This window comes from Pseudomonas sp. St29, assembly GCF_001547915.1.
In the GTDB taxonomy this organism is placed as follows: Bacteria; Pseudomonadota; Gammaproteobacteria; order Pseudomonadales; family Pseudomonadaceae; genus Aquipseudomonas.
Genome location: NZ_AP014628.1, coordinates 643101 through 700771, shown reverse-complemented (window position 1 = coordinate 700771; position 57671 = coordinate 643101). Strand labels below are relative to the sequence as shown.

Genomic DNA, 57671 nt, shown 5'->3' with positions numbered 1-57671 from the left:
CCTGACGCCAAACGGATTAGCCCCCAGGAGATCGACATGAGCGACAAGCATTTATCTGATGTGCAAAGCCTGCGGCAGCGGGCCCGTCAACACGTGGAAAACGGCGCCGTGACCGAAGGCTACAGCGCCGACCGCGAGGAGGTGCTGCGCCTGCTCAACGAGTCGCTGGCCACCGAGCTGGTGTGCGTCCTGCGCTACAAGCGCCACTACTTCATGGCCACCGGCCTCAAGGCCAGCGTGGCGGCCGACGAGTTTCTCGAGCATGCGACCCAGGAAGCCGAACACGCCGACAAGCTGGCCGAGCGCATCGTCCAGCTCGGTGGCGAACCGGAATTCAATCCGGACCTGCTGTCCAAGCACTCCCACGCCCAGTACGTGGCCGGCAACAACCTGAAGGAAATGGTCTACGAGGACCTGGTGGCCGAGCGGATCGCCATCGACAGCTACCGCGAGATCATCCAGTACATCGGCGACAAGGATCCCACCACCCGCCGCCTGTTCGAAGAGATCCTGGCCCAGGAAGAAGAACACGCCGACGACATGGCCGACATCCTCAAGGATCTGTAACCCCCTCCCCAGGCCCGCCCCTGCCTTGCGCAGGAGCGGGCTTGCGCGCCAGGCGCCCCTTTTCCTACTTGCTCGGTTTCACCGTCACCGGTGCCTTGCCCGAGCGCATCTGCTGCAGCAACGGCGCGCACTGATTGGGCTCGTCACCGCTGGGCGCCACCAGCGCCAGCAGCCCCGCCGCCGGCCCGGCGATCACCCCCAGCGCCACCATCCCGGCCCCGCGCAGCACCAGCGGCACCGCCTTGACGCCAGCGCTGGGCTTGATGAACTTGCCCTGCACATACAACGGTGAACGCAGGGAGAACAGCCGCAGCCCCTTGGATTCCGGGGTGATGGTCAGATCCAGTTGCTCGGTGGCCATGTTGGCGGTGCCGTCGATGTAGATGATGGCGTTCTCGGTGTCGAAGACGAACAGCCGGGAACTGGCCAGCCCGCTCTTGATGCCGAAGTCGGCGGCGGCGCAGTTGATCTTCACTTCCTTGTCGCCAAACATCTTGCCGACCACATAGTTGCCGACGTTGAGTCCGGCGATTTCCATCAGGCTGCGGCTGATGGCGCCGTCGTTGATCAGCATCTTCAGGTCACCGTTGGCGCTGCCCAGCAAGGCCGCCACCGAGTTGCCGCGGCCGGCGATGTCGGCATCGCCATTGAGCTCGCCGAAACTGGTCTTCATCGGTTCGAACCCTGGGAACAGCTGCTTGAGCTTGAAGTTGCGCGCGGTCAGCCTGGCCCGGCCTTCCAGCGGCGTGGCCTGCCCATTGAGGCGCACCTGAGCATCCAGCCTGCCGCCGGCCACGCCAAAGCGCAGCGGCTCCAGGCTCAGCTGGCCGTCATTGAGCACCAGGTGGGTGTAGAGATCGGTGAACGGCAGATCGGCGCTGTGGACGATGCGCTTGCCGGTGAACTCCACATCGGCGTCCATGTCGCGCCAGCGCTCGGTGCGAAACTCCTCCACCGGCAGCACCTTGTCCGCCGGCTGCTTGCTCTCGCCGCCCCGAGCTTTCTGCGCGGAGTTGGAGTCGGCACCGATCAGCGGCGCCAGGTCGCTCATCAGCAACTGGTTGGAAACCAGCGCACCGCTGAGCTTGGGCCGCGGCTGACTGGCCACGTAGGTCAGGTTGCCGTGGATATCGCTGTCGCCGATCTTGCCGTTGAAATCCTGGTAACTGAAGGTCGCGCCCGCCGGGTCGCGCAGCTTGGCAGTCAGGCGGCCATCGGTGGCATAGGGCGGCGAATCCGGCAGGGTTACGCCAGTCAGCGGATAGAGGTTGCCCAGGCTGGTGCCCGCCAGTTTCAGGCGCAGGTCCAGGGCGCCCAGATTCAGCGGGTCGGTGAGGCTGCCCCGCAGCTCCACCTGGGTGGCGCCGATCTGCGCCTGGGCCTGCAGTGGAAACGGCTTGCGCCCGTCCTGCAGGGCCAGCAGCCCGCCGATCTTGCCGGTGCCGGCAAGCTTCTGCCCGTGGTACTGGCCCTTGACCTTGAGGGCGAACGCATAGGCCTGCGGCTCGGCGCCTTTTGCCGTGACCTTCTGCGCCTCGCTTTCACCGACGATGTCGCTGAACGGAATGGGCTTGCCGAGCAACTCCACTTGCAGGTCGAGCTGGGTGTTCAGGGTCTGGTCATCCAGGGTCACGTGGCCCTTGTCGAAACCGATGGCGCCGATATCCAGCGTCCAGCTCGAAGGCTCGGCCTCAGGGTCTTTCGGGTCGAACTTGAAGGTCCAATTGGCGCGACCGTCGGCCAGCCGCTGCAGCGCGGCGTCGGGCTCGGTGAGGTCGATTCGCGGGATGCTGACCCGCCGCACCAGCAGGGCCAGGGGCGAGATCCGCAGCTCGACCCGTTTGAGGCCGACCATCTGCGGCGCCTTGGACCAGTCCGGATTGCCCAGGGTCAGGTCCTGGGCCACCACGTGGGGCCAGGGCACCCAGGCGCGCCAGCCGCCCTCTTCAGGCTCGCGGTGCCAGGCCACCGACAAGTCGCCATTGATCGCAAACGGCCGGTGCAACTCCTCGGACACCTTGGCGTTGAGGGTCGGCTTGATCCGGTTCCAATCGAAGAAGGCAATCACCAGCACCAGCACGGCCAGTAGCAGGATCAGACCACAAACGGTCCAGGCGAGAATTTTACGAGTGCGCGTCATTGCACGAGGCTCCTGAAGACAACTGAGCGCCAAATCACGACGCATCGGTGAAATGCCGGTGGAGAATCCCCGGCCATGAAAACTACGACTGATAAAGCCCACACAGGTTTAATCCGGGCGCCGGCCCAGGCGAAAAAAAACCGATTTCCTGATCGATCGGACAGCCGGGTGTTACCTCGCCCTGCCCTGTTGCGAAGCCTGAGTGAGTCGAAAATACCCACTGCGGTGCAAACGCCGTCGGCGCAAAGCCCCGGGCTAGAGCCTTGCGGGCAAACAATCAATTTCGTTGATTATTACCATTGTGGTTATGAACTTTTATATCGAATTTGCGGCGGTAACATTAGCTCCGTACCCAATTTATCGCCCTACCAAGGAGCAACCCATCATGAAACGCCACATCTTACTGAGCCTGACCCTGTCCATCCTGGCCGCCAACGCCTTCGCCCTGCCGGCCGCCGAACAAGCCACTCCGCAGGTCAAGGCCAGCCACAGCGTGTTCAGCCAAACCCTGGCTGAAGGCGGTTCGGATCGCCTGATCGAACGCAACAAAGTCGCTGCCGACGGTTATGACCGCACGCCACAAGGCCAGAGCGTTGCCGAAGACGGCTATGATCGCACCCCTCAGGGCCAGAACGTTGCCGAAGATGGTTACGACCGTACTCCACAAGGTCAGAACGTCGCTGAAGATGGCTACGATCGCACCCCACAAGGTCAAACCGTAGCCGAAGGCGGCCGTGATCGCCTGGAAGAGAAAGGCCTGGTGGAAGATGGCTTCAGCCGCACCCCTCAAGGCCAGACTGTTGCCGAAGGCGGTGCCGATCGCCTGGCCGAACGTCATCAAGCAGCGAGCTGAGGCCATGCTGGCCCTTAAAAAAAGCCCGATCCCTGGATCGGGCTTTGGCTTTCATGGAGCCCCGTTGTCGCCCCACGCCTTCCCTGCCCTCGCCTGACGCAGGTTCGACTCCGGCAAAGTTGATTTGCTAGAGTGCGCCGCTCCTCTTGAGCAAAGAAATAACCCGCCGATGCTGCCCCGCGCCGAACAGAAGCAACAGACCCGTAATGCCTTGATGGATGCCGCCCGGCATCTGATGGAGTGTGGTCGTGGTTTCGGCAGCCTGAGCCTGCGGGAAGTGGCGAAAGCCGCTGGCATCGTGCCCACCGGTTTCTACCGGCACTTCAGCGACATGGACCAACTGGGCCTGGAACTGGTCAGCGAGGTCGGCCAGACCTTTCGCGAAACCATCCGCCTGGTGCGCCACAACGAATTCGTCATGGGCGGCATCATCGACGCCTCGGTGCGCATCTTCCTCGACGTGGTGGAAGCCAAGCGCGCGCAGTTCCTGTTTCTCGCCCGCGAGCAATACGGCGGCTCGCTGCCGGTACGCCAGGCCATCGCCAGCCTGCGGGAGAACATCAGTTCCGACCTGGCGGCCGACCTGACCCTGATGCCCAAGCTGCAGCACCTCAATGCCGCCGATCTCGGGGTGATGGCCGACCTGATCGTCAAGAGCGTGTTCGCCACCCTGCCGGACATCATCGATCCGCCAGCTCAGGCCCTGCCCGAGCACCTCACGCCCCAGGCCAAGATCACCCAGCAACTGCGCTTCATCTTCATCGGCCTGAAACACTGGCAAGGCCTGGGCAGCACCGAGTAACCCGCCGCTCCCCCCTTCAATTCATCTGCGCGCCCCGCTCAAGGGCGCGGGTTCGCGCCTGGGCGCCGGACCGGCACCGGATTGCGGCAAAAATATTTCCCGCGCACCAACTCGGTGCTATAAATCAGCGCAGCGCGCCATTTTGTAACAAGATAAAACAAGGTTTTGCCCCTTTTTCAGGCGCAGTTCCGGTGTCGACAAAGGGGTTTCCCTCTCCTCCGAGCGATTGGCAAGCCCCTTGCTCTGGCTTGTGCATCGCTCATAGCTGGAAGCTCCCCGATGCTGGTGATCCACCGCAGAACCGCCCCCCAAACCGCCTGGTCCGCCGAGCTGCACCTGACTTACGAGGCCCGCAGCAAAAGCCGCCTGCGCTGTTTCAGTGCCGAGGGTGAAGACGTCGGCCTGTTTCTCGAGCGTGGCCAGCCGCCGCTGCACGACGGCGAGTTCCTTGAAGCCGAGGACGGCCGCATCGTCAAGGTCTGCGCCCGCCCGGAAACCCTGCTGCACGTCACCTGCCGCAATGCCTTCGAACTGACCCGCGCCGCCTATCACCTGGGCAACCGCCACGTGGCCCTGCAAGTGGGCGACGGCTGGCTGCGCCTGCTCGATGACTACGTGCTCAAGGCCATGCTCGAACAACTGGGGGCCAGCACCGACACCATCGAGGCGCCCTTCCAGCCCGAGCACGGCGCCTATGGCGGCGGCCACCATCATTCGCGTCACGGCGATGAAGACTTCAACTATCCACCGCGCCTGCATCAGTTCGGCGTCCGTCCATGAACCCGGCCTGGGCCCTGTTGCGCCTGGCCAGTCCGCAGTTGCCGATTGGCGGCTACAGCTATTCCCAGGGCCTGGAGATGGCCGTGGAACAGCAGCGCGTGCATGACCCGGACAGCGCCCGCCGCTGGATCGGCGACCAACTGCTGCTGAACCTGGCTCGCTTCGAAGCACCGCTGTTGCTGGCCCACTGCCAAGCCGCCGCCGATCAGGACTGGGTCCGCCTGCAGCAGCTGTGCGAAGCCCACCGGGCCAGCCGCGAAACCCGCGAGCTGTACCAGGAAAGCCGGCAGATGGGCTACTCCCTCAAGCAACTGCTGGAAGGCCTGCCGGAACTCGACGCTGGTGCCCGGGACCTGCTGGCGCACCAGGACGAACCGCACCTGGCCCTGGGCTGGGCCCTGGCCGCCCGCGCCTGGCACATCAGCCCCGCCGATGCCCTGGCCGCCTGGCTCTGGAGCTGGCTGGAAAACCAGCTGGCGGTGCTGATGAAGACCCTGCCCCTGGGCCAGCAGGCCGCCCAGCGCCTGACCAGCGAGCTGCTGCCTTTGTTGCAGCAGGCCCAGCACCACGCCACGAACCTTGATCCCAACCATCATGGCAGCGCCGCTTTCGGCCTGTCCCTGGCGAGCATGGCCCACGAGCGCCAATACAGCCGCCTGTTCCGTTCCTAGGAGAAACTCATGAACGCACAACCTCTGCGCGTCGGCATCGGCGGCCCAGTGGGCTCCGGCAAAACCGCCCTGACCCTGGCCCTGTGCCTGGCCCTGCGCGAACGCTACAACCTGGCGGTGGTGACCAACGATATCTACACCCGCGAGGATGCCGACTTCCTGGTACGCAACCAGGCCCTGGCCCCGGAGCGGATCATCGGCGTGGAAACCGGCGGCTGCCCGCACACCGCCATTCGCGAAGACGCCTCGATCAACCTGGAGGCGGTGGACCAGCTGAACCGGCGCTTCCCCGGGCTCGACCTGATCCTGGTGGAATCCGGCGGCGACAACCTCTCGGCCACCTTCAGCCCGGAACTGTCGGACCTGACCATCTACGTGATCGACGTTTCCGCCGGCGACAAGCTGCCGCGCAAGGGCGGCCCGGGAATCTGCAAGTCCGACCTGCTGGTGATCAACAAGATCGACCTGGCGCCGCTGGTGGGCGCCTCACTGGAAATGATGAACAGCGACACCCAGCGCATGCGCGGCGGCAAGCCGTTTGTCTTCAGCAATCAGAAAACCGGCCAGGGACTGCAAGAGATCATCGCCTTCATCGAACGCCAAGGGCTGCTGACCGCGGCCTGAAACCGAACCTGAAAAAGCTCAACAAGGAAGCCACTCATGACCCTGAAATCACTCTTCGGCGCCCTGGCGCTGCTGCTGACCCCGGCCCTGGCCTTCGCTCACCCGGGCCACGGCGACAACGGCCTGATGGCCGGCATCAGCCACCCCATCGGCGGCCTCGACCACCTGCTGGCCATGCTTGCGGTCGGCCTGTGGGCGGCCCAGCAGCAAGGCGCGGCGCGCTGGGCGCTGCCCTGCACCTTCGTCGGCACCATGCTCATCGGCGGCCTGCTGGGCTTCGAAGGGCTGAACCTGCCGGCCCTGGAAAGCGGGATTGCCGCGTCGGTACTGGCCCTGGGCCTGGCCGTGGCCCTGGCCGTGCGTCCGCCGCTGAGCCTGGCGCTCGCCGCCACTGCGCTGTTTGCCCTGTTCCACGGCGTGGCTCACGGCCTGGAACTGCCGGACATGTCCAGCCCCTGGACCTACGCCGCCGGTTTTGTCGCAGCCACCGCGACCCTGCATGCCGCCGGCTATGCCGTGGTGCGGGTACTGCCTCAGGTGGCGGCGCCGCTGGTGCGCGTGGCAGGTGCCGCCTCGGCCGCAACGGGCGTGTGGTTGCTGGCAGGCTGATCCCTGCCCTCTTCTGTAGGAGCCGGCTGGCCGGCGAAGGCGGTCTTGCGGGCCTCGTTCGCGGGCAAGCCAGCTCCTGCAAGGCTGAGGTGATCTTTCGGCCGCCTTCGCTGGCAAGCCGGCTCCTACCCGTATGGCGTGCTTGGCGGGCAAGCCGCCTGGCGGGGCTTCTCTGGTAACATGTCGCGCACTCAAACCTGCCGTGACGACGCCAGCCAATGCCCGATGTATCCCGCTCCGCCACCTCGCCTGAATCGAGCGCTCTGTTCAACGCCATGCAGCAGCATTTCCACAAGGTGATCGTGCCGCTGTGGCAAGGCCCGGGCTGGAATCCGCAGTTGGCACTGCCCTATGAGGCGCTGGACGCTGAACAGCGGCCATTGCCGCCGCAGCGCTATCGAGCCATGGCCTGTGCCCGGCAGCTGTACCTGTTCTCCCAATTGATCGGTGATGCCGCCGCCCCCTTTGCCCAAGAGCGGGCCGCCGCGCTGTTCCGCTCGCTGCAGCGGCACTTCCACGATGCCGAGCACGGTGGCTGGTTCTACAGCATCGATGCCGACGGCGCACCGCTGGATCGGCGCAAGGACCTCTACACCCACGCCTTTATCCTCTTCGCCTGCGCTCATTACTGGGCCAAGGTCCGCGAGCCGCTGGTGGAGTCGGTGCTCAATGCCGCCCTGGAAGTGGTAGCCCTGCGCTTTGCCCGGGGCGATGGACTCTACGAAGCCAGCCTCGCCGAGGACTGGTCCGTACTGGGTTCCGGGCCCCTGCAGAATCCGCTGATGCACCTGGCCGAAGCCTTTCTCGCAATCCTGGCAGTACGCGAAGACGCCGCGGTACAAACCGCACTGCTGGAGCTGTGCCAGGCCATGCAGCAGCAGTTCATCGACCCGCAGCACGGAGTGATGCTGGAGAAGCCACTGGGGGCTGTGGATAACTGGTTCGAGCCAGGGCATCAGTTCGAGTGGTTCTTCCTCCTCGACTCTTCGCCCTTGCTGCGCAGCAACCCGCTGCACGCCTCATTGAGTCGTGCCTTCGCGTTTGCCGAGCAGCTTGGTGTCGACCCGAAGAGCGGCGCGGTGTGCGCCATGCTCGACCTGCAACCGGGTGCCCCCATCAAGGACGCCACCCAGCGCATCTGGGCCCAGGCCGAGTACGTGCGTGCCCTGACCTTGCGTGCGGACAGCCAGGCGCCCCTGCTGCGTCAGCTCAAGGCGCTGCACGCGCATTTCCTGCATGCAGGGGGCTGGAATGAATGCCTGGATGCCAGTGGCGCGGTCAGCCGGCGGGATATGCCATCGACCACGCCTTATCACCTGGCGACCTGTTATCGCGGGCTGGCGGAATATTTTGCCTGAAGCCTCTGCCGGCCAGCCGGCTCCTGCAAGCCCCCTGTAGGAGACGGCTGGTCGGCGAAAAGCGCACCGCCGATCAAACGATCCACTTGCGATCCCCGGTAAAGCTGATGGTCAGCCAACGCGCGGCGTCGGCCTCTCCCAACTCACTGGAAATCTCCTCGCGCAAGCGGTCCAGAGTCGCCACATCCTGCAGCGGATAGTCCGCCGGCAGCACGATATGGATCTCGATGAAACGCGCCCGGCCGTGCTTCTGCACGTAGGAAATGTATTCCTGGAAGCCATAGGCAACCATGGCCTCTTCCATCACGCTGCGCACCTTCTCATCCAGCTGGTCCGGAGCGATGCCCAGCACATCACGCAACGCCGGCCGCAGGATCTTCAAGGCCGGCGGCAGCATGCTGATGGCCAGCAGGATCAGGATCGCCGGGTCGACATACACCGCCCAGCGGTCATGCCCGTACTGCTTGAGCAGCAGCGCCGTGACGAAGCTCACCAGCAGCCCCACCGAGAGCATCGCGTCCACCAGCCAGCTGATGTTGTCGAACTGGATCAGCGACGATTTGAGCTTGCGGTTACGCCGGCGCACATAGAAGAAGTAGGCGAACTCCGCCACGGCGAAGAAGGCGGCATAAAAGATCACCAGCCCCAACTCGACCTCTCGGCCACCGTTGATGATGCCGAACACACCGTTGAGGAAGGCATAGATGGCAATCAGCAGCAGGAAGCTGCCCTCGATCAGCAGCACCATGGGCTCCAGATGCCAGAAGCCGAACTGGAAACGGTGGTTGCTTTCCTTGGCGATCAACCGGGCGGTGATCAGCATCAGGACCTTGATGAAGGTCGCGATCAGGGAAAAAAATCCATCGAACAAAATGGATTGGGCGCCAGAAACAAAACCCGTGACGATACCGGCGATCGCCACGATGAACATCAATACAGTCGATTGTTTGAGCAGAGACTGCTCACCTCGGTTACTCACGATTCCTCCTATCGAACTTCGAAAACACCGCCTCGTGTGAGACGGCCGCGAAATTTCGGGTCGGAATTCTACCTTGCCAGGGCCGGCTTCAAGCTGAAACGAATCAGCTTATGTGTTTCCGAGTACAACTGTAGTCGCTGCCGAGCCATGGCGAGGCTGCGAGCGCCGAGGTCTTGCGAACGCAGGAGGGCCTGGCGGCCCTGTCGCAGCCTGCGGCAGCGGCTACACCTTGCGCTCGATGGCGAAGCCGGCCCAGGTCTGGCTCACCGGCATCAGCTCCAGACTGTTGATGTTGACGTGGGCAGGCGTGTTGAGCACCCAGAAGATGGTGTCGGCGATGTCCTCGGGCTGGATCGGTTCGGCGCCGGCATAAGTGGCGTCATAGCGCGCCTGGTCACCGGCGAAACGCACCAGGGAGAACTCGCTTTCGCACAGGCCCGGCTCGATGTTGGTCACTCGTACCCCGGTGCCCTGCAGGTCGCAGCGCAGGTTCAGGGAGAACTGTTTGACGAAGGCCTTGCTCGCGCCATAGACGTGGCTGCCCGGGTACGGGTAGTTGCCGGCGATGGAGCCCAGGTTGACGATCCCGGCGCCCCGGCCATGGGCGATCAGCCGTGGCAGCAGCAGGCGGGTGCTGTACATCAGGCCCTTGATGTTGGTGTCGACCATGGTGTCCCAGTCATCCAGGTCGCATTTGGGCGCCGGGTCGACGCCCAGGGCCAGGCCGGCATTGTTGATCAGGCCGCGCAGCTTGCCGAAGGACGCCGGCAGATTGGCGATGGCGGTTTCCATGGCCTTGCGGTCGCGCACGTCGAGCACCAGGCCGTGCACTTCGGTCTGCTTGGAAAGCTCTGCGCACAGCGCGTTGAGACGCTCTTCGCGCCGGCCGGTGAGCACCAGCGACCAACCGGCCGCGGCAAAACGCCGGGCGCAGGCTTCGCCAAAACCGGACGTTGCGCCCGTAATGAACAGTGTGGAAGTCATGGTGTTCTCCTTGCTGGGTGGCGAGCCGCCGTTTCATGAAAAAAGCGTTTCGCAGCATGCCCGGCCCGGCTCTGGGCGGCAACAGAAGCCCCGGACACCCCGGGCAGCTGTACAAAAAACGCTCACTGGCCCGGAAGGCACGGCAGCCGTGGCCTGCAGCCAGCTGCGCGCACCTTATCCACAGGCCGGTCCACAGTCTTTGGGGGCAAGTGCAGATCCCGCAAAGCCACTGTGCACAAGGCTTGCAGCCGATCACGAGAAGTTTTTTGCTTGACCCGCAGCCGCTGTCCATGCACCCGCGACCGGCAAAGATGACCGCGCGGTCAAAGTGCATAAGGCCAGAGGCCAGCAACCACGCTGCTCAGCGCAGTCTTTCCAGAGTTTAGTCACAGACTTATCCACAGGCTTATCCCCGCCTTTGGCAAGCTCCGGCTGCGACAATAAAAAGGTTGACAATTGCCTCCACGAGCCCCTGCAAAAGCCCTGATCAAAAAACACACAATCGCCTGCAGGCCACGTAAATAAAGGCCTTCAGCCAGCTACTCCCACGTTACCCACAGCCCGCTCCACAGCAAACGGGGACAAGTCAAAACGATGGAAAAACAACTGTTTGCAGCGTCTTTATGCCGCGCTTTAGCAGCTTGCGAATAATGTTGTCCACAATTGTCCGACGTGAGCGGCCCTGCTGCGAAGGCTCCCTTGTCCATACACGCGCCAGACACCCAGGAGCCGGCTGGCCAGCGCGGCTGTAACCCACGAGCCCATCTCAACGAGCGGCCATCGGGGAGAGTGGTTTCGCCGGCAGGCCAGCACCGACACGGCGGGCAGGCTGCTGTGGATAAAAAATGCCCCGGCGGCGGGAACCGACGGGGCATTTTTATCCACAGAGCGGGCGGTCAGTGACCGCCCAGGTAAGCGTTGCGCACCTCCTCGTTGACCAGCAGCTCCTTGCCGGTGCCACTGAGGCGGATCTCGCCGTTGACCATCACGTAGGCGCGGTCCGACAGCTTCAGGGCGTGGTTGGCGTTCTGCTCCACGAGGAAGATGGTCATGCCGGTGGCCGCCAGCTCCCGCAGGGTGGCGAAGATCTGTTTCACCACGATCGGCGCCAGTCCCAGGCTCGGCTCGTCCAGCAGCAGCAACTTGGGCCGGCTCATCAGCGCCCGGGCAATGGCCAGCATCTGCTGCTCGCCGCCGGACATGGTCATGGCCCGCTGGGTACGCCGTTCCTTGAGCCGTGGAAACAGCTCGAACATGCGTTGCATGTCCTCATTGGCGTACTTGTCGCCAATCGGGATGGTGCCCATCAGCAGGTTCTCCTCCACGGTCATGTCGGGAAACACCCGGCGCCCTTCCGGGGACTGGGCGATGCCGTTGGAGGCGATGTAGTGGGACGACTTGTGGGTGATGTCCACGCCGCGATAGAGGATCTGCCCGGACTCCGCCCGGGGCTGGCCGAAGATCGACATCAGCAGCGTCGATTTGCCGGCGCCGTTGGAGCCGATCAGGCTCACGGTTTCCCCTTCGTTGATGTGCAGCGAGACTTTCTTCAGGGCCTGGATCGGGCCGTAGTACACGTCCAGGTCCTTGAGTTCGAGGATAGGTTGACTCATACCAGCTCCTCTTCGTCGGCACCCAGGTAGGCGGCGATCACCTTCGGATCGTTGCGGATCGCCTCCGGTCCGCCTTCGGCGATCACGTTGCCGTGGTCCAGCACCACGATGTGGTCGGAAATACTCATCACCATGCCCATGTCGTGTTCGATCAGCACCACGGTCAGATCGTGCTCGTCGCGCAGCAGCCGGATCATCGCGCTCAGCGCTTCGGTTTCCTGAGGGTTGAGGCCGGCGGCCGGTTCGTCGAGGCAGATGATCTGCGGTCGGGTGCACATGGCCCGGGCGATCTCCAGGCGCCGTTGCTGGCCGTAGGACAGCTCGCCGGCCAGGCGGTTGGCGCAGTCCACCAGGTCCACCACTTCCAGCCAGTAGAAGGCGTGATCCAGGGCGGCGCTTTCCGCCTTGCGGTAGCCCTTGGTGTTGAGGATGCCGGACAGCAGGTTGCGATTGACCCACATGTGCTGGGCCACCAGCAGGTTCTCCACCACGGACATTTCCTTGAACAGGCGAATGTTCTGGAAGGTCCGCGCCAGGCCGGCCCGGTTCACCAGGTGGGTGCCGCCGAACATCTTGTAGTACAGGCGGCTGGCGAAGCTTTTTGGCGACACGAAGTCGGTGGCGCGAAACGGCTCGCCCAAGAGCTTGATGACGTTGGTCTGCTGGCCCCGGGTATTGAGCTCGATGCGCCCACCGGAGGCCTTGTAGAAGCCGGTCAGGCAGTTGAACACCGTGGTCTTGCCGGCGCCATTGGGGCCGATCAGGGCGAAGATCGAGTTGCGCTTGACCTTGAGGCTGACGTCGCTGAGGGCCTTGATGCCGCCGAAGTGCATCATCAGGTTCTCGACCGAAAGAATGTATTCGCTCATGGCGCGTTCCCCTCAGTCAGAGCACCTTTGCGTGGAGTGACCCCGGTACGGCTGATGCGGATCAGCCCTCGCGGTCGCCAGATCATCATCAACACCATGAGAATGCCGAACAGCAGCACCCGGTATTCGGAGAAGCTGCGCAGCAGCTCCGGGGCCACGGTCAGGACGAAGGCCGCGATCACCACGCCCACCGTGGAGCCCATGCCCCCCAGCACCACGATGGCGAGGATCAGCGCCGACTCGAAGAAGGTGAACGAGGACGGGTTGACGAAGCCCTGGTAGCTGGCGAAGAACACCCCGGCAAGGCCGGCGGTGGAAGCGCCGATGGTGAAGGCCGAGAGTTTCACCAGCACATGGTTCAGGCCCATGGCGCGGCAGGCGATCTCGTCCTCACGCAAGGCTTCCCAGGCGCGGCCCACCGGCATGCGGGTCAGCCGGTGCTTGATGTAGAGCACCAGCAGCACCACGATGAACAGCACGATGTAGATGAACAGGAACTTCAGGTTGGGGTTGTATTCCAGACCGAAGAACTCGTGGAACGGCACCCCGCCGTCCTTGGCCTTGCGCCCGAACTCCAGGCCGAAGATGGTCGGCGAGGGCACCGGCATGCCGTTGGGACCGCCGGTGAAGGACAGCCAGTTGTTGAGTACCAGGCGGATGATCTCGCCAAAACCCAGGGTCACGATGGCCAGGTAGTCACCGTGCATCCGGAGCACCGGGAAGCCCAATATGCACCCTGCCAGCGCCGCGGCAATCGCCGCCAGGGGCAGCACGGTCCAGAAGCCCAGGCCCAGGTACTGGTAGCCCAGGGCCAGGCCGTAGGCACCGATGGCGTAGAACGCCACGTAACCCAGGTCCAGCAGCCCCGCCAGGCCCACCACGATGTTCAGCCCCAGGCCCAGCAGCACGTAGATCAGCCCGAGGATGACCACGGTCAGCAGGTACTTGTTGGCGAAGAACGGGAACACGATGGCGATCACGATCAGCGCCGGGATGATCCAGCGCAGCCGCGACTTGTAGTCCGGCGCCAGTACATGCACCCCGGAGCCGGTGGTCTCGAAGCCCTGGAGAATCCTCAGGCCCTTGGGGGTTTGCAGGAACAGGCTCAGGGCCAGGCGGCCGGCCATGACGATCGCCACCAGCCAGGCCACGCGGGTTGGCTGCAGGTTGAAGCTGTAGCCGTCGAGCACCACGCCCACGATGGGACCGAACACGATCAGCGAGATCAGCCCGGCCAGTACGGCGTCGATGACGCTCTTTTTGATATCAATCGGTTTATTGGCAGCAGACATACTTATACCTTCGCCACGAGTGGGCGACCCAGCAGGCCTTGGGGACGGAAGATCAGGATCAGCACCAGCAGCGAGAAACTGAACACGTCTTTGTAGTCGGAGTTGATCAAGCCGGAGAACAGCGACTCGGAGATCCCGAGGATGATCCCGCCAAGCATCGCTCCGGGCAGCGAACCGATGCCGCCGAGCACCGCCGCGGTGAACGCCTTGATGCCGATCACGAAGCCGGCATAGAAGTCGAAGGTGCCGTAGTTCATGGTGATCAGCACCCCGGCCAGGGCCGCCATGGCCGCGCCGATGACGAACACATAGGAGATCACCCGGTCGGTGTTGATGCCGAGGATCGAGGCCATCTTGCGGTCTTGCTGGGTGGCCCGGCACATGCGCCCCAGCTTGGTGTACTTGATGATGTAGGTCAGCAGCGCCATACCGGCGAACGCCGCCACCAGGATGAAGATCTTGGTGTAGGTGAGTTGCACGAAGCCGGTGCCGATGTCGACTTTCCAGGCCCCGGCCAGCAGGGTCGGAACCCCTTGCTGCTTGGCGCCCTGACTGATCTGCGCGTAGTTCTGCAGGATCAGCGAGATGCCGATGGCGCTGATCAGCGGTGCCAGGCGGGTGGAGTTGCGCAGGGGTTTGTAGGCCACACGCTCGATGACCCAGCCGTAGATCCCTGTCACCACCACGGTGAAGATCAGGGTGCCGAGAATGAGTAGCGGGAAGGATTCGATGCCGAAGTAGGCCAGCAGAGCCAGACTGATTGCCGCGAGGTAAGCGGAAATCATGTAAACCTCGCCGTGGGCGAAGTTGATCATGCCGATGATGCCATAGACCATTGTGTAGCCGATGGCGATCAGACCATAGACAGACCCGAGGGTCAGTCCATTGATCAGTTGCTGCAGGAAAATACCATCCATAACGCAATCTCACGGACTTGAGAGACGGCACAGGGCGTCAGCGACGGGCAGGGATCACCGGCCCGCGCAACACGTCCGTTGTGCAGCTCTACGAGAAAAGGCAAGTACTGCACGAACACGAACCGGCACCAGGGGGTAGTACCGGTTCGCTCGGACTCAGGTCACTTCTGTTTTTCCAGCTGGTGGTACTTGCCGTCCTTGTCCCACTGATAGACCACGTAGTCGGAGATTTTCAGGTCGCCCTTGGCGTCCCAGGACTTCTCGCCCATCACGGTTTTCACCGGATTGGCCTTGAGCCATTTGGCGGCGTCTTCGCCCTTGTTGGATTTGGCGCCGTTGAAGCCGGCGGCCAGTGCCTGGACCGAGGCATAGGCGTACAGGGTGTAGCCTTCAGGCTCGGTGCCGGCCTTGCGGAAAGCATCCACCACCGCCTTGCTGTCGGGCAGCAGGCGTGGGTCGGCGCCGAAGGTCATGTACACGCCGTCAACGTATTGCGGGCCACCGGCGGTGGTCACCAGCTCGTCGGTCACGATGCCGTCGTCGGACATGAACTTGACGTCCTTCAGGCCCTGCTCGCGCAGCTGGCGGACCAGCGGACCGGCTTCCGGGTGCAGGCCGCCGAAGTACACCACGTCGGCGCCAGCAGCGCGGATCTTGGTCACCACGGCGCTGAAGTCCTTCTCGCCACGGGTCAGGCCCTCGTACAGCACCGGGGTCACGCCGCGCTTGGTCAGCTGCGCCTTGGTGGCATCCGCCAGGCCCTGGCCGTAGGTGTCCTTGTCGTGCAGCACCACGACTTTCTTGCCCTTGAGCACGTCGACGATGTAATCGCCGGCGACGATGCCCTGCTGGTCGTCACGCCCGCACATGCGGAACATCGCGGACAGGCCGCGCTCGGTGACCTGCGGGTTGGTGGAGCCCGGGGTGATGGCAATCACGCCCGCGTCGCTGTACACCTCGGAAGCCGGAATGGTCGACGAAGAGCAGAAGTGCCCGACCACGCCGGCCACCTTGTCCTGGTCCACCAGACGGTTGGCCACCGCCACGGCCTGCTTCGGTTCGCAGGCATCGTCGCCCTTGACCAGGACGATCTTCTCGCCGTTGACCCCGCCCTTGGCGTTGATCTCGTCAGCCGCTGCCTGTGCACCCTTCATGTACTGCTCGCCAAATGCCGCATTGGCGCCTGTCATGGGACCCGCTACGCCGATCTTCAGGTCGGCTTGAGCAAACGCAGAAACACCCAGCGCAGTTGCCACTGCGAGGGCCAGAAAGCCTTTCTTGTAAAACGTCTGGGACATGAGGTGGTGCTCCAAGGTTTTTTTAGTTGGCACTGCGACTTCACTAGGATTGCTCAGAGCAAGCGCCGTGCCAGTGGTTTTTTATTCTGAAAAAAGTCGCTGTCTTATTGTTATTTCGACTGTTTCGAGCCCTTTTTTATTGGGCGTGCAACCGTCTAAACCGCGGAAGGTGAAACCCTGCTTTTTAATGGGCGCAACCCATGCGTGCCATCATTGCAACCGCGACACAATTCAACGTGCAACCTTGCTGTAACAGCCCGCGTCACCGAACTGCACACTGCTGGTGCGGGACTGCTACGAGCCGCACCATTACAGGCTAGTCGTTGCATCGAAAAGCGTCGTCTCCGGCCGTTTAATTCCTTGTTCAGATCACGATCCGCAGGCACTGGCCCGCGTGATAGAGAGAAAATCCCGCCTCGTACAGGCAACTGCGCAACCCCACGCCGGCCAAGGGCTGCATGGGCGCGAAGGGAATCGGCAATGCCTGGGGATCGCCGTGACACAGGTAGTCGGCGAAGGCCTTGCCGACCACGGTTCCGGTGGTCACCCCACGGCCGTTGTAACCGGTGACGGCCACCAGGCCGGGGGCCGGTTCGAACAGGCGCATCAGGTGGTCGGGGGTGAAGGCGATGCAGCCGGTCCAGGTGCATTCCCACTGCACCGGTTTGAGGTAGGGGAAGTAGTGCTGCTGCACCCGATCGGCCCAGGCCTTGAGGAACCACAGCGGTTTCTGGTTGCCGTTGCCCAGACTGCCGAGCAACAGGCGCCCGTCGGCATCGCGCCGGATACTGCTCAGCACCTGCCGAGTATCCCAGGAACCCTGGCCCCCGGGCAGGATCTGCCGCGCCGCCTCTTCGGTAAGCGGCGCGGAAGCCACCTGGTAGTAGTAGCCGGGGAAGAAGTTGCGCCGCAGCTCGGTCCAGTCGCCTTCGGTGTAGGCGTTAGAGGCAATCACCACCTGTTCGGCCAGCACCGAACCCTGCGCGGTCTGCACCGACCAGCGCTGGCCCTGGCGTTCCAGGCGGGTGACCGGGGAATGGTCGAACAGCTGGCCGCCGAGCTTGATCGCGGCCTTGGCCAGCCCGGTGGTGTAGGCCATCGGGTTGAGGGTGCCGGCACGCCGGTCGAGCAGCGCGGCAGCGATCTTGCGGGTGCCGGTGGCCTGTTCGCAGGCGGCGCCGGTCAACAGTTCCACCGGTGCACCACGGCGCTTCCATTGCTCCTCGCGACTGCGCAGGTCAGCCTCGCCCCGAGCGTTGTGGGCCATGTGCAAGGTGCCTTCGCGACGCAGCTGGCAATCGATCTGGTACTTGTCGACCAGACTGAACACCAGGGACGGCGCGGCGCCGAGCATGCGGTTGAGCTGGCTGCCCACCTGCTCGCCGAAACCGGCCTCGATCTCGTCCGGGGGAATCCACAGGCCGGCGTTGACCAGCCCGACGTTGCGCCCCGAACCGCCCTGCCCCGCGCGATGGGCCTCGACCACACAGACCCGCTTGCCCTGTTCCAGCAGATGCACCGCCGCCGACAGGCCGGTGAAACCGGCGCCGATGACGCACACATCCGCCGTCAGCTCGCCCTTGAGCGGGGCGTTGTCAGGCCGCTGCGGGGTCAGTTTTTCCCATAGACATTGTTCTTGTAGCGCCATTGCCAGACTCCGAAATCAACGAACCACAGACGCTGAAACGCATTGACCGCTGTTCGCCAGCAAGCTGGCTCCTACAACCCTCCCCGTAGGAGCGAGCTTGCTCGCGAAAAGACTCAATCGAAGGTAATGCCCTGGGCCAGTGGCAGCTCTCGGGAATAGTTGACGGTGTTGGTCTGGCGCCGCATGTAGCCACGCCAGGCGTCGGAGCCGGATTCGCGACCGCCGCCGGTTTCCTTCTCGCCACCAAAGGCTCCACCGATTTCCGCGCCACTGGGGCCGATGTTGACGTTGGCGATGCCGCAGTCGCTGCCCACCGCCGACATGAACTGCTCGGCCTCACGCACGTCGGTGGTGAAGATGCAGGAGGACAGGCCCTGAGGCACGGCGTTGTTCAGGCGCAGGGCTTCCTCGAAGTCGTTGTAGCCGATCACGTACAGAATCGGGGCAAAGGTTTCGCTGCACACCACGTCGCTCTGCTCGGGCATTTCGACGATGGCCGGCGACACGTAGTAGGCGTTGGGGAAGGTGTCCTGCAACTGGCGCTGACCACCGAAAACCCGGCCGCCTTCGCTCAGGGCCTGCTCCAGCGCGTCCTGCATGGCATCGAAGCTGTGCTTGTCGATCAGCGGGCCGATCAGGTTGCCTTGCAGCGGGTGGCCGATGCGCACCTTGGAATAGGCGGTCTTGAGGCGGCTGACGATTTCTTCCTTCACCGACTCATGGGCGATCAGCCGGCGCAAGGTGGTGCAGCGCTGGCCGGCGGTGCCGACGGCGCTGAACAGGATGGCGCGCACCGCCATGTCCAGGTCGGCGCTCGGGCCCAGGATCATGGCGTTGTTGCCACCCAGTTCGAGAATGCTGCGGGCAAAGCGCGCGGCGACCTTGGGCGCCACTTCGCGGCCCATGCGGGTGCTGCCGGTGGCGCTGATCAGGGCCACGCGCGGATCGTCCACCAGGGCGGCGCCGGCGTCACGACCGCCGATGATCACCTGGCTCAGGTAGTCGGGGGCGTCCTGGAAATTCTTCAGCACGCGCTCCAGCAGGGCCTGGCACGCCAGGGCGGTCAGCGGGGTCTTCTCCGACGGCTTCCAGATCACCGAGTTGCCACAGACCAGCGCCAGGGCGGTGTTCCAGGCCCAGACCGCCACCGGGAAGTTGAAGGCGCTGATCACCCCCACCACGCCCAGCGGATGCCAGGTTTCACGCATGTGGTGGCCCGGACGCTCGGACGCGATGGTCAGGCCGTAGAGCTGGCGCGACAGACCAACGGCGAAGTCGCAGATATCGATCATCTCCTGCACTTCCCCCAGGCCTTCCTGGGTGATCTTGCCGGCTTCCCAGGACACCAGCTCCCCCAGGTCGGCCTTGTGCTCACGCAGCACTTCGCCAAATTGCCGTACCAGTTCGCCGCGACGGGGTGCCGGCACTTTGCGCCACAGAGCGAAAGCATGCTCTGCACGACTGACCTGCTGCTCCACTTCCGCGGCGCCCTGCCAGTTCACCGCGGCGATCCGGCTGCCGTCGATGGGCGAATGCACAGGCTGGGAGCCCGACTGGTACAGGGCCGGGTTCACACCCAGACGATCAAGCAATGCGGCAACCATGGGGTCACTCCTTACAGGTGAAAAGCGAAAAATCCCGACCGCTGCGACGGCCATCAAGGCCTGTAGTTGTAGCTGGCCCGAGACTTGCCAACAAACGACCTTTAAGCGAGATATCATTCCGTTTATTCATGCTGAGCCGGTATCCAGCACCGATAAGAACAAGGACCACCCATGCTGAACAAACGCTACCTGCCGTCGATCACCGCCCTGCAGTGTTTCGAGGCCGTGACCCGGCACCTGAGCTTCACCCGCGCCGCCGAGGAACTCAATCTGACCCAGAGCGCGGTGAGCAAGCAGGTGGCGCAACTCGAAGAGCTGCTGCAGCACCTGCTGTTCCGCCGGGTGCGGCGCCGCCTGCAGCTGACCCCGGCCGGCGACCTGTACCTGGTGGAGGTCCGCAAGATCCTCACCCAGGTGGAGATGTCCACCCATTACCTGCGCTCCTACGGCGGCGAGACCGAAGTGCTGCGGGTGTCCACGCCCTACACCTTCGGCGCCCGCTGGCTGGTGCCGCGCCTCAAGGGCTGGCGCCTGCGCCACCCGCATATCCACCTGGACCTGTGCAACGAGCAGGAGCCCGACGAACTGCTCCAGGGCCACGCCGACCTGGCGTTCTACTTCGGCCAGGGCGCGCGCCCCGGCACCGAAAGCCTGAAGCTGTTCAGCGAGGAACTGGTGGCGGTCTGCGCCCCGGACAGCCTGCCCGCCGAACCCTTGAGCGACCCTCGGCAACTGACCGAGCTGGTACTGCTGCAGAACGCCTCGCGGCCCCAGGGCTGGCACGAATGGTTCGAACAGCAGGGCTACCAGACCGAACACAGCTATCACGGCCCACGTTTCGAAACCTTCTATATGTGCATCCGCGCCGCCCAGGTCGGTTGCGGTGTGGCCCTGCTGCCGCGCTTCCTGGTGGAAGAGGAGCTGGCCGAGGGCAAACTGGTGATCGCCTGGAAATACGCCATGCCCAGCCAGGACGCCTACTACCTGGCCTACCCCGAACACTCGGCGGAAGTGCCCAAGGTCCGCGACTTCGTGCGCTGGATGCTCGAACACAACGACGCCCCCCTCCCGTAGGAGCCGGCTTGCCGGCGATGGGGCCCTTGAGCCCGGCACAAGGCTGAAGATCCGTTCGCTGGCAAGCCAGCTCCTACGGCAGGAGAATGGCCCGCCGCAAAAATCGCTGGTCAAGCGCAGGACGTCTATGCGCCACTAGCGCCTTCATTGAAAGAGCTGAAGCCGCCGCTGTCCGTCGCGGCCAGCATGGAGATTCCCGTTATGAGCGAGAGTGTGTTTGCCGATCGCATCGTGCAGAACCTGCTCGACACCGACTTCTACAAACTGACCATGATGCAGGCGGTGCTGCACAACTACCCCAACGTGGAAGTGGAATGGGAGTTTCGTTGCCGTAACAGCGAGGACCTGCGGCCGTACCTGGCAGAGATCCGCTACCAGTTCGAGCGCCTGGCGGAACTGAGCCTGAGCGCCGACCAGCTGGGTTTTCTTGAACGCATCAGCTTTCTCAAGCCGGACTTTTTGCGCTTTCTCGGGCTGTTTCGCTTCAACCTGCGCTACGTGCACACCGGCATCGAGAACGGCGAGCTGTTCATCCGCCTGCGCGGTCCCTGGCTGCACGTGATCCTGTTCGAAGTGCCGATGCTGGCCATCATCAGCGAAGTGCGTAACCGCTACCGTTACCGCGAGATCCAGTTGGTCCAGGCCCGGGAGCAGCTGTACCGCAAGTTCGATTGGCTGACCGCCAACGCCAGCAGCGAGGAACTGTCCGAGCTGCAAATGGCGGATTTCGGCACTCGCCGGCGCTTTTCCTATCGGGTCCAGGAAGAAGTGGTGAACGTGCTCAAGCACGATTTCCCCGGGCGTTTTGTCGGCACCAGCAACGTGCACCTGTCCCGCGAACTGAACATGAAGCCCCTGGGCACCATGGCCCACGAATGGATCATGGCCCACCAGCAACTGGGGCCCCGGCTGATCGACAGCCAGATCGCCGCCCTCGACTGCTGGGTCCGGGAATACCGCGGCCTGCTGGGCATCGCCCTGACCGACTGCATCACCACCGATGCCTTCCTGGGGGATTTCGATCTGTTCTTCGCCAAGCTGTTCGACGGCCTGCGCCACGATTCCGGGGACCCGATCCTCTGGGCGGAAAAAGCCATCGCCCACTACCACAAGCTGGGCATCGAGCCGATGAGCAAGACCCTGGTGTTCTCCGACAGCCTGACCCTGCCCCGGGCCCTGGAAATATTCCGCGCGCTGCGGGGACGGATCAACGTCAGCTTTGGCATCGGCACCAACCTGACCTGCGATATTCCCGGTGTCGAGCCGATGAGCATCGTGCTTAAAATGGCCGCCTGCAATGGCCAGCCCGTCGCCAAGATCTCCGATGAAGCGGGCAAGACCCATTGCAAGGATCCCAACTTCGTCGCTTACTTGCGCCACGTTTTCCAAGTACCTGCCCAAACTGGCAAGGAGTGAATCATGCAAGCCGTACAGCGTGAGATTGCGCAGCAGCTCAAGGTCCAAGCCCCTTTTTCCGACCACGCCGCCCTGGAGGCGGAAGTCGCCCGACGCATCGGCTTTATCCAGGATTGCCTGGTCAATTCCGGGCTCAAGACCCTGGTGCTGGGCATCAGCGGCGGCGTCGACTCGCTGACCGCGGGCCTGCTGGCCCAACGGGCGATGCGTGAACTGCGCGAGCGCAGCGGTGACGACAGCTACCGCTTCATCGCGGTGCGCCTGCCCTATGAAACCCAGTTCGACGAACACGACGCCCAGGCCTCGGTGGACTTCATCAACCCCGACGAACGCCACACGGTGAACATCGGCCCGGCGGTCAAGGCCCTGGCCAGCGAAGTGGCGGCCTTCGAAGGGCAGCACGCGGTGTCCCGGGACTTCGTCCTCGGCAACACCAAGGCACGGATGCGCATGGTCGCCCAGTACACCATCGCTGGCGCCGCCCACGGCCTGGTGATCGGCACCGACCACGCCGCCGAAGCGGTGATGGGCTTCTTCACCAAGTTCGGTGACGGCGCCTGCGACCTCGCGCCCCTGAGCGGTCTGGTGAAGAACCAGGTGCGCTCCATTGCCCGCTATTTCGGCGCGCCCGAATCCCTGGTGGAAAAAGTGCCGACCGCCGACCTTGAAGACCTGTCGCCGGGCAAGCCGGATGAAGCGTCCCACGGCGTCACCTACGCCGAGATCGACGCCTTCCTGCACGGCCAGCCGGTGCGCGAGGAAGCCTTCAGGATCATCTGCGACACCTACCGCAAGACCCACCACAAGCGCGTCATGCCGTTCGCCCCGTGAGCCACCATGTTCTGTAGGAGCCGGCTTGCCGGCGAAAGGGCCGCTTGATGCTGCACAAGGCTCAAGGGCCTGTTCGCGGGCAAGCCCGCTCCTACAGATGCCCCCACAAAAAAAGCGCCCCTAGGGGCGCTTTCTTGTTGCAGCCGTGCCTGATGCTTACTTCAGGATCACAGCGCCTTTCATCATCGAGTTGTGGCCTGGGAACGAGCAGAAGAACTGGTAGCTTTCGCCCGCGGTCAGCTTCGACACGTCGAAGGTGACCGAGTCTTTCTCGCCGGCACCGATGATCTTGGTGTGGGCGATGACGCGAGTGTCGCCTTCCTTCAGGTAGCTCTTGTCGATGCCAGCGGCCATGCCGTCGGTGGCGATGCCGGCCATGTCTGCGGTTTTGCTCAGGACCCAGTTATGGCCCATGACGTTCTTCGGCAGGCTGCCGGAGTGAGTCAGGTTCACGGTGAAGGTCTTGCAGCTCTTGTCGATGGTGATTTCCTTGGTGTTGAAGGACATCTGGTCGGTAGAGTCGACATCGACCTTGCATTCGGCAGCCATCAGTTGGCTGCTGGCCAGTGTCAACAGGGATACCGCAACGAGTTTGGCAAACATGGTGAATCTCCAAGGCAGGGTTAACAAAATCCATCTGAATCCATGGGAGCGAAGACTGCCTGAATTTCTCCCAAGTTCCTATGATGTGCATCAAAAAACTGTATACAACTCTCTGCTATCAGGCCGATCGAGACAATCAAACAGCCCGCTTCGCTACGGCAGCCTAGACTTCGCCCACCTGCACTTTCCGGAGCCTTGGTCATGCCCTTCAACAGCCTGTTTCGCAGTTTGCTCGCCGCCTACGCCTGTGGCGCCAGCGGCACCCATGAAACCCCGCAACACGAGGTTTAATGCTTGGAGCCACGCCTGCCTGCCTTTACTCTGAGGCCCTCTATGACCTCGGAGTAAGGCATGTCGTTAACATCCGTCTGTGTATTCTGTGGCGCCAGCACCGGCACCAACCCTCTGTATCGTGAAGCCGCCCAGGCCCTGGGCCGCGCCCTGGCCGAGCGCAAGCTGACCCTGGTCTACGGCGGCGGCGCAGTGGGCCTGATGGGCATCGTCGCCGATGCGGCCCTGGCGGCCGGCGGCGAGGTCATCGGGATCATTCCGCAAAGCCTGAAAGACAAGGAAATCGGCCACAACGGCCTGACCCGCCTGGAAGTGGTGGACGGCATGCACGCGCGCAAGGCGCGCATGGCCGAACTCAGCGATGCCTTCATCGCCCTGCCCGGCGGCCTGGGCACCCTGGAAGAGTTGTTCGAAGTCTGGACCTGGGGCCAGCTCGGCTATCACCACAAGCCCCTGGGCCTGCTGGAAGTGAGCGGCTTCTACGAAAAACTCAGCGGATTTCTCGACCATATCGTCGGCGAAGGCTTCGTCCGCGCCCCGCACCGTGACATGCTGCAAATCAGCGACTCGCCCGCCAGCCTGCTGGATGCCCTGGACGCCTGGAAACCGTCGGTGGCGGACAAGTGGGCCGACAGCAAACCCAGTTAACGGTCAACGCCCGATTACAGGCAGAATACGCGCCGCTCAACCTCACCTTCGACCCCAGAGGATCGCCCATGGCCAAACCCAATTACTCCTTCGCCAAACGTCAACGTGACTTGGCCAAGGAACAGAAGAAAGAGGAAAAGCTGCAACGCAAGAAAGCCGCCGCCGAAGAAAGCAGCGCACCGGATGCGGATCCTGAAGTGAGCATCGACGACGCCGAACCCGAGGCCCCCCAGGCCTGACCTGCCCCGTAGGAGCTGGCGTGCCAGCGAAAGCGCTCTCCAGCCCTACGCAGTATCCGCTGGCTCCTTCGCCGGCAAGCCGGCTTCTACAAGGTCGGAATCAGCCGTGTCATGCCAGAGGCATGACGGTGACCCGGACATCAGGGTCATGGCTGCCCCCTCCCAGAATCACCCCACGCAACGGCGACACATCGGAAAAATCCCGGCCCCAGGCCAGGGTGATGTGTTCCAACGCCGGCTGCACATTGTTGGTCGGGTCGAAATCCACCCAGCCCAGCACCGGGCAAAACACTGAAACCCACGCGTGGGAAGCATCGGCGCCTATCAGCCGCGGCTGCCCCGGCGGTGGCTGGGTCAGCAGGTAGCCGCTGATGTAGCGCGCCGCCAGCCCCCGCGAACGCAGGCAGGCGAGCATCAGGTGCGCGAAGTCCTGGCACACCCCACGGCGGCGCTCCAGCACCTCCACCAGGGGCGTTGCCACCTGGGTCGCCTCGGCATCGAAGGTGAACTCGCTGAAGATCTTCTCCATCAACGCCTGGACGCCCAGCAGCAAGGGCCGGCCGGGAGGGAAACAGCTGGCGGAAAACTCGACGAAGCTTTGCTTGAGGTGCACATAAGGCGACTCGAAGCGATAACGGCAGGCATCCAGCAGCTGGGGCGCCAGGGGCCTGCCGCTGTAGCTCAGGCTGCTGCGGGCAGCGTCCCAGGCCTCGGAGAGCGCGAAGTCCAGCGGCGGCCGGTCCAGCACCTCGACGCTGAGCTGGGCGTTGACCTGCAATTCATCATGGGGCCGCTCAAAAGCCAGCCGGGTCAGGGGATTGCCGAACACATCCTGTTCGTCGCGGCGGCTGGTGGGCTCGGGACTGATCAGCAACTGCCGCTCGCTGCACCGTTGCCAGGCACAGGCCCGGGGCCACAGGTGCGCCAGTTGCTGGGCCAGGGACACCGGGCTGTCATAGCGATAATGGGTGTCGTGGAATATCTGGTAACGAGCGCTCATCAGACCGACACCGTTTGCTGGCTGACATCATCCACATGGGCGAAATGCCGCAGGGCCAGGCGATCGGAAACCTGGCCGCTGACCTCGGCGATCTCCTGCAAAAGGTCCGCCAGCCCTTCCACCGCCGCCCGGACACTGGCCTGGCCGAACAGCGAGTTCTCCAGGCAACCCAGGTCGAAACGCGCCAGGCGCTCCACCAGCTTGGGCAGCGCCAGATCGCGGGGCACGGCGAAGTCGTCGTTCAGACGCTTGAGGGTGCGGGTCACCAGCTTGAGCTGGAACAGCACCGCATGGGGGTTCTGCTCGTCGAGCAGCAACAGGTCGAGCACCGGGATCAACTGCGCCACCGCCAGGTAACGCGAGCGATAGGTGATGCTGCTGTTGCCCAACTCCAGCAGCCACTCCAGGCCCGCCTGGTCGAATGCCGCGGTGCCCCGCAGGAAGGCCGCCAGGCTGCTGCTGAGAAATTGCAGGCGCTCGATACGGCGGCCGATCATCAGGAAACGCCAGCCTTCATCCCGGGTCATGTCGTCCAGGGCAAAGCCCGAGAGTGCCGCCAGGGACATCACCAGCCGATTGAGAAAGTCCAGCAGCTCACCGAAATCCGGCTCCTGGGTGTCCAGCTCCTGGGCCTCGCGCTGCAACTCCACCAGGGCCTGCCAGTTTTCCCGGGACAGCTTGCCGCGTACCTGGGACGCCGCCCACTGCAGGCGCTGCAGGTTGGAACGCAGGCTGAACGACCAGTCCTCGCCCAGCAGGGCCGCCAGCAAGCGCTCGGGCAGTTCGCCCTCCTCCGGCAGCAGCATCAGGCTTTCCCCCAGGTCCACCGCGGCCCGCAAGGCTTGCGGGTCATCGCCATCGACGTAGCGCGCCAGCATGATCCGCAACAACCGCGCACTGTCGTCGCAGCGCTCGCAGTAACGACCGAACCAGTACAGGTTCTCCACCACCCGCGATGGCAGGTAGGGGTCGCGACGCACCAGATCGTAGACGCCAATGGTGCGCTGGGCCTTCCACTGCTCGCCGCTGGGGGCTCGCTCCCCCAGCACCCAGGTGTCCTTGCTGGCGCCGCCGCGCTGCATCGACACCGCGTCGGCGTCAGCGTCGGCGGCGACCCGGGTCAGGCCGCCGGGCAAGACCCGGTAACCGTCATCACTGGCCACCGCGTAGACCCGCATACCGATCGCCCGGGATTGCAGCCGGCCGTCCTCGGCCTGCCAGACCGGCGCCTGGGACAGTTGCGGCAACTCCTGGGCGACATAGGCATAAGGCCGCGCGCGCATGCGCTCGGCAAGGCGCTGGCGCTGCTCGGGACTCAGGTCGCGGCCCAGCACCGGGGCAAAGCTCTGGGACGGAAAAGCCGGCTTGATCAACAGTTCCGGGAGTTTTTCCAGGGCCTGTTGCAGCACAGGAGCCTCACCGCACCACCAGGTGGCGATGGACGGCAGGAGCAGGTCCTCGCCCAGCAGGAACTGACTGATCTTCGGCAGGAAGCCCAGCAGCCCGGGAGACTCCAGAACCCCGCTGCCCAGGGCATTGGCCACCAGCACCCGGCCCTGGCGCACCGCGTCGAGCAGGCCGGGCACCCCCAGGGCCGAATCGGTACGCAGCTCCAGGGGATCGCAAAAGTCATCGTCCAGGCGCCGCATGATGGCGTGCACCCGACGCAGGCCACTGAGGGTCTTGAGGTAGACCGTGGCGTCGCGCACCGTCAGATCGCCGCCTTCCACCAGCGGGTAGCCCAGCTGGCGCGCCAGGTACAGGTGCTCGAAGTAACTCTCGTTGAAACGCCCCGGAGTCAGCAGCACGATCAGCGGCGCCTCGGCATCCCGTGGGGCCTGGCGGGCCAGGGTTTCCTGCAGGGTCCGGAAGAACCCGGCCAGATGCTGGACCTGCAAGTCGCGGTACAGATCGGGAAAGGCCCGGGACACGATCATGCGGTTTTCCAGGGCATAACCGGCACCCGACGGCGCCTGGGTGCGATCGGCAGTGACCCACCAGCGACCATCGGGGGTGCGCGCCAGATCCACCGCGTACAGGTGCAGGAACGTCGCCTCGGGCGGCTGGATGCCCTGGCACGGCCAGAGGAAATTGTTGTGCCCGAACACCAGCTCGGCGGGCAACAGCCCTTCACTGATCAGGCGTTGCGGGCCGTACAGGTCCGCCAGCACGGCATTGAGCAGCCGCGCCCGCTGGGCAATCCCGGCCGACAACTGCTGCCACTCCGCCGCGGGGATCACATGGGGCAACAGGTCCAGCTCCCAGGGGCGGTCGGCGCCCTTGGGGTCGGCATAGACGTTGTAGGTGACGCCGTTCTCGTGGATCTGCCGGGTCAGCAGCGCCTGGCGCTGAGCCAGCTGCGCGGGGCTGCTGCGCTGCAGCTGTTCGAGCAGGCGCCGCCAGTGCGCCCGCACCGCACCCTGGTCATCCAGCAGCTCGTGGTAGGTACCCGCGGTCAGCGGGTAGCGGTCTAGCAAGTCAGGCATGGAACACTCGGCAGACGGCAGGGAAAGGCAGATTAACCCACAGCCATGACGCCCGGATATGGCTATATCGCGGGCGTCGCAGCGGGACTAAAAGCGTCGTAAATCCAGGGTCATGGGCATTTCCTGGTTGCTGCTCGGCGGCGCAACCGGGAGGCTGCCGGGGCTGTGGCCGTGGCGGAAAAAGCGCGCCATGCGCCGGCTTTCCGCCTCATTGGCATTGACCGGCAGGCTGTCGTAGTTGCGTCCTCCGGGGTGGGCCACATGGTATTGGCAACCACCCAGCGAGCGCTGCATCCAGGTATCCAGCAGGTCGAACACCAGGGGCGCATGTACCGGAATCATCGGCTGCAGGCAGTTGGCCGGCTGCCAGGCGCGAAAGCGCACCCCGGCGACGAACTCGCCCACCCGCCCGGTGGGCTGCAATGGCACCGGCACGCCGTTGCAGGTCAGCACATGGCGCTCGGGCGTCAGCCCGCTGACCTTGACCTGCAAGCGCTCCAGCGAGGAGTCGACGTAACGCACGGTTCCCCCGGCCGCGCCCTCTTCTCCCAGCACATGCCAGGGCTCCAGGGCCTGGCGCAACTCCAGTTCGATACCGCCGACGGCATAGTCGCCCACCTTGGGAAAGCGAAACTCCCGGTGCGCGGCAAACCACTCGGCCTGCAACGGATAGCCCGCGGCATTGAGCTCCAGCAGCACATCGGCGAAATCCTGCTCGATGAAATGCGGCAGCAGAAAGCGATCGTGCAGCTCCGTGCCCCAGCGCGCCAGCCTGGCCGGAGCGTAGGGCTCGCGCCAGAACCGCGCCACCAGCGCCCGCAATAGCAACTGCTGGACCAGGCTCATGCGCGCATGGGGCGGCATCTCGAACGCGCGCAACTCCAGCAGCCCGAGACGCCCGGTGGCGCCATCCGGCGAATACAGCTTGTCGATGCAGAACTCGGCGCGGTGGGTGTTGCCGGTGACATCGATCAGCAGGTTGCGCAACAGGCGGTCCACCTGCCAGGGCGCGCACTCCTCGCCCGGCGCGGGCATCTGCGCGAAGGCAATTTCCAGTTCGTAGAGTGCATCGTTACGGGCCTCGTCGACCCTGGGCGCCTGGGACGTGGGGCCGATGAACAAACCGGAAAACAGGTAGGACAGCGACGGGTGGTTGTGCCAGTAGCTGATCAGGCTGCGCAGCAGATCGGGGCGGCGCAGAAACGGCGAGTCTCCCGGGGTGGCGCCGCCAAGGACGAAATGGTTGCCGCCGCCGGTGCCGGTGTGGCGCCCGTCGATCATGAACTTCTCGCTGGTCAGGCGCGTCTGCCGCGCCTGCTCGTAGAGGAACTCGGTGCGCTCCACCAGCTCGTCCCAACTCACCGAAGGCTGCACGTTGACCTCGATCACTCCCGGGTCCGGGGTCACCCGCAAATTGCACAGGCGCGGGTCCGCCGGTGGCTCGTAGCCCTCCAGCAGCACCGGACACTGCAGCTCGGCGGCGGTGGCCTCGATCACGCTGACCAGTTGCAGGTAATCCTCCAGTCGCTCCAGCGGCGGCATGAACAGGTACAGGCGTCCTTCCCGCGCCTCGGCGCACAACGCGGTGCGGGTCAGCCAGTCGGCGGACTGATCGATCGCGGGCACGCGCTCCTGGGCGACCGCCGCCTCGGCGACATCCGCCAGCTGCGACGGATCCGGCAGGTCCGGGAAGTCCTGGTTCGGATCCTGGGGGTGAATGAAGGGGTACTCCGCCGCCGTCACCCAGGGCTGGGACGCCAGGGGCAGGCGGTAGCCCAGGGGCGAATCCCCGGGGACCAGGCGGCAGTGACTGTCGCGCAGGTACCAGCGCCCGCTCTGCCACTGGTCGCCCTTGGCCGTGCGCGCCAGGGGCAGCACCTGGCCAATGACCTTGTCCAGGCCCTGGCTGAACACCTTGCGCAGCCGCTGACGCTCCAGGGCGTCCTCCAACCGCGAGTCTTCGGCGCTGACATTCAGCGGCAGGCGGCCTTCGCGCCACAGGTAGTAGAAATTGTCCTCGTAGGCGGGGAACACGAAGCGTGCCGGCAGTTTCAGGCGCTCGGCGACAGAGGCCAGGAAGCGCCCGGCCAGTTGCGCGTCGGCGGCGTAATCCTGGTGCTCGTCGGCAATCAGGGCATGGTCGTGCCAGATCGGCACGCCGTCGCGCCGCCAGTAGCCGTTCAGCGACCAGCGCGGCAATTGCTCCCCCGGGTACCACTTGCCCTGACCGAAGTGCACCAGCCCCTGGGGGGCGTAGCGCTGGCGCAGGCGTTGGAACAGCTCGCCGGCCAGGCGGCGCTTGTTCGGCCCCAGGGCCGCGGTGTTCCATTCGGCGCCGTCGGGATCGTCGATGGCCACGAAGGTCGGTTCACCGCCCATGGTCAGGCGCACATCGCCTTCCAGCAGCTCATGGTCGATCTGCCGCCCCAGGGCCTGGATCGCCTCCCACTGTCCATCGGTGTAGGGCTTGGTCACCCGGGGCGCTTCCCAGATCCGCTCGACACTCATGGCATGACTGAACTGGCACTCGCAGGGCTCCACCAGGCCGCTGATGGGCGCCGCTGAAGAAGGATCGGGGCTGCAGGCCAGGGGAATATGCCCTTCCCCGGCGAACAGCCCGGAGGTGGCGTCCAGGCCGATCCAGCCGGCGCCGGGCAGGTAGACCTCGCACCAGGCATGCAGGTCGGTGAAATCCACTTCGGTGCCCGAAGGGCCGTCCAGGGCCTTGACGTCCGCGGTCAGCTGGATGAGGTAGCCGGAGACGAACCGCGCCGCCAGCCCCAGGTGGCGCAACAGCTGCACCAGCAGCCAGGCCGAGTCGCGACAGGAGCCCGACGCGTTGACCAGGGTCTGCTCCGGGGTCTGCACCCCGGGCTCCATGCGGATCAGATAGGCAATGTCGTCGCTGAGCCGCTGATTCAGACCCACCAGAAAATCCACGGTCGGCAGCGGCGTGCGGGGAATGGCGTCCAGGTAGGCCTGGAAGGTCGGGGTCAGGGGCAGGGTTTCCAGGTAGGGCGCCAACTCCCGCCGCTCATCGGCGGCGTAGCTGAACGGGATCTGCTGCGCGTAAGGCTCGAGGAAAAAGTCGAAGGGATTGAACACCGCCATTTCCGCCAGCAGATCCACTTCGATGCGCAGCTCGGTGGTTTTCTCCGGGAACACCAGGCGCGCCAGGTAATTGCCCTGGGGGTCCTGTTGCCAGTTGATGAAATGCTGCTCGGGCTCGACCTTCAAGGCATAGGCAAGAATTCGCGTGCGGCTGTGGGGCGCCGGACGCAAGCGGACGATCTGCGGGCCAAGTTCGACGGCGCGGTCGTAGCGATAGTGCGTGACATGGTGCAATGCGACATGGATCGACACGGCGTGCCTCCTGCGAGCCTGAGCGGTGGATGGACCCGCGCAAGACTTATGCCAGCGCACAGATTCCGGGGTTTGCTCAACGACTCGGGGCAGTACAGCACCAAAATCGCGCAACCGGTGCATCCCTGTGCAACGGATTGCACGAAAATGCACCGGCCGGCCGGGCCAACGTCAATGGCGCTTGCGCGATTGCTTGGCGGCAGCCAGCAGGCGCCGACGCTGGTGACGGATCTCCAGCAGGCGCTCACGCATCTCCCGGTGCCGTCGGCTGTTGAGCAACAGCAGGCCGAGCAGCGGCACGAGCATGGCGAACAGGTACACGCCCTGGTGCGGGCGGTACTGGATCATCGGCACCACCAGCAGCAGGCAGGCCAGAAAGTAACCGGCCAGCAGCCACACCGCCCAGGCCACTCCGCGCACGATCAGCAGGTTGCTCAGCACCAGCAGCGGAATCAGCAGCAACAGGCCCAGCAGCAGGTAGTCGTCGCGCTGCGCCGGCGCCATGCCACGCCAATAGGTGGTTCCGCACAGGGACAGCAGCAGCGAAGCGCTGAAGCAGCCGAGCAGGACCGTGAGCATGAAAATCGGAAAATAACGCGCAAGGAACTCGCCCATCCGGCCGCCCCCTATCACTGGTCGAACTCCTCGTAGAGGCCCACCGCCAGGGTCTTCACCGTGCCGAGGTTGCCGGAGCTGTAGCTGCCGGCGGTGCTCAGGGCGGCGCCCAGGGCATCCTTCATCTGAGTCAGGGTGGCGTGCTTGATCTGCGCCGACGAGTAGCGCTTGGGCAGCCCCCCTGCCCGTTGCTGCAACTTGAGCAATTTGGGCGTCAGGCTGGGGTCGCGCAGGCTGAGTAACTCCTTGGTCAGTTTGGCCCGCTCCTGGCGATTGAGGCCCTTGAGCAACTGCACCCAGCTTTTGCCGGTGCCGGCGGCCTTGCTGGCCTTGAGCAGCTTGACCGTGGTCAGCGCCGAACCGCCGACACCCACCAGCGAGATGCCGTCGAGGATCGGCGACACGGTGTTGTACCACTCGGCGTCGTCCATGCGGTCGTTGGCCGCCGGATCCTGGATCTCGTTGATCACCCGGGCGCCACCGATGGCGCACTGGGCGGTGCCCGCCGCGGCGACGGTGACTCCCAGCCCGACCATCCAGGCGCTGGCGCCGGCGGTGAACGGCACGGCGATACTGCCACTGAACACCACCAGCCAGCCGATGACCGCGGCGGTGCAGGACAGCGTGGTGTTGAACGATTCCGTGGCCAGGCGGGATTCCCTTGGGTTGTTCTTCACTTGATCGACGAACTGCTGGGGCGCGATGTACTTCTTCGCCTCCCGCAGGATGATGCGCTTGGGCGTGATACTGCAGATCGGCTTGAATTCGCGCAGGGTCACCACGTTGAAGTCGGCATCGATGTACACCACCCCGGCGCCGACAATCGCTGGATCGGCGTCGATGGCGGCGAACAGGCGCGGCAGGTTGATCTGGCTTTCGATACGTTGGCGGGCAAGAAACTGCGAAGGGCTGGAGTCCATGCCAATGGCGGCTAACGAGCTGGTCACGGGATTCATCCTTGGTCTGGCGATTGAACGCTGCCTGATGGCCTGAAGCCATCCCGGCATTACGGCGATAAAAACCCGGCAACCTTAACAAAGCCCTGGCGATTTGTTGCGGACCCACGGGCAAAAAAAACCATCGCCCTGAAAGCAAAACGCCAGCTCGGCGGCTGGCGTTTTGTCGGTTTAGCGCGGTACCACCGGCTTGCGGGTCGGCTTCTTGCCTTTGCCCTTGGCCGCATCGGCACGCTCCTTGGCGGCCTGCTTGTTGCGGGCGAACGCCGCGGCCTTGGCCTGCTCGCGCTTGTCCCAGGCATTGCCGCCGTCGCTGCCACGCGGTGGCAGGCCGGTGTGCTGGGTGAGGATCCTGGTTTCCTTGGCCACCTTGTGGCTGCCGGCAGGCGTCGAGTTCTTGCGGCGCGCGCTCTGGTAGCTGTCGGTGGCCGGCTGGTGAGCCGGAATCAGCTGGTGCTTGCCCGGGCCGATCAGATCGCCACGGCCCATGCGCAGCAGGGCCTCGCGCAGCATCGGCCAGCCCTTGGGATCGTGGTAGCGCAGGAACGCCTTGTGCAGGCGGCGCTGCTCCTCGCTCTTGACGATGGTCACGCCGTCGCTCTTGTAGGTGACCTTGCGCAGCGGGTTCTTGCCCGAGTGGTACATGGCGGTGGCGGTGGCCATCGGCGACGGGTAGAACGCCTGCACCTGGTCGGCGCGGAAGCCGTTGCCCTTGAGCCACAGGGCCAGGTTCATCATGTCTTCATCGGTGGTGCCCGGGTGGGCGGCGATGAAGTACGGAATCAGGTACTGCTCCTTGCCCGCTTCCTTGGAGTACTTCTCGAACATGCGCTTGAAGCGGTCATAGGTGCCGATGCCCGGCTTCATCATCTGGTTGAGCGGACCTTCCTCGGTGTGTTCCGGGGCGATCTTCAGGTAGCCACCGACGTGGTGGGTCACCAGTTCCTTGACGTACTCCGGCGATTCCACCGCCAGGTCGTAACGCAGGCCGGAAGCGATGAGGATCTTCTTCACCCCGGGCAGGGCGCGGGCACTGCGGTACAGCTGGATCAGCGACGAGTGGTCGGTGTTCAGGTTCGGACAGATGCCGGGGAACACGCAGGACGGCTTGCGGCACGCGGATTCGATCTCCGGGCTCTTGCAGGCGATGCGGTACATGTTCGCGGTCGGGCCGCCGAGGTCGGAGATCACCCCGGTAAAGCCGGGAACCTTGTCGCGAATTTCTTCGATCTCGCGAATGATCGACTCTTCGGAACGGTTCTGGATGATCCGCCCTTCGTGCTCGGTGATGGAGCAGAAGGTACAGCCGCCGAAGCAGCCACGCATGATGTTCACCGAGAAGCGGATCATCTCGTAGGCCGGGATCTTTTCCTTGCCATAGGCCGGGTGCGGAATGCGCTGATACGGCATGCCGAACACGTAGTCCATTTCCTCGGTGGTCATGGGAATGGGCGGCGGGTTGAACCACACGTCCACTTCGCCATGTTTCTGCACCAGGGCACGGGCGTTGCCCGGGTTGGTTTCCAGGTGCAGCACGCGGTTGGCGTGGGCGTACAGGACCGGGTCGTTGCGTACCTTCTCCATGGACGGCAGGCGGATCACGGTCTTGTCCCGGGTCATGCGCGGGCTGGCGAGGATCTGCACGACCTTGGCTTCGTTGGGGTCTTCGGCCGGGCCTTTTTCCTGCTCGATGGCGCAGGCGGCGGTGTCCTGGGTGTTGACGTAGGGGTTGATGATCTTGTCGATCTTGCCCGGACGGTCGATACGGGTGGAGTCCACTTCGTACCAGTCCTTGGGCGTGTCGCGGCGGATGAAAGCGGTGCCGCGCACGTCGGTGATGTCTTCGATCTTGTGGCCATAGGACAGGCGCTGGGCCACTTCGACGATGGCCCGCTCGGCGTTGCCGTACAGCAGGATGTCGGCGCTGGCGTCGATCAGGATCGAGTTGCGCACCCGGTCCTGCCAGTAGTCGTAGTGGGCGATGCGGCGCAGGGAGGCTTCGATGCCGCCGAGGACGATCGGCACATGCTTGTAGGCTTCCTTGCAACGCTGGCTGTACACCAGGCTGGCGCGGTCCGGGCGCTTGCCCGCCAGGCCGCCGGGGGTATAGGCGTCGTCGGAGCGGACTTTCTTGTCGGCGGTGTAGCGGTTGATCATCGAGTCCATGTTGCCGGCGGCGACACCGAAGAACAGGTTCGGCTCGCCGAGCTTCATGAAGTCGTCTTTGGACTGCCAGTTGGGCTGGGCAATGATCCCCACGCGAAAGCCCTGGGACTCCAGCAGGCGGCCGATGATCGCCATGCCGAACGAAGGGTGATCGACGTAGGCATCACCGGTGACGATGATGATGTCGCAGGAATCCCAGCCGAGCTGATCCATCTCCTCCCTGCTCATGGGCAGGAATGGCGCTGGCCCGAAACATTCGGCCCAGTACTTGGGATAGTCAAATAACGGCTTGGCTGCTTGCATGTCGATGACCGGTGTTGGCTTGAATAGGGACGCGATGGCTATCAGGAAAATTCGCGGGCGCGGAATATAGCACAAAAAATAACCAATTCCGACCAAAAGGGTCGGAATTCATTTTCATGTCACGCAACCGGCTTGCTCCCGCTCGCCTGCGCGGCAGGCGCAGAGTCGGTGCTGACAATTTATCTGAAGCTGGGTGACGACCGGACATGGGGCCGCTGCGCGCGCCAGCGGGAGCAAGCTCCCTCGCCGCAGACGGCCACCACCATGGCGTGCGCCGTTATTCGTCGTCGTCGAAGTTGTAACTGCCCGGCGCGAGGTTCTCGAAGCGGGTGTACTTGCCGATGAACGCCAGGCGGATAAAGCCGATCGGGCCGTTCCGCTGCTTGCCGATGATGATCTCGGCAATGCCCTTGTGCTCGGTTTCCGGGTGATACACCTCGTCCCGGTACACGAACATGATCACGTCGGCGTCCTGCTCGATCGCTCCGGATTCCCGCAAGTCGGAGTTCACCGGGCGCTTGTTGGGGCGTTGTTCCAGGGAGCGGTTGAGCTGGGACAGGGCCACCACCGGGCAGTTGAATTCCTTGGCCAGGGCCTTGAGGGACCGGGAGATCTCGGAAATCTCGTTGGTGCGGTTGTCACCGCTGGACCCCGGGATCTGCATCAGCTGCAGGTAGTCGATCATGATCAGGGCGATATCGCCGTGCTCGCGCACCAGGCGCCGGGTCCGCGCGCGCATTTCCGAGGGGCTGATGCCCGCGGTGTCGTCGATGAACAGCTTGCGGTCGTTGAGCAGGTTGACCGCCGAGGTCAGGCGCGGCCAGTCATCGTCTTCCAGCTGGCCGGAACGGACCTTGGTCTGGTCGATGCGGCCCAGGGAGGACAGCATACGCATGATCAGCGATTCACCTGGCATCTCCAGGGAGTACACCAGCACCGCCTTGTCGCTGCGCAGTACCGCGTTTTCCACCAGGTTCATGGCGAAGGTGGTCTTACCCATGGACGGACGGCCGGCGACGATGATCAAGTCGGCCGGCTGCAGGCCGCTGGTCTTCTCGTCGAGGTCGGTGTAGCCGGTGGACAGGCCAGTGATGGCGTTGTCGGTGTTGAACAGGGTATCGATGCGATCGATGGCCTTGGTCAGCAGTTCGTTGACCCCCACCGGGCCGCCGGTCTTGGGCCGCGCTTCGGCGATCTGGAAGATCTGCCGCTCGGCCTCGTCGAGGATCTCCTCGGCGGTGCGGCCTTCGGGGTTGAAGGCGCTGTCGGCGATCTCGGTACTGATGCCGATCAGCTGGCGCAGGGTTGCCCGCTGGCGAACGATCTGCGCGTAGGCCTTGATGTTGGCCACCGACGGGGTGTTCTTCGCCAGCTCGCCCAGATAGCCCAGGCCGCCAACCTGCGACGTCTGGCCTTCCTTGTCCAACTGCTCGGACAGAGTGACCACGTCGATCGGCATGTTCTGGTCGGCCAGCTTGGCGATGGCGCGGAAGATCAAACGGTGGTCATGCCGGTAGAAATCGCCGTCGGACACTTGATCCAACACGCGTTCCCAGGCGTTGTTGTCCAGCATCAGACCACCGAGCACGGCCTGTTCGGCCTCGATGGAATGCGGCGGCACCTTCAGGGCGGCGGTTTGCAGATCGTATTGCTCGGGAGCGGAGATATCGTTCATGGCCACTTGGAATTCGGGGGTGAAAATCAGGATCAGCAGAAAGACAAAGGGCACGACCTGTAAACAGGATCGTGCCCGATGTTAACCGTCAGCCACACAAGGTGCCAGACGATTTGGTACTGCTTAAGCAGCCACCACGACAACGCGTACGGTTGCTTCAACTTCAGCGTGCAGGTGCACGGCTACGTCGAATTCACCTACGTTGCGGATGGTGCCGTTCGGCAGACGAACTTCGCTTTTTGCCACTTCAACGCCCGAGGCGGTCAGTGCATCAGCGATGTCGTGGGTGCCGATCGAACCGAACAGCTTGCCTTCGTCACCGGCGGTGGCAGTGATGGTCACTTCCAGCTCAGCCAGTTGCGCAGCGCGAGTTTCGGCAGAAGCCTTCTTCTCTGCAGCCAGTTTTTCCAGCTCGGCACGACGCGCTTCGAACGCAGCCAGGTTGGCAGCGGTAGCAGCGGTGGCTTTGCCGAAAGGCAGCAGGTAGTTACGGCCGTAACCAGCCTTAACGTTTACCTTATCGCCCAGGTTGCCCAGGTTGGCGATTTTTTCCAGCAGGATCAGTTCCATTTGGTAATAACCTCTTAACTTTTAACCTTCACCGTTCGCAGAGCCGTTATCAGCGTCTTTCGGCGCCAAACGACCGCGAAAATCAACCAGACTGTCGACAATGGCCACAACCACGAGCAACGGATAGATCAGTTGCATGAACGGCAACAGCGTGACGTACAACCCCACCAGCCAGAACCTGGCCAGCTGCCCTTGTGCCACCAGCCCGTGAATCAGGGCCAGCCCGGCAAAAACCAGCGGGATACTGCACATCGGCGTCAGCATGGCCAGTTGTGGTCCGAAATTCGGCCCTACCAGCATGCACGCCAGCAGCAACATCGCTGGCCCAAGAGGGATTCTGATGGCCCGAAACTCGCGCCCAAAACCGCCCGGGTTATACAACACAGCCTGCCAGTAACGCCCGAGAATCAGGCTCAGCACACTGACGGCTTGCAACAAGGCCGCTATCAGGCCGGTCAGGACCGGTGCAACCAGCGTGGCAAGACGAGCTTGGTCTTCCACCGGTAACTGCTGGTAGACCTCACCAAAGGCCATCGGCAGGACTTTTATCAATTCCTGCGCCAGCGCTTCGATCTGCGAGCGGTAAGCCGCCCCCAGGACTCCAGCAAACACCAACCCTATCGCTATGCTGACCAGCAGCACGCGGTTCCAGGACTCGCTTGCGCGCAAAACCAACGCAAGACTCGAAGACCCCAGCAGCACCAGAAGCGCCCGTGGATCATCGAACATCAGCCACCAGAACAAACCTGGCAGCACTCCCAGAGCAAGGACGCCAAGGGCATCCTTCAATCCGCGCCGCAGAAGCACTAGGCTCCCGGCGGCAGCACTCAACCAATACAACAACGGCAATGCCGAACAGCCAGCCACTACCAGAGTGGCCTGCACACGACCGCGCATGATGAACTCAGCTAAGGCGCGCATGCATTCAATCCCTTACTACTTGTCGACTGCCCGATCTCAGCGGCCGTGGCTGTCGGTGTAGGCCAGCAGGGCCAGGAAGCGGGCGCGCTTGATAGCGGTGGCCAGCTGACGCTGATAACGAGCTTTGGTACCGGTGATGCGGCTTGGAACGATTTTGCCGGTCTCGGATACGTAGGCTTTCAGAGTGTTGAGATCTTTGTAATCGATCTCTTTCACGTCTTCAGCGGTGAAGCGGCAGAATTTACGACGACGGAAGAAACGTGCCATGTAATTGGCTCCTCAAAAGGTCCGTGGATTACTCGTCAGCGTTATCGCTGGCGTCGCTGTTGTCGCTGTCATCGCCATCGGCGCTGTCAGCATGCTCAGGACGGTCACGACGCTCACGGCGCTCACTGCGGTTTTCTTCAGCCTTGAGCATCTCGGATTGGCCAGTGATGGCTTCTTCGCGACGGATGACCAGGTTACGGATCACAGCATCGTTGTAACGGAAGTTGTCTTCCAGCTCGGCCAGGGCTTTACCGGTGCACTCAACGTTCAGCATCACGTAGTGAGCCTTGTGAACATTGTTGATTGCGTAGGCCAGTTGACGACGGCCCCAGTCTTCCAGACGGTGGATTTTGCCGCCGTCTTCTTCGATCAGCTTGGTGTAACGCTCAACCATGCCGCCGACTTGCTCGCTTTGATCCGGGTGGACCAAAAAGATGATTTCGTAATGACGCATGAATGCTCCTTACGGGTTGTAGCCTGCCGCCTATAAGCGGTCAGACAAGGAGTGAATGACACTGGTGTGTCTTGCCACAGATAGGCACATATGCGCCTGCCGTCACGGCAAGGGGCGCAATTGTAGAGAAGGGGGAACAGCGGCGCAAGGCAATTGGTGATTATTTGAACAGCAGCTGCAAGCCACGAGCTTCAAGCGACAAGTCAAAGCGCTTGGCGCTGGTAACTTGCCGCTTGCAGCTTAAGTTTGTTATTTGCGAGAAGTCGAAGCCTTGACGCTACGTTGACGCATGGCTTCGAACAGGCAGACGCCCGTGGCCACGGAGACGTTGAGGCTGCTGACGCTGCCCGCCATTGGCAGGCGCACCAGGTAGTCACAGTGTTCGCGGGTCAGGCGCCGCATGCCTTTGCCTTCGGCGCCCATGATGATGATGGTGGGGCCGGTCAGGTCCTGATCGTACAGTTCCTGTTCGGCCTCGCCGGCGGTGCCGACGATCCACAGGCCGCGCTGCTGGAGCTTTTCCAGGGTCCGCGCCAGGTTGGTCACCGCCACCAGCGGAATCACTTCCGCAGCACCGCACGCCACTTTGCGCACGGTTGGTGTCAGGGTCGCCGACTTGTCCTTGGGCACCAGCACCGCCAGGGCACCGGCTGCGTCGGCGGTGCGCAGGCAGGCGCCAAGGTTGTGCGGGTCGGTCACGCCATCGAGCACCAGCAACAGCGGCGCGCCCTCGGTACGGTCCAGCAGCTCGTCGAGCATGGCCTCGCCCCACACCTGGCTCGGGCTGACTTCCGCCACCACGCCCTGATGCACGCCTTCAACCCAGGCATCCATTTCGCGACGCTCGGCCTGACCGACCGACACACGGTTCTGTGCCGCCAGATCCACCAGTACCTGAACCCGTGGGTCACTGCGCCCTTCAGCCAACCAGATCTGCTTGACCCGCTTGGGATGGTGACGCAGCAACGCTTCTACAGCATGTACGCCGTAGATCTTTTCCAACTGACTCATGACTTGGCCTTAGGTTTGCGCGCCCCGCCGCTTTTCGCGCCGGAAGCAGAGCCCGCCTTGGGCGGACCTTTACGATGTTTGCTCGGCTTGGCTGGACGGTCGCTGTCTCTGGCCGGAGCCGATTTGCCGGACTTTCCCCCAGACGCCGCTTTACCACCGCTTTTGGCTTCTGCCAGCAGCGCCCGTTTCATTTCGCGGCTCTTGCGTACTTCGGCGTTTTTCGCCGCCGCGTCGCTCGGACGATAAGCCTCGACCGCCTTCTCCTTGGTGGAGCTGCGACGCCCCGCCTTGGCCGGCGCCGGCTCTTCTACCGCCTTGCTTGCAGGCACGTCCGCGACACCGCGCTTCTTGCGGCCGATCGGGGCATTGATGGTTTTTTCGGCCATCTCGAAGTCGATCTTGCGCTCATCCAGATCGACGCGCATGACCCGCACTTCCACGGTGTCGCCCAGGCGGAAACTGCGCCCGGTGCGCTCGCCCGCCAGGCGGTGATGCACAGGATCGAAATGGTAGTAGTCACCCGGCAAGGCAGTGACATGCACCAGGCCTTCGACGTAGATATCGGTGAGTTCGACGAACAGACCGAAACCGGTCACCGCAGTGATGACCCCCGGGAAGGACTCGCCGACGCGATCCTTCATGAACTCGCACTTGAGCCAGTTCACTACGTCGCGAGTGGCCTCGTCGGCACGGCGCTCGCTCATCGAGCACTGTTCGCCGAGCTGTTCCAGGGTGGCTTCGTCGTACGGGTAGATACGCGCCTTGGGAATGGTCATCGCTCCAGCTCGACGCACGTGCGGCGTGTCTTGCTTGGAGTGAATCACACTGCGGATGGCCCGATGGGTCAGCAGGTCCGGGTAGCGACGGATCGGCGAGGTGAAGTGGGTATAGGCTTCGTAATTCAGGCCGAAGTGGCCCTGGTTATCGGCGCTATACACCGCCTGGCTCAGGGAACGCAGCATCACGGTCTGAATCAGGTGGTAATCCGGACGATCCTTGATGGTTTCCAGCAGTGCCTGGTAGTCCTTCGGCGTCGGGCCGTCCTTGCCTTTATGCAGGGACAGGCCCAGCTCGCCAAGGAAGGCGCGCAGCTTTTCCAGGCGCTCCGGCGGCGGACCATCGTGCACCCGGTACAACGCCGGGATCTCATGCTTCTTGAGGAACTCGGCAGTGGCCACGTTGGCGGCCAGCATGCACTCCTCGATCAGCTTGTGGGCATCGTTGCGGGTGGTCGGGCGAATTTCGGCGATCTTGCGCTCGGAGCCGAAAATGATCCGGGTTTCCTGGGTTTCGAAGTCGATGGCGCCACGGGTATGGCGAGCACCGAGCAATACCTTGTACAGCGCATACAGCTGCTTGAGGTGGGGCAGCACATCGCCATACTCGCCGCGCAGCTGCTTGGCTTCGCTGGTTTTCGGCTGCTCGAGCATGGTGCTGACCTTGTTGTAGGTCAGACGCGCCTTGGAGTGGATCACCGCTTCGTAGAACTGGTAGTCGGTCATCTCGCCGGACTTGGAGATGGTCATCTCGCATACCATGGCCAGGCGATCGACTTTCGGGTTCAGCGAGCACAGGCCATTGGACAACTGCTCCGGCAACATCGGGATCACCCGCTCGGGGAAATACACCGAGTTGCCGCGCACCTGGGCTTCGGCGTCCAGGGCCGAACCAATCTTCACGTAGCTGGACACGTCGGCGATCGCCACATACAGCTTCCAGCCACCACCGAACAGGCGCAGTTTGCCGGGTTTGGCTTCGCAGAACACCGCATCGTCGAAGTCGCGAGCGTCTTCGCCGTCGATGGTGACGAAAGGCAGGTCACGCAGGTCGATGCGCTTCTCTTTGTCCTTCTCTTCCACTTCCGGCTTGAGCTTGCCGGCTTCCTTGAGCACGGCTTCGGGCCAGACATGAGGGATGTCGTAGGTACGCAGGGCGACATCGATCTCCATGCCTGGAGCCATGTAGTTGCCCACCACTTCAATCACGTCGCCTTGCGGCTGGAAGCGCGGCGTTGGCCAGTGCGTGATTTTCACCTCAACGAACTGACCGATCTTGGCGTTGGCATTGCGACCGGGAGTGACCAGAACTTCCTGCTGGATCTTCGGGTTATCCGCCACCACGAAGCCGATACCGCCTTCTTCGAAGTAACGACCCACGATGCTTTCATGGGCACGGGACACCACTTCGACGATCACGCCTTCGCGACGACCACGACGATCCAGGCCGGAAACCCGGGCCAGAGCGCGGTCGCCATCGAAGACCAGACGCATTTGCGCGGGGCTCATGAACAGGTCATCACTGCCATCATCCGGCACCAGGAAGCCGAAACCGTCGCGATGACCGCTGATACGGCCCAGGATCAGGTCGAGCTTATCCACCGGTGCATAAGTACCCCGGCGGGTGTAGATCAGTTGAGCATCGCGCTCCATGGCGCGCAGGCGGCGACGCAGGGCTTCCAGTTGGTCCTCTGTGGTCAGACCGAACTCTTCTACCAGCTGCTCGCGACTAGCAGGCGAACCCCGGTCAGCAAGGTGCTGGAGGATGAGTTCGCGGCTAGGAATAGGGTTTTCGTATTTTTCCGCTTCACGAGCGGCCTCGGGATCGAGGGACTGCCAATCGGCCATTAGATAAATTTCACCTTGTCTATATGCGGGTTAGTTTGGCATACGCGTATTGAAACGGGAAATTTCAGGCTCAGACAACGCTGGAAAAATCCGCCCCTTCGCTTCAGAAACATCCTTATGCATGCCGCCGATGACTTTTTTCAAACTTTTTTGAAATCGGGGGTTTACAGCTCAAAGGAGCCTCCGTATAGTGCGCGCCATCGACGACGGAGACGTCAGCGATACTGCCCAGATGGTGAAATTGGTAGACACGCCAGCTTCAGGTGCTGGTGGCCGCAAGGCCGTGGAAGTTCGAGTCTTCTTCTGGGCACCAATTCAAGAGCTTGAGATTAGATCAGTTTCAAGACTCAAACAAAAACCCGCGAAAGCGGGTTTTTGCATTCTAAGTGTTTGATTTAATAAATCCAAAACAGGGGTTTACAGATCAAAACACGATCCGTATAGTGCGCTCCATCGACACGGCGACGACGTCGATACTGCCCAGATGGTGAAATTGGTAGACACGCCAGCTTCAGGTGCTGGTGACCGCAAGGTCGTGGAAGTTCGAGTCTTCTTCTGGGCACCAATTCAAAACTTGAGAGCAACGCTTTCAAGTCTCACAAAAACCCGCGAAAGCGGGTTTTTGCGTTTCTGCCCTCAGCCATTTCCCCCCTCCTCACCCACAGCCCAACCCGCAAAGCGCACATGAGAAACAATATCGTTTATGATTGTTACAAGTTTTTGCGGCACAACAGTGAGGAAACCTGCGAATGATGTTCAGAAACACCCTCCTTTCAACATCCCTTCTGCGTGGCTTGACCATCACTTTGCTGGGACTGACCCTGGCATCTCCACTCACCCAGGCAGCCGATAAGATTTCCCTGACCCTGTACAACGGCCAGCACAAGGAAGTCGGCGACGCCGTCGCCAAGGCCTTCGAGGCCAAGACCGGAATTCACGTCAACGTGCGCAAAGGCAGCAGCAACCAGCTGGCCAGCCAAGTCGTCGAGGAAGGCGAGCGCTCGCCCGCCGACGTCATCTATACCGAAGAATCCCCGCCCCTGAACAAGCTCGGCGAACAGGGCCTGCTGGCCCAGACCGACGCGGCAACCCTGGCCGTGCTGCCCAAGGAATACGTAGCTGGCAACGGCACCTGGATCGGTGTCACGGCACGGGTACGGGTGGTGGCCTTCAACCCGAAACTGATCGACGAGAAAGACCTGCCCAAATCCGTGCTGGAATTCTCCCAACCACAATGGCAAGGCAAGGTCGGCTTCGTACCAACCAGCGGCGCCTTCCAGGAACAGGCCGTAGCCATCATCAAGCTGCATGGCATGGACGCTGCCGAGGAGTGGCTGACCGGGCTGCGCGCCTTCGGCAAGGTCTACAGCAACAACATGGTGGCGCTGAAAGCCGTGGAGAACGGCGAAGTCGCCACGGTCCTGGTGAACAACTACTACTGGTTCGCCCTGCAACGGGAAAAAGGCCAGCTGGACTCCAAACTGCACTACTTCACCGACGGCGACGTCGGCGGCCTGATCACCGTCTCCAGCGCCGCAGTGCTCAAGTCCAGCAAGCACCCCAAAGAAGCCCAGCAACTACTCGCCTACATGGCCAGCGAAGAAGGTCAGCGAGTGATCACCCAGACCACCGCCGAATACCCGCTGCATAAAGGCATGGAATCGAATCGCGGGCTCAAGCCCTTCAGCGAATTGCAGGCACCCAAGGTGACCCCAGCCGACTTGGGCAACGCCGAGCAAGCCCTGGACCTGGAACGCGACGTCGGCCTGAATTGATGAACCCACCGCTATCGCCACTCGCCTCACGCACGCCCTACGTGCCGAGGCGCAAGCGGCCTTCGATCTGGTTGCTGCTGCCGGTCCTGCTGCTGGTCTGCCTGAGCCTGCTACCGCTGCTCTATGTCGGGCTCAAGGCCTGGCAGGCCGGCTGGGCGGAAGCCTTGCACCTGCTATGGCGCCCCTACGTATTGCGCCTGCTAAGCAACACCCTGCTGCTGATGTGCGGGGTGACCATCGCCTGCGCCATCATCGGCCTGTCCCTGGCGTGGCTGCTGGAACGCAGCGATTTGCCGGGGCGGCGAATCTGGGGCGTGGTGCTGTGCCTGCCCTTCGCCGTGCCGGCTTTTGTCAGCAGCTTTACCTGGGTGTCCCTGAGTTCGGGATTCGAAGGGCTGGGCGGTGCGATCCTGGTGATGACCCTGTCCAAGTACCCGCTGGTGTTCCTGCCGGTGGCAGCCACCTTGCGCAATCTCGACCCGGCCCTCGAGGAATCGGCGCGAACCCTGGGACAAAATCGCTGGGGCGTGTTCTTTAAGATCACCCTGCCCCTGCTCTGGCCTTCTCTGCTGGCCGGATCGCTGCTGATCGCCCTGCACATGCTGGTGGAATTCGGCGCCCTGTCGATCATCGGCCTGCAAACCTTTACCACGGCGATCTACCAGCAATTCGAGCTGGAATTCAGCAACGCCAACGCCGCCATGCTCTCAGCCGTGCTGCTGGCGCTGTGCCTGATTCTGCTGGGCCTGGAACTGCGGGCCCGCGGCAAGGGTCGCCATGTGCGCACCGGCCAGGGCGCAGCACGACACGCCGAACAAGTGCGATTGGGGCGCTGGTCCGCAGGGGGACAACTCTACTGCCTGCTGCTGACCGTGATCGGCAGCGGCATCCCCCTGGGCATGCTCGCCTACTGGCTGGCGGTAGGCTCATCAGCCGCCTTTCCAGTGGCCGCCATCAGCGAGGCGCTGCTTTCCTCCCTGGCGCTGTCGCTGGGCGGTGCCGGCCTGTGCCTGATGCTGGCGGTGCCAGTAGGCCTGTTGGTGGTGCGCTACAAGGGGCCGTTGGCGCTCTGGGCCGAACGCTTGCCCTACCTGCTGCACGCCCTGCCAGGCCTGGTGATCGCCCTGACCCTGGTGTATTTCGCCCTGCACTATGTGCCAGCGCTGTATCAAACCTCAGCGCTGCTCCTGATCGCCTATGCCTTGCTGTTCCTGCCGCTGGCCCAGGCGCCGATCCGCACAGCACTGAACAAGGCGGCGCCACAGCTGGAAGAAGCGGCCAGAACCCTCGGCGCATCGTCGTTCAGCGCTTTCTGCCGGGTGACCCTGCCAATCATCTTCCCCGCACTGGGCGCAGCATTCGCCCTGGTGTTTCTGGACGCCATGAAAGAGCTGACCGCGACACTGCTCCTCAGCCCGACAGGGCTGAACACCCTGGCCACGGAGGTCTGGGCGCATACGGCGAATGTGGAGTTTGCGGCGGCGGCACCTTATGCGGCGCTGCTGATTCTGGTATCGGGGCTGCCGGTCTATCTGCTGACGACGCGGATGTATTTGAGTCGCTGAGAAGGGTTGCGCCAACAAGCCGACTCCTGCGCAACGGTGCAGGAGCCGGCTTATCAGCGAAGCATCAGGCGCGGAACTGGCCGAGACTGGCCTTGAGCTGCGCCGCCAGGCTGTCCAGCACCTTGCCACTGGCGGTGGTTTCCACCACCGCCTGGGCCGCCCGCTCGGCCTGGGCATGGATGGTTTCCACCCGCCCACGCACCGCTTGCGCGCCTTGAGCCTGATGGGCCGCGGCCTGGGTGGCCAGGCCAATGGCGGCATGTACCTGCTCGACCGAAGACTGCACCGTCTGCTGCAGGCGAGCACTGTCACGCAGCACCAGCAAGCCCTCGCTGGCCTGACGCCCAGCCTGACCAATGGCCGCCACCGCCTCCCGCGCGCCCTGCTGCAGCGCGCCGATATGGGCCTGGATGTCGCCAGTGGAACTCTGGGTCTTGCTGGCCAGGGCTCGCACCTCATCCGCCACGACGGCAAACCCGCGCCCGGTTTCACCGGCGCGCGCCGCTTCGATCGCCGCATTCAGCGCCAGCAGGTTGGTCTGTTCGGCAATGCCATGAATCACCGTCAGCACCACCTCGATCTGCTCGCTCTGCTGCGCCAGGCGCTCGATCACCTTGGCCCCGGTATCCACCTGCCCGGCCAAGGCCTCGATGAGGTTGCCGACCTGCTCAGAGGTACGGGTGTTCTCGTCAGTGGCCTGACGGATCTCCACCACCTGCTGCAGCGCCGCCTGCATCGCCTGGCTTTCCGCCTGGGCTTCATCAGCCATCTGCGACAGTGCCCGCAGGCTTTCCGCCACCTCGTCGCGCTGCGCTTCGGCCGCCGCATCCGCCCCGGCATTACGCAGGCTCATGGCGCCGATCTCGACACCGGTACGCTGCGCCACATCCCCCGCCTCACGCACGATGGGCTGCAACTTATCCACAAAGCGATTCACCGCCGAGGCCATGTCGCCGATCTCATCATTGCTGTTGAGCGGCACACGCTTGGTCAGATCCCCCTCACCTGCTGCCAAGTCATTGAGGGCGGAAATCAACAGGTGCAACTTGTTCACCACGCGCCGCCCCAGCACCACCGCCAGCAACAGCAGCAAAGCCAGCCCCACCAGCGCCAGGCCCACGCCAATCTGCCAGCGCAGCGTCGCTGCCGCCTCTTGCACCGTGCTGGTGGTATTGGCCTGCATCTGCGCGGCAGTGGCCTGGGCCGACTGCAAGCGTGAACGCATGGCCGCCGAACTGTCGGCAGAGGCCCCCTTGAGACTGTCGCCGACCAACTGGTCACTGCTGGCGATCAATGCCCCAAAACGCTGATCCAGGGCGGCAATATCCGCTTCCACAGAAGCCGTGGACACCCCCATCAGCACCTTGCCGATCTCGACCCCATTAGGGTTGATCGATGCCTCCAGGTAGTAGACCGAAGGATCGTTCTTGGCCGCATCCAGCACCTTGTCCAAGGCCCGATCGCCCTTGCCCTTCTCCAGCAGGGCCTTGTTGATCGGATTCTCGCGGTTCAGGTAACGCGTCAGGTGTTCACCCGCAGCATCGTCATAAACCACGAACAACACGTTGGGATTACGCTGAGCACGTCGTGCGAACTCGGACAAAGTCGGCACATCACTGTCCCACATGGCACGAGGCGCCACGGAGGCCAGCAACTGAGCCATGTCATTGGCGGAGTCCTTCAGGTCCTTTTCCAGGGCCGCACGCAGTTGCACCTGCTCTTCCTTGAGACGGGAAGACAGGCCCGCGGTCAGACGCTGACGGGTGCTGCTGGACAGGCTTTCCAGGCTGGAAGTGACTTCCTTGCCTGCCTGCTCGAGTTCGCCAGACAACTTCTGGCTATCAACCCCCAAACGCGAAGCCAGATCGGCCTCCAGGGCAGTCACCGTGCTCCGAGTCAGGGCAACAGCGAGCACTACCTGCACCAAAAGGGCGATACCGAGGGTAACGAACACAGGCCGCAGTAAACGGCTTTGTAACAGTGAGAGAACGGCCGACACAGGAAATCCCTCTACTTTTGACGCCATTATTCTGATGGCACTCTAGAAGTGGATTTCACAGCAAGGGTCGTGCCGCGCGGCGAGCAGAAACGACAAAGGGCCCCATCAAGGGCCCTTTGGTTTTTACATCAACGACTTATCAAGCGAACGGATGGCGCAGAACGATGGTTTCGTTGCGGTCCGGACCTGTCGAAATAATGTCGATCGGCGCGCCGACCAGTTCTTCGATGCGCTTGATGTAGGCCTGGGCGGCGGCAGGCAGCTCTTCCAGGGTCTTGGCGCCCAGGGTCGATTCGCTCCAGCCCGGCATCTGCTCGTACACCGGCTCCAGGCCGATGTAGCTGTCGGCGTCGGTCGGCGCGTCGATGACTGCACCATCCTGGTTCTTGTAACCGACACAGATGTTGATGGTTTCCAGGCCGTCCAGCACGTCCAGCTTGGTCAGGCACAGGCCCGAGATGCTATTGACGTCGATGGCGCGACGCAGGATCACGGCGTCGAACCAGCCGCAACGACGGGCACGACCGGTAGTAGCACCGAACTCGTGGCCACGCTTGGCCAGGAACGCACCGACGTCATCGAACAGTTCAGTCGGGAATGGACCCGAACCCACGCGAGTGGTGTAGGCCTTGGTGATGCCCAGGATGTAGTCCAGGTACATCGGGCCCACGCCCGAACCGGTGGCGATGCCGCCGGCGGTGGTGTTGGAACTGGTGACGTACGGGTAGGTACCGTGGTCAATGTCCAGCAGCGAGCCCTGGGCACCTTCGAACATGATGTCCTTGCCGGCGCGGCGCAGTTGGTGCAGCTCGGCGGTGACGTCGAGCATCATCGGCTTGAGCAGCTCGGCGTACTCCATGCATTCGTCCAGAGTCTTCTGGAAGTCGATGGCCGGCTCTTTGTAGTAATTGACCAGGACAAAGTTGTGGTAGTCCAGCAACTCGCCCAGCTTGGCGGCGAAACGCTCGCGGTGGAACAGATCACCGATGCGCAGGCCACGACGGGCAACCTTGTCTTCGTAAGCCGGGCCGATGCCGCGACCGGTGGTACCGATCTTCTGCTCGCCACGGGCCTTCTCGCGAGCCTGGTCCAGGGCTACGTGGTAGGACAGGATCAGCGGGCAGGAAGGGCTGATGCGCAGACGCTCGCGCACCGGCACGCCTTTCTCTTCCAGCTTGACGATTTCACGCATCAAGGCATCCGGTGCTACCACCACGCCGTTACCGATCAGGCACTGCACGCCTTCGCGCAGCACGCCGGACGGAATCAGGTGCAGCACGGTCTTCTCACCGTCGATCACCAGGGTGTGGCCAGCGTTGTGGCCACCTTGGTAGCGCACTACGGCGGCGGCATGTTCGGTCAGCAGATCAACGATCTTGCCTTTGCCCTCATCACCCCACTGGGTGCCCAGGACTACGACATTCTTACCCATAACACTTGTCCTCATTCGCGCAAACTTGGTGCCGGCAGCCGCCGGCAGGAAAACTCAAGAAGCCAGCGGCAATACTTGCCAAAGCCCATTCTGCTGAATCAATTGCCGGTCGCAGTCCGCTTCACGGGCGGCGGCCAAAGGTTGTCCAGGCAACGCCTGAACGACACGCTGACCCTCACTGCGCAACTGGCAGACGGTCTGCCAGAGTGCCGCGTCAGTGCTGTCAGGCATCCAGATACCGCCGGACGGTAGCTCGACTTCAGCACGCCCCAGGGTCACCAGGGTTTTCAAATCGGTGGAGAAACCGGTCGCCGGACGGGCACGCCCGAAGTCCGCGCCGATGTCATCGTAACGACCGCCCTGGGCAATGGATTGACCCACGCCCGGCACGAACACCGCGAACACCACACCGGTGTGGTAGTGGTAACCACGCAGCTCGCCCAGATCGAAGTACAGCGGCAAATCAGGGAAACGCACCGACAAGCGCTCGGCAATGGTCAGCAACTCATCCAGCGCCAGCAGCACCGAAGTCGGTGCGCCAGCCAGGCGGCGACGGGCATCACTCAGTACTTCGCGACTGCCGCACAACTCCACCAGGGAGCGCAGCATGTCCGCCAGATCGGCGGGCAGGCCCTGGGTCAGGCTGATGACTTCATCGATCGCCTTGCGCTGCAGGGCATCGAACAATTGTTGCTCTACGGCACCGGACAGACCGGCCGCCTGAGCCAGGCCACGGTAGATACCCACATGCCCCAGATCCATGTGCACATCCGGCACATCGGCCAATTGCAGCATGGCCAGCATCAGGCTGATGACCTCGACGTCGCTGCTTGGGCTGGCATCGCCATACAACTCGGCGCCCAGCTGGATCGGGCTGCGCGAGGACGACAAGGCTCGGGGCTGCGCATGCAGCACGCTGCCGGCGTAGCACAGGCGGCTCGGCCCTTCGCGACGCAGAGTGTGAGCGTCGATACGCGCCACCTGTGGCGTGATGTCGGCACGGAAACCCATCTGCCGGCCCGATTGCGGGTCGATGACCTTGAAGGTGCGCAGATCCAGGTCCTGGCCGGCGCCCGTCAACAGGGATTCCAGGTATTCGATATGGGGAGTAACGACGAACTCGTAACCCCAGCTCTGAAACAGATCCAACACCTGACGACGCGCTACTTCAATGCGCGCCGCTTCCGGCGGCAATACTTCTTCGATGCCATCTGGCAGCAGCCAGCGGTCTACCGTTGCCATTACGCCATTCCCCTATGGTCCGGGCGGCAAGCCTTCGGCCAGCCTTAGAGTGAAGCAGAAAACAGTCGCATCCGACGCGAGCTCAGCCGGACAGGCAGCCAGAAATCAGCTGTACAGACCATTTTCCTCGAAAAATCTTACCGGGCTCTTGAACGAACCACGGCCAATCAAAGATGCAGACGCAAAAAAGCCGGGAATTTCCCGGCTGCCGCATCATACACCCGTTTTACCAAAGGATCACCCCGCGAGGCATTTTAGCCGCCCGGCGGGGTGTTCCCGGATCAGGGCCTGATCAAGGCTTGGACTTTTCCAGATAGTGGAAAAAGTCGCTGCTTGGGTCCAGGACCATGACGTCGGATTTGTTCGCGAAGCTTTCACGGTAGGCACGCAGGCTACGATAGAACGCGTAGAACTCCTGATCCTGACCGTAGGCCTTGGCATAGATCGCCGCCGCCTGGGCATCGCCATCACCGCGCACTTCTTCAGACTCGCGATAGGCTTCAGCCAGCAACACACGCCGCTGACGATCAGCGTCGGCACGAATGCCTTCTGCCAGCTCGTTACCCTTGGCCCGGTGCTCGCGAGCCTCACGCTCACGCTCGGTGCTCATGCGCTCGAACACGCTGCGGTTCACTTCCTTCGGCAGATCGATCGCCTTGACCCGGACATCGACCACTTCGATACCCAGTTCCTTCTCGGCCATCTTGTTCAGCGAAGCGGTGATATCCGCCATCAGCGCGTCACGCTCGCCGGAAACCACTTCATGCAGGGTGCGCTTACCAAACTGGTCACGCAGGCCCGATTCCAGGCGACGAGAAAGACGCTCGTCGGCGATCTGCTTGAGACCGGATGTGGCGGTGTAGAAGCGCTCGGCATCCTTGACCCGCCACTTGGCGTAGGCATCCACCATCACGGCTTTCTTTTCCAGAGTCAGGAAGCGCTGCGTCGGTGCATCCAGGGTCATCAGGCGCGCGTCGAACTTACGCACCTGGTTCACGTAGGGCACTTTCACATGCAGGCCGGGCTGGACATCAGCCTGGACCACACGACCGAACTGCAGCAACACCGCACGCTCGGTCTGAGCGACGATGTAGAAGCTGTTCCAGGCAACCACCGCCACGACAACACCCACGATCAGGGCGATCAGCGATTTATTGCTCATCAGCGACTCTCCCTAGAACGCGTCTGCTGCTGTTGCTGCATATGATCAGCCGCAGCGCGCGCGTTCGCTTCATTGCTGGCCGCAGAAGCCGAGCCCGTTACCGGAGCAGCGCCGCTACGACCACTGTCGATCATCTTGTCCAGCGGCAGGTAGAGCAGGTTGTTCTGCCCACCCTTGCTGCCGGTCACCAACACCTTGCTGGTGTTGCTGAAGACTTCCTGCATGGTGTCCAGGTACAGGCGCTGACGGGTGACTTCAGGAGCCTTGCGGTATTCGGCAACCAGCTTGGTGAAACGATCTGCCTCACCCTTGGCCCGAGAAACCACTTCGTCGCGATAACCGTTGGCGTCCTCGAGGATGCGCTGAGCCTGACCGCGAGCCTCCGGCACTACGCCGTTGGCATAGGTTTCAGCCTGGTTGCGCGAGCGCTGTTCATCTTCACGGGCACGGATCACGTCGTCGAAGGCTTCCTGCACTTCACGCGGTGCAGCTGCGCTCTGTACGTTCACCTGAGTCACGGTGATACCGGTGCGGTAGTTGTCGAGGAAACGCTGCAGACGCTCCTTGATCTCGCTGGCCATCAATTCACGGCCTTCAGTCAGCACCTGGTCCATGGCGGTTGAACCCACCACATGGCGCAGGGCGCTGTCAGTCGCATGCTGCAGGCTGATTTCCGGCTGATCCACGTTCAGCACGAAGTCCTGCAGGTTGCTGATCTTGTACTGCACGGTCAGCGGCACTTCGACGATGTTCTCGTCCTCAGTGAGCATCTGCCCCTGCTTGGTATAGGCACGCTCGCGCGTGACGTTTTCCATGTACTTGCGATCGATCGGCGGGAAGTAGATGTTCAGACCCGGGCCGACGGTTTCGTAGTATTTGCCGAAGCGCAGCACCACGGCCTGCTCCTGCTCATCGACTACATAAACCGCGCTGTACAGCCACACGGCCGCCAGCACGACAAGACCAATACCCAGCAAGCCGAAACCACCGCCCTTGCCGGAGCTACCGCCGTCATCACCACGTTTCTTACCACCACCGAACAACCCATTCAGGCTTTCCTGCAGCTTACGGAAGGCCTCGTCGAGATCTGGTGGCCCCTTGCGATCGCCATTATTGCGGCGCTTACCACCCCAAGGGTCCTGATTATTCGAGTTGCCACCCGGCTCATTCCAAGCCATAGCGCTCTCCATCTGATAAAGCAAAGACGCACCCACGGCGCGCCGACCAATGCTACAGAATGCCTGCTACAGCGGCACAACCGCTTGCCCAGGCTTTTATTGCAAAGTGTGTTGCTCGATGAATTCCGACGGCTGCAAACCTTCGCGACTGACCAGCCGATTCAACTCGGCCCGCGGCAGGCGAACAGCCAGCAAACTGACACCCTCGTCGTCATGATCTTCTTTCTGCACAGCGTTCAACTGGAAAAACTGTGCTCGCAGTCGAGCAAAACGTTGAGGCAAGCGCAAGGTGCCCACGAACAAATCTTCACCCAGCAGTTCCGCGATGGCCTGCTTGAGCAGATCCAGCCCCTGGCCGTCACGGGCCGACAGCCAGACTCGCTGCGGCTTGCCGTCCGGATCGCGCTGGATCTGCGGCTCCACACCCTCGAGCAAATCGAGTTTGTTATAGACCTCCAGGATCGGCAAGTCTTGAGCCCCGATCTCGCCCAGCACCACCATCACCTGCTCGATCTGGGCAGTACGCTCGGGTTCATGCGCATCGATCACGTGCAGCAGCAGGTCGGAGTTGCTGGACTCTTCGAGGGTAGCTCGAAATGCCTCCACCAGCTTATGCGGCAGGTGACGAATGAATCCCACGGTATCGGCCAATACAATCGGCCCCAGGTCATCCAGCTCCAAGCGGCGCAAAGTCGGATCGAGGGTAGCGAACAGCTGGTCGGCGGCGAACACATCGGAAGCGGTGACAGCATTGAACAACGTGGACTTGCCAGCGTTGGTATAGCCCACCAGCGACACCGAAGGAATGTCGGCACGTTTGCGGCCACGGCGGGCCTGCTCACGTTGACTGCGAACCTTTTCCAGGCGCGCCTTGATCTGCCGCAGACGCACTCGCAGCAGGCGCCGGTCGGTTTCCAACTGGGTTTCACCCGGACCGCGCAGACCGATACCGCCTTTCTGCCGTTCAAGGTGAGTCCAGCCACGGACCAGCCGCGTGCTCATGTGCTCAAGCTGGGCCAGTTCAACCTGGAGCTTGCCTTCATGGGTGCGCGCACGCTGAGCGAAGATATCGAGAATCAGGCCCGTGCGATCAATCACGCGACACTCGAATACACGTTCGAGGTTACGTTCCTGACTGGGCGTGAGGATGTGATTGAAAATCACCAGGTCTACCTGTTCGGCTTTGACCAGGTCGCGCAATTCCTCGACCTTGCCGCTGCCAACCAGGTATTTGGCGGTTGGCCGATGACGCGGCACGCTAACAAACGCGACGGTCTCGGCGCCGGCCGATAATGCCAGCTCCTGAAACTCCTGCGGATCTTCGCGCGCCTCAGGGTCCTGACCATCCAAGTGAACGAGAATGGCCCGTTCACCACCACCGTGGCGCTCAAAGAACAAAGGAGACTCCTATCAGGCGTTACCTGGCTCAGCGTCACCCTGTTCGGATTCGGATGCACTAGGCAGACGAATTGGGCGAACCGGAACCACTGTAGAGATAGCGTGCTTGTAAACCATTTGGCTGACGGTGTTTTTCAGCAGGATGACGAACTGGTCAAAGGACTCGATCGTGCCTTGCAGTTTGATTCCGTTAACCAGATAGATGGATACCCCAACTTTCTCTTTACGCAATGTATTCAAGTAAGGGTCTTGTAGCGAATGCCCTTTTGACATGTGCCGCACTCCTTTAAGGATCAATAATAAAAATCGGAAAACAGATAGCTAAAACCGTCACACCCCCAAGGATAGACGGCAATTGCAAGGACTCAGCTCAATATGGAGATCGTCCCTAAGTATTTCAAGGCGCGTGGCAGATTGTCGCAATCCAGGCTGTCCAACCATTGCAGGTCAGCCCAACTGCGTAACCAGGTGAACTGCCGCTTCGCCAATTGGCGCGTGGCGATGATGCCCCGCTCCTGCATTTCGGCTGACGTCAGTTTGCCATCCAGGTAATCCCAGACTTGGCGGTAGCCCACAGCACGTATAGACGGCAACCCGGCGTGCAGGTCACTTCTGGAGCGCAGAGCTACGACCTCATCAATGAATCCCTGTTCCAACATTTGTGTGAATCTTTGTGCAATACGCTGGTGCAGTACCTGACGATTCGCCGGAGCGATGGCCAGATTGGCGACAGTATAGGGCAATTGACCGCGTCCCGATGCGCCTGCTTCAGTACTTTGCGCCAATTGACGCTGACGATGAGCGGTCATCGTCAGCCCACTGACCCGATAGACTTCCAGTGCCCGAGTCAGACGCTGGGGATCATTGGGATGGATCCTGGCGGCCGACTCCGGATCCACCGCCGCCAACTGATCATGCAGCGCCTGCCATCCCAGACGCCGGGCCTCTTCTTCAAGCTCGGCCCGCACCTGAGGGTCCGCCGGCGGCATGTCCGCCAGACCTTCGAGCAGCGCCTTGTAGTACAGCATGGTGCCGCCCACCAGCAGCGGAATCTTGCCCCGCGCGGTGATATCGGCCATCGCCGCCAGGGCATCGGTCCGAAAGTCCGCCGCTGAATAGCTTTCTGCGGGATCGAGAATGTCGATCAGGCGATGGGGATATTGCGCCAGCAATTCCCTGGAAGGCTTGGCGGTGCCGATGTCCATGCCGCGATAGACCAGCGCCGAGTCGACACTGATCAACTCGCAAGGCAGCACCTTGCTCAGCTCGATGGCCAGGTCGGTCTTGCCCGCAGCGGTCGGGCCCATGAGGAAAATCGCTGGAGGAAGCTGAGTCATCAACGGCCGCGCAGAAAGAGTTTGTCCAAATCGTCCAGACCCAATTGGGTCCAGGTCGGTCGACCATGATTGCACTGGCCACTGCGCTCGGTATTTTCCATATCCCGCAGCAAGCCGTTCATTTCCGCCACGGCCAGACGCCGATTGGCGCGAATGGCACCGTGACAGGCCATGGTCCCCAGCAGCTCGTTGAGATGAGCCTGGATCCGGTCGCTGGTGCCGTACTCCATCAGATCCGCAAGCACATCGTGCACCAGGCGATTGGCTTCGGCCTGCTTCAGCAGCGCCGGAATCTGCCGGATCGCCAGGGACTCGGGCCCCAGGCGTTGCAACTCAAAGCCCAGCCGCTGAAACCAGGTGGCATGCTCTTCCGCGCAATCGGCTTCACGCTGGCTGACGGCAATCGACTCCGGCACCAGCAGCGGCTGGCCACTCAAGCCTTCGCTGGCCATCGCCACCTTCAAGCGCTCGTACATGATCCGCTCATGGGCGGCGTGCATATCCACCAACACCAGGCCCAGCGCATTCTCCGCAAGGATGTAGATGCCCTTGAGCTGGGCCAGGGCGTAGCCCAGAGGCGGAATGTCCTCCTGCCCTTCCGGCAGGGTGGCCGCCGCCGCACCGGGCAGCGGGGCAAAGAATTCGCGATAGACGCCCTGGGATTCCGCCGCCGGCAATACCGGCTGGGGACGCGGAGTGTACTGGTACTGATAGCCGCTGCCGGCCGCGGAACCCGGAGCGCTGAAACCCGGCTGGGACTGCGGCTGCTCCAGTGCCAGGTTCGCGGCAAGGCGCATTTCGCCTTGCGGTCCGAACTCACCGGCTTCGATACCGGTCGGGCGCACGATACCGGCCACCGCTGCCGGCGCCGCCAATTGATCTTCGGGGCGCACATCCCCCAGGGCCCGGTGCAAGGTGCCATACAGGAAGTCGTGGACCATGCGCCCATCGCGGAAGCGCACTTCGTGCTTGGTCGGGTGCACGTTGACGTCGACCGCCGAAGGATCGACCTCGAAAAACAGCACAAAAGTCGGATGCCGCCCGTTGAACAGCACATCGCGATAAGCCTGGCGAACCGCGTGGGCTACCAGTTTGTCCCGCACCGCACGACCGTTGACGTAGAAATACTGCAAGTCCGCCTGACTGCGGGAGAAGGTTGGCAACCCCACCCAGCCCCATAGATGCAGGCCATTGCGCTCGACCTCGATGGGCAGCGCCTGCTCCAGGAAGCCCGAACCGCAAACCGCCGCCACACGCCGGGCGCGAGCCGCGTCGTCCTTGGCTTCGTGCAGGCTGAGGATACTTTTGCCGTTGTGGCGCAAGTGAAAAGCCACATCGAAGCGCGCCAGGGCCAGGCGCTTGATCACTTCCTGCAGATGGTCGAACTCGGTTTTCTCGGCCTTGAGGAACTTGCGCCGCGCCGGTGTATTGAAGAACAGGTCGCGCACTTCCACCGAAGTAC

The 57671-nt window shown here is 62.9% G+C and carries 48 protein-coding genes and 2 tRNA genes (1 of these 50 only partly in view); 17 read left to right on the top strand and 33 right to left on the bottom strand.

Translation table 11 applies throughout. The features are described 5' to 3' along the window. Window positions 1–36 precede the first annotated feature (36 nt). Window positions 37–567: a ferritin-like domain-containing protein gene (locus tag PST29_RS03065; RefSeq protein WP_060842343.1), complete on the top strand. Its 531-nt coding sequence runs from the start codon at window positions 37–39 to the stop codon at window positions 565–567. Between the two features lie 64 nt (window positions 568–631). On the opposite strand, the gene PST29_RS03060 is transcribed toward PST29_RS03065, so the two are convergent. Further along, window positions 632–2707, bottom strand: coding sequence for an AsmA family protein (locus PST29_RS03060; RefSeq protein ID WP_060842342.1), 2076 nt, complete (start codon window positions 2705–2707; stop codon window positions 632–634). Window positions 2708–3092: 385 nt separating this feature from the next. Between PST29_RS03060 and PST29_RS03055 the strand changes: the two genes are divergently transcribed. The 7 genes from PST29_RS03055 to PST29_RS03025 all read left to right on the top strand — a co-directional run bounded on the left by PST29_RS03055 (window position 3093) and on the right by PST29_RS03025 (window position 8404). Next, window positions 3093–3560 (top strand): hypothetical protein, encoded by a 468-nt coding sequence (locus tag PST29_RS03055; protein ID WP_060837292.1) that lies wholly within the window; start codon window positions 3093–3095, stop codon window positions 3558–3560. 169 nt (window positions 3561–3729) lie between these two features. Next, window positions 3730–4362 (top strand): TetR family transcriptional regulator, encoded by a 633-nt coding sequence (locus PST29_RS03050; protein WP_016967858.1) that lies wholly within the window; start codon window positions 3730–3732, stop codon window positions 4360–4362. Window positions 4363–4641: 279 nt separating this feature from the next. After that, window positions 4642–5142, top strand: coding sequence for an urease accessory protein UreE (ureE, locus tag PST29_RS03045; protein WP_060842341.1), 501 nt, complete (start codon window positions 4642–4644; stop codon window positions 5140–5142). Continuing rightward, window positions 5139–5813, top strand: coding sequence for an urease accessory protein UreF (locus PST29_RS03040; protein WP_060842340.1), 675 nt, complete (start codon window positions 5139–5141; stop codon window positions 5811–5813). The genes ureE and PST29_RS03040 overlap by 4 nt, the downstream gene beginning before the upstream one ends. A gap of 9 nt (window positions 5814–5822) precedes the next feature. Further along, window positions 5823–6437 (top strand): urease accessory protein UreG, encoded by a 615-nt coding sequence (gene ureG, locus PST29_RS03035; protein WP_060837289.1) that lies wholly within the window; start codon window positions 5823–5825, stop codon window positions 6435–6437. Window positions 6438–6473: 36 nt separating this feature from the next. Next, on the top strand, window positions 6474–7046 hold the full coding sequence (locus PST29_RS03030) for a HupE/UreJ family protein (RefSeq protein ID WP_060842339.1): 573 nt from the start codon (window positions 6474–6476) through the stop codon (window positions 7044–7046). Window positions 7047–7264: 218 nt separating this feature from the next. Next, entirely contained in the window at window positions 7265–8404 is a 1140-nt protein-coding gene (locus PST29_RS03025; protein WP_060837287.1) for an AGE family epimerase/isomerase, read from the top strand. A gap of 73 nt (window positions 8405–8477) precedes the next feature. Here the strand turns inward: PST29_RS03025 and PST29_RS03020 are convergent, their stop codons facing one another. From PST29_RS03020 to amaB, 9 genes are all read right to left on the bottom strand, one after another. Beyond that, a complete protein-coding gene (locus tag PST29_RS03020) occupies window positions 8478–9383 on the bottom strand; it encodes a cation diffusion facilitator family transporter (protein WP_060842338.1) in 906 nt (301 codons plus the stop codon). 222 nt (window positions 9384–9605) lie between these two features. Beyond that, the gene (locus PST29_RS03015; RefSeq protein WP_060837285.1) at window positions 9606–10367 is read right to left on the bottom strand and encodes an SDR family oxidoreductase; all 762 of its coding nucleotides are present in this window, start codon (window positions 10365–10367) and stop codon (window positions 9606–9608) included. An 896-nt stretch (window positions 10368–11263) separates the two neighbouring features. Continuing rightward, complete coding sequence (locus PST29_RS03010; protein WP_016967871.1) at window positions 11264–11980, bottom strand: ABC transporter ATP-binding protein; 717 nt, start codon at window positions 11978–11980, stop codon at window positions 11264–11266. Then, window positions 11977–12849 (bottom strand): ATP-binding cassette domain-containing protein, encoded by an 873-nt coding sequence (locus PST29_RS03005; protein ID WP_060837284.1) that lies wholly within the window; start codon window positions 12847–12849, stop codon window positions 11977–11979. The genes PST29_RS03010 and PST29_RS03005 overlap by 4 nt, the downstream gene beginning before the upstream one ends. Beyond that, entirely contained in the window at window positions 12846–14141 is a 1296-nt protein-coding gene (gene livM / locus PST29_RS03000; protein ID WP_060837283.1) for a high-affinity branched-chain amino acid ABC transporter permease LivM, read from the bottom strand. The genes PST29_RS03005 and livM overlap by 4 nt, the downstream gene beginning before the upstream one ends. Window positions 14142–14143: 2 nt before the next feature. Continuing rightward, on the bottom strand, window positions 14144–15058 hold the full coding sequence (locus tag PST29_RS02995) for an ABC transporter permease subunit (protein WP_011058967.1): 915 nt from the start codon (window positions 15056–15058) through the stop codon (window positions 14144–14146). A gap of 161 nt (window positions 15059–15219) precedes the next feature. Continuing rightward, complete coding sequence (locus PST29_RS02990) at window positions 15220–16356, bottom strand: branched-chain amino acid ABC transporter substrate-binding protein (RefSeq protein WP_016967874.1); 1137 nt, start codon at window positions 16354–16356, stop codon at window positions 15220–15222. 364 nt (window positions 16357–16720) lie between these two features. After that, window positions 16721–18004: an L-pipecolate oxidase gene (gene amaA / locus PST29_RS02985; protein WP_060842337.1), complete on the bottom strand. Its 1284-nt coding sequence runs from the start codon at window positions 18002–18004 to the stop codon at window positions 16721–16723. 113 nt (window positions 18005–18117) lie between these two features. Then, entirely contained in the window at window positions 18118–19608 is a 1491-nt protein-coding gene (gene amaB / locus PST29_RS02980) for an L-piperidine-6-carboxylate dehydrogenase (protein WP_060837281.1), read from the bottom strand. A 171-nt stretch (window positions 19609–19779) separates the two neighbouring features. Between amaB and PST29_RS02975 the strand changes: the two genes are divergently transcribed. From PST29_RS02975 to nadE, 3 genes are all read left to right on the top strand, one after another. Beyond that, window positions 19780–20682, top strand: a complete 903-nt coding sequence (locus tag PST29_RS02975; protein ID WP_060842336.1) for a LysR family transcriptional regulator — start codon at window positions 19780–19782, stop codon at window positions 20680–20682. Between the two features lie 201 nt (window positions 20683–20883). After that, window positions 20884–22098 carry a nicotinate phosphoribosyltransferase gene (gene pncB, locus PST29_RS02970; protein WP_060842335.1) on the top strand — a complete coding sequence of 405 codons (1215 nt, stop codon included), beginning with the start codon at window positions 20884–20886 and terminating at the stop codon, window positions 22096–22098. A 3-nt stretch (window positions 22099–22101) separates the two neighbouring features. Beyond that, a complete protein-coding gene (gene nadE, locus PST29_RS02965) occupies window positions 22102–22929 on the top strand; it encodes an ammonia-dependent NAD(+) synthetase (RefSeq protein WP_060842334.1) in 828 nt (275 codons plus the stop codon). A gap of 156 nt (window positions 22930–23085) precedes the next feature. Here nadE and azu read toward each other — a convergent pair whose 3' ends face one another. Beyond that, window positions 23086–23532, bottom strand: coding sequence for an azurin (azu, locus tag PST29_RS02960; RefSeq protein WP_047301366.1), 447 nt, complete (start codon window positions 23530–23532; stop codon window positions 23086–23088). Window positions 23533–23883: 351 nt separating this feature from the next. Between azu and PST29_RS02955 the strand changes: the two genes are divergently transcribed. Further along, window positions 23884–24471 (top strand): TIGR00730 family Rossman fold protein, encoded by a 588-nt coding sequence (locus PST29_RS02955; protein WP_060837277.1) that lies wholly within the window; start codon window positions 23884–23886, stop codon window positions 24469–24471. 68 nt (window positions 24472–24539) lie between these two features. Next, window positions 24540–24710, top strand: a complete 171-nt coding sequence (locus PST29_RS32205; RefSeq protein WP_164990740.1) for a hypothetical protein — start codon at window positions 24540–24542, stop codon at window positions 24708–24710. Between the two features lie 109 nt (window positions 24711–24819). Here the strand turns inward: PST29_RS32205 and PST29_RS02950 are convergent, their stop codons facing one another. The 13 genes from PST29_RS02950 to rnr all read right to left on the bottom strand — a co-directional run bounded on the left by PST29_RS02950 (window position 24820) and on the right by rnr (window position 43121). After that, entirely contained in the window at window positions 24820–25710 is an 891-nt protein-coding gene (locus PST29_RS02950; RefSeq protein ID WP_060837276.1) for a transglutaminase family protein, read from the bottom strand. After that, a complete protein-coding gene (locus tag PST29_RS02945) occupies window positions 25710–28196 on the bottom strand; it encodes a circularly permuted type 2 ATP-grasp protein (RefSeq protein WP_060842333.1) in 2487 nt (828 codons plus the stop codon). The genes PST29_RS02950 and PST29_RS02945 overlap by 1 nt, the downstream gene beginning before the upstream one ends. Before the next feature lie 87 nt (window positions 28197–28283). Continuing rightward, window positions 28284–31559, bottom strand: coding sequence for a transglutaminase family protein (locus PST29_RS02940; protein ID WP_060842332.1), 3276 nt, complete (start codon window positions 31557–31559; stop codon window positions 28284–28286). Window positions 31560–31730: 171 nt separating this feature from the next. After that, window positions 31731–32192, bottom strand: coding sequence for a hypothetical protein (locus PST29_RS02935; protein ID WP_060842331.1), 462 nt, complete (start codon window positions 32190–32192; stop codon window positions 31731–31733). Next, the gene (locus tag PST29_RS02930; RefSeq protein ID WP_085984431.1) at window positions 32189–33130 is read right to left on the bottom strand and encodes an NAD synthetase; all 942 of its coding nucleotides are present in this window, start codon (window positions 33128–33130) and stop codon (window positions 32189–32191) included. The genes PST29_RS02935 and PST29_RS02930 overlap by 4 nt, the downstream gene beginning before the upstream one ends. 171 nt (window positions 33131–33301) lie before the next feature. Continuing rightward, the gene (locus PST29_RS02925; protein WP_060837271.1) at window positions 33302–35599 is read right to left on the bottom strand and encodes a YgiQ family radical SAM protein; all 2298 of its coding nucleotides are present in this window, start codon (window positions 35597–35599) and stop codon (window positions 33302–33304) included. A 277-nt stretch (window positions 35600–35876) separates the two neighbouring features. Beyond that, a complete protein-coding gene (dnaB, locus tag PST29_RS02920; protein ID WP_007921486.1) occupies window positions 35877–37274 on the bottom strand; it encodes a replicative DNA helicase in 1398 nt (465 codons plus the stop codon). 123 nt (window positions 37275–37397) lie between these two features. Then, window positions 37398–37844, bottom strand: coding sequence for a 50S ribosomal protein L9 (rplI, locus tag PST29_RS02915; protein WP_007921484.1), 447 nt, complete (start codon window positions 37842–37844; stop codon window positions 37398–37400). A gap of 21 nt (window positions 37845–37865) precedes the next feature. Beyond that, on the bottom strand, window positions 37866–38765 hold the full coding sequence (locus PST29_RS02910) for a hypothetical protein (protein WP_060837270.1): 900 nt from the start codon (window positions 38763–38765) through the stop codon (window positions 37866–37868). 36 nt (window positions 38766–38801) lie between these two features. Continuing rightward, window positions 38802–39032, bottom strand: coding sequence for a 30S ribosomal protein S18 (gene rpsR / locus PST29_RS02905; RefSeq protein WP_002551829.1), 231 nt, complete (start codon window positions 39030–39032; stop codon window positions 38802–38804). A 28-nt stretch (window positions 39033–39060) separates the two neighbouring features. Then, the gene (gene rpsF / locus PST29_RS02900; RefSeq protein ID WP_011058949.1) at window positions 39061–39486 is read right to left on the bottom strand and encodes a 30S ribosomal protein S6; all 426 of its coding nucleotides are present in this window, start codon (window positions 39484–39486) and stop codon (window positions 39061–39063) included. A gap of 249 nt (window positions 39487–39735) precedes the next feature. Then, complete coding sequence (gene rlmB, locus PST29_RS02895; protein ID WP_060842330.1) at window positions 39736–40497, bottom strand: 23S rRNA (guanosine(2251)-2'-O)-methyltransferase RlmB; 762 nt, start codon at window positions 40495–40497, stop codon at window positions 39736–39738. Further along, window positions 40494–43121 (bottom strand): ribonuclease R, encoded by a 2628-nt coding sequence (rnr, locus tag PST29_RS02890; protein WP_060842329.1) that lies wholly within the window; start codon window positions 43119–43121, stop codon window positions 40494–40496. Before rnr ends, rlmB begins: the two co-directional genes overlap by 4 nt. Window positions 43122–43347: 226 nt before the next feature. On the opposite strand from rnr, the gene PST29_RS02885 reads away from it, so the two are divergent. The 4 genes from PST29_RS02885 to PST29_RS02870 all read left to right on the top strand — a co-directional run bounded on the left by PST29_RS02885 (window position 43348) and on the right by PST29_RS02870 (window position 46461). After that, window positions 43348–43434, top strand: a tRNA-Leu gene (locus PST29_RS02885). Window positions 43435–43599: 165 nt separating this feature from the next. Further along, window positions 43600–43686: transfer RNA gene (locus tag PST29_RS02880), tRNA-Leu, on the top strand. A 184-nt stretch (window positions 43687–43870) separates the two neighbouring features. Continuing rightward, window positions 43871–44896, top strand: a complete 1026-nt coding sequence (locus PST29_RS02875) for an extracellular solute-binding protein (protein ID WP_060837267.1) — start codon at window positions 43871–43873, stop codon at window positions 44894–44896. Continuing rightward, entirely contained in the window at window positions 44896–46461 is a 1566-nt protein-coding gene (locus tag PST29_RS02870; protein WP_060842328.1) for an ABC transporter permease, read from the top strand. Before PST29_RS02875 ends, PST29_RS02870 begins: the two co-directional genes overlap by 1 nt. A 64-nt stretch (window positions 46462–46525) precedes the next feature. Here PST29_RS02870 and PST29_RS02865 read toward each other — a convergent pair whose 3' ends face one another. The 9 genes from PST29_RS02865 to mutL all read right to left on the bottom strand — a co-directional run. Then, on the bottom strand, window positions 46526–48460 hold the full coding sequence (locus PST29_RS02865; protein ID WP_060837265.1) for a methyl-accepting chemotaxis protein: 1935 nt from the start codon (window positions 48458–48460) through the stop codon (window positions 46526–46528). A gap of 139 nt (window positions 48461–48599) precedes the next feature. Continuing rightward, on the bottom strand, window positions 48600–49892 hold the full coding sequence (locus PST29_RS02860) for an adenylosuccinate synthase (RefSeq protein WP_047283686.1): 1293 nt from the start codon (window positions 49890–49892) through the stop codon (window positions 48600–48602). A gap of 54 nt (window positions 49893–49946) precedes the next feature. After that, a complete protein-coding gene (locus PST29_RS02855) occupies window positions 49947–51134 on the bottom strand; it encodes an ATP phosphoribosyltransferase regulatory subunit (protein ID WP_016965258.1) in 1188 nt (395 codons plus the stop codon). 292 nt (window positions 51135–51426) lie between these two features. Further along, window positions 51427–52296 (bottom strand): protease modulator HflC, encoded by an 870-nt coding sequence (hflC, locus tag PST29_RS02850; protein WP_016965257.1) that lies wholly within the window; start codon window positions 52294–52296, stop codon window positions 51427–51429. Next, window positions 52296–53474, bottom strand: coding sequence for an FtsH protease activity modulator HflK (gene hflK, locus PST29_RS02845; protein ID WP_047283685.1), 1179 nt, complete (start codon window positions 53472–53474; stop codon window positions 52296–52298). Before hflK ends, hflC begins: the two co-directional genes overlap by 1 nt. A gap of 96 nt (window positions 53475–53570) precedes the next feature. After that, window positions 53571–54872: a ribosome rescue GTPase HflX gene (gene hflX, locus PST29_RS02840; RefSeq protein WP_060842327.1), complete on the bottom strand. Its 1302-nt coding sequence runs from the start codon at window positions 54870–54872 to the stop codon at window positions 53571–53573. A gap of 12 nt (window positions 54873–54884) precedes the next feature. After that, window positions 54885–55145 carry an RNA chaperone Hfq gene (gene hfq, locus PST29_RS02835; protein WP_007921378.1) on the bottom strand — a complete coding sequence of 87 codons (261 nt, stop codon included), beginning with the start codon at window positions 55143–55145 and terminating at the stop codon, window positions 54885–54887. 92 nt (window positions 55146–55237) lie between these two features. Beyond that, a complete protein-coding gene (gene miaA / locus PST29_RS02830) occupies window positions 55238–56209 on the bottom strand; it encodes a tRNA (adenosine(37)-N6)-dimethylallyltransferase MiaA (protein WP_060842326.1) in 972 nt (323 codons plus the stop codon). Continuing rightward, window positions 56209–57671, bottom strand: partial view of a DNA mismatch repair endonuclease MutL gene (gene mutL / locus PST29_RS02825; protein WP_060842325.1) — the 3' portion only. It continues 448 nt past the right edge of the window; 1463 of the gene's 1911 nt are visible here — the last part of the coding sequence; the start codon falls outside the window, past its right edge; it ends in the stop codon at window positions 56209–56211. Before mutL ends, miaA begins: the two co-directional genes overlap by 1 nt.

Excerpts from the sequence above, each read along its gene's own strand:
- PST29_RS03065 (WP_060842343.1), top strand. The coding sequence starts at position 37 with ATGAGCGACAAGCATTTATCTGATGTGCAAAGCCTGCGGCAGCGGGCC.
- PST29_RS03060 (WP_060842342.1), bottom strand. The coding sequence starts at position 2,707 with ATGACGCGCACTCGTAAAATTCTCGCCTGGACCGTTTGTGGTCTGATC.
- PST29_RS03055 (WP_060837292.1), top strand. The coding sequence starts at position 3,093 with ATGAAACGCCACATCTTACTGAGCCTGACCCTGTCCATCCTGGCCGCC.
- PST29_RS03050 (WP_016967858.1), top strand. The coding sequence starts at position 3,730 with ATGCTGCCCCGCGCCGAACAGAAGCAACAGACCCGTAATGCCTTGATG.
- ureE (WP_060842341.1), top strand. The coding sequence starts at position 4,642 with ATGCTGGTGATCCACCGCAGAACCGCCCCCCAAACCGCCTGGTCCGCC.
- PST29_RS03040 (WP_060842340.1), top strand. The coding sequence starts at position 5,139 with ATGAACCCGGCCTGGGCCCTGTTGCGCCTGGCCAGTCCGCAGTTGCCG.
- ureG (WP_060837289.1), top strand. The coding sequence starts at position 5,823 with ATGAACGCACAACCTCTGCGCGTCGGCATCGGCGGCCCAGTGGGCTCC.
- PST29_RS03030 (WP_060842339.1), top strand. The coding sequence starts at position 6,474 with ATGACCCTGAAATCACTCTTCGGCGCCCTGGCGCTGCTGCTGACCCCG.
- PST29_RS03025 (WP_060837287.1), top strand. The coding sequence starts at position 7,265 with ATGCCCGATGTATCCCGCTCCGCCACCTCGCCTGAATCGAGCGCTCTG.
- PST29_RS03015 (WP_060837285.1), bottom strand. The coding sequence starts at position 10,367 with ATGACTTCCACACTGTTCATTACGGGCGCAACGTCCGGTTTTGGCGAA.
- PST29_RS03010 (WP_016967871.1), bottom strand. The coding sequence starts at position 11,980 with ATGAGTCAACCTATCCTCGAACTCAAGGACCTGGACGTGTACTACGGC.
- PST29_RS03005 (WP_060837284.1), bottom strand. The coding sequence starts at position 12,849 with ATGAGCGAATACATTCTTTCGGTCGAGAACCTGATGATGCACTTCGGC.
- livM (WP_060837283.1), bottom strand. The coding sequence starts at position 14,141 with ATGTCTGCTGCCAATAAACCGATTGATATCAAAAAGAGCGTCATCGAC.
- PST29_RS02995 (WP_011058967.1), bottom strand. The coding sequence starts at position 15,058 with ATGGATGGTATTTTCCTGCAGCAACTGATCAATGGACTGACCCTCGGG.
- PST29_RS02990 (WP_016967874.1), bottom strand. The coding sequence starts at position 16,356 with ATGTCCCAGACGTTTTACAAGAAAGGCTTTCTGGCCCTCGCAGTGGCA.
- amaA (WP_060842337.1), bottom strand. The coding sequence starts at position 18,004 with ATGGCGCTACAAGAACAATGTCTATGGGAAAAACTGACCCCGCAGCGG.
- amaB (WP_060837281.1), bottom strand. The coding sequence starts at position 19,608 with ATGGTTGCCGCATTGCTTGATCGTCTGGGTGTGAACCCGGCCCTGTAC.
- PST29_RS02975 (WP_060842336.1), top strand. The coding sequence starts at position 19,780 with ATGCTGAACAAACGCTACCTGCCGTCGATCACCGCCCTGCAGTGTTTC.
- pncB (WP_060842335.1), top strand. The coding sequence starts at position 20,884 with ATGAGCGAGAGTGTGTTTGCCGATCGCATCGTGCAGAACCTGCTCGAC.
- nadE (WP_060842334.1), top strand. The coding sequence starts at position 22,102 with ATGCAAGCCGTACAGCGTGAGATTGCGCAGCAGCTCAAGGTCCAAGCC.
- azu (WP_047301366.1), bottom strand. The coding sequence starts at position 23,532 with ATGTTTGCCAAACTCGTTGCGGTATCCCTGTTGACACTGGCCAGCAGC.
- PST29_RS02955 (WP_060837277.1), top strand. The coding sequence starts at position 23,884 with ATGTCGTTAACATCCGTCTGTGTATTCTGTGGCGCCAGCACCGGCACC.
- PST29_RS32205 (WP_164990740.1), top strand. The coding sequence starts at position 24,540 with ATGGCCAAACCCAATTACTCCTTCGCCAAACGTCAACGTGACTTGGCC.
- PST29_RS02950 (WP_060837276.1), bottom strand. The coding sequence starts at position 25,710 with ATGAGCGCTCGTTACCAGATATTCCACGACACCCATTATCGCTATGAC.
- PST29_RS02945 (WP_060842333.1), bottom strand. The coding sequence starts at position 28,196 with ATGCCTGACTTGCTAGACCGCTACCCGCTGACCGCGGGTACCTACCAC.
- PST29_RS02930 (WP_085984431.1), bottom strand. The coding sequence starts at position 33,130 with ATGAATCCCGTGACCAGCTCGTTAGCCGCCATTGGCATGGACTCCAGC.
- PST29_RS02925 (WP_060837271.1), bottom strand. The coding sequence starts at position 35,599 with ATGCAAGCAGCCAAGCCGTTATTTGACTATCCCAAGTACTGGGCCGAA.
- dnaB (WP_007921486.1), bottom strand. The coding sequence starts at position 37,274 with ATGAACGATATCTCCGCTCCCGAGCAATACGATCTGCAAACCGCCGCC.
- rplI (WP_007921484.1), bottom strand. The coding sequence starts at position 37,844 with ATGGAACTGATCCTGCTGGAAAAAATCGCCAACCTGGGCAACCTGGGC.
- PST29_RS02910 (WP_060837270.1), bottom strand. The coding sequence starts at position 38,765 with ATGCGCGCCTTAGCTGAGTTCATCATGCGCGGTCGTGTGCAGGCCACT.
- rpsR (WP_002551829.1), bottom strand. The coding sequence starts at position 39,032 with ATGGCACGTTTCTTCCGTCGTCGTAAATTCTGCCGCTTCACCGCTGAA.
- rpsF (WP_011058949.1), bottom strand. The coding sequence starts at position 39,486 with ATGCGTCATTACGAAATCATCTTTTTGGTCCACCCGGATCAAAGCGAG.
- rlmB (WP_060842330.1), bottom strand. The coding sequence starts at position 40,497 with ATGAGTCAGTTGGAAAAGATCTACGGCGTACATGCTGTAGAAGCGTTG.
- rnr (WP_060842329.1), bottom strand. The coding sequence starts at position 43,121 with ATGGCCGATTGGCAGTCCCTCGATCCCGAGGCCGCTCGTGAAGCGGAA.
- PST29_RS02875 (WP_060837267.1), top strand. The coding sequence starts at position 43,871 with ATGATGTTCAGAAACACCCTCCTTTCAACATCCCTTCTGCGTGGCTTG.
- PST29_RS02870 (WP_060842328.1), top strand. The coding sequence starts at position 44,896 with ATGAACCCACCGCTATCGCCACTCGCCTCACGCACGCCCTACGTGCCG.
- PST29_RS02860 (WP_047283686.1), bottom strand. The coding sequence starts at position 49,892 with ATGGGTAAGAATGTCGTAGTCCTGGGCACCCAGTGGGGTGATGAGGGC.
- PST29_RS02855 (WP_016965258.1), bottom strand. The coding sequence starts at position 51,134 with ATGGCAACGGTAGACCGCTGGCTGCTGCCAGATGGCATCGAAGAAGTA.
- hflC (WP_016965257.1), bottom strand. The coding sequence starts at position 52,296 with ATGAGCAATAAATCGCTGATCGCCCTGATCGTGGGTGTTGTCGTGGCG.
- hflK (WP_047283685.1), bottom strand. The coding sequence starts at position 53,474 with ATGGCTTGGAATGAGCCGGGTGGCAACTCGAATAATCAGGACCCTTGG.
- hfq (WP_007921378.1), bottom strand. The coding sequence starts at position 55,145 with ATGTCAAAAGGGCATTCGCTACAAGACCCTTACTTGAATACATTGCGT.
- miaA (WP_060842326.1), bottom strand. The coding sequence starts at position 56,209 with ATGACTCAGCTTCCTCCAGCGATTTTCCTCATGGGCCCGACCGCTGCG.